This is a genomic window from Ruegeria sp. AWH4_226, assembly GCF_056159225.1.
The window spans coordinates 337,429-395,099 of sequence record NZ_JBSWUU010000001.1 but is presented as its reverse complement, the minus strand read 5'-3'; the positions used below and the strand labels follow the sequence as shown (position 1 = coordinate 395,099).

Genomic DNA, 57,671 nt, shown 5'->3' with positions numbered 1-57,671 from the left:
CCTGCCACCATTGTCGAATGCCATGTCATCAAACAGGATTCCACTGTCGGGAATATCGATATTAAGCGCATGCTGCATGGCTTTTGAGGTCAGGCCGATCTTCCACCCGATTACTTTTCGCCCCTCAGCCAACTTCTGGCGATAGATGGCATTTTGCACCGCGTATGCATCATCCATCCCCATGTCGGGATGGCGCAGGGTCAGCAGCCCGATCTGCTTGCCGGTACGTTCCGCCTGCAGCAAATCGGTCGCAGCGCGCGCGTGGTCATCCGGCGTCATGGTTGTTCATCCTCGACCGTATTGCGCAATGTACCGATGCCCTCGACCGAGACCTCTACGACATCGCCCGGAACCAGATACTTCGGCGGATCAAACCGCGCGCCTGCCCCGGTTGGCGTACCGGTGACAATGATATCCCCCGGCTGCAACGTCATGAAAGTCGAGATATACTCGATTTCGCGGCGGATCGGGAACATCATACGGTTTAGAGTATCGTCCTGACGCAACTCACCATTCACATGGGTTTGTATGCGCGCATCGTCCAGTTGCGCAGGATCTGTGAAAGGCACCAACCACGGACCGATGGCGCCCGATTTGTCCCAGTTCTTGCCTTGGGTGACGTTGAACTTTGCGTGCCGTACCCAGTCGCGAATCGTACCTTCGTTGCAAAGTGTCAGGGCTGCAATGTGGTCATAGGCGTCTTGCTGTGAAATCCTGCGACCGCCCCTTCCAATAACAACGGCCACCTCGCCTTCATAATCCAGCGTATGGTTTTCCGGTGGGCGGATTAACGGGCGGTCATGACCCGTGAACCCGCTGGCGAAGCGTGGGAACAGTGACATATATTTTGGCTGTTCGCTGCCGTCCTTGTATTCAGCATTCCGGTCCGGGAAATTCACGCCAACACAGAGGATACGACGGGCATCCGGCATAACCATTTCATACTTAAAATCCGTATGTGTGACCGGTTTGCCTTCGGCTGCACTGCTCAACTGATCAAACGCACCGGCGGCGATCACCTCGTAAAGGCTGGCGTAGTCGGGAAAGGCTTCGTTCAGCGCAATTGCACCACTATCGGTGATCACGCCAAAAAATGTGTCTCCATCCGCCGAGAAAGTCGCAAACTTCATGAAAGAGACCCCCAAACATCGCTGATCACGTCAGCGGCCATCAACACATCATCGCGCGTGGTATCGAATTGCCCAACCTGAAAGCGGATAACCTTTCGACCGTCGAACATACCTTGCGTAAGGTAAATCCTGCCGTCATCGTTCAGCGCGTCCACCAATCGCTGCTGCATGTCATCGTCACCCGGACAGCGAAAGGAAAACAGGCTGAGGATCGGGCCAGTTGTGATCTCAAACCCCTCTATCGCGCTGATTTCTTCGGCAAGCTCATTGGCCCAGGCAACGTGATTGCGGATACGCGCCCGCAACCCGTCAAGCCCATATGAGCGTATCAAAAACCAGATTTTCAACGCCCGGAACCGACGACCCAGCGGGATCGTCCATTCCGAATAATTCGTAACCTCTGCCCCTGAGGTCTTGAGGTACTCCGGTTCGATTTTTAGCGTGTTGAGCTGCGGTGTCGCGTCTTTCAGAAACTGGATCGCACAGTCAAATTGGGCCCCCAGCCATTTATGCGGATTGAAAACGATGCTGTCATAACGCTCTGCCCCGGCCCATAGTGGATCCCGAAACTCGGGGCAGATCATGGCCGACCCAGCCCATGCAGCATCAAGATGCGTGTAAAGATCATGCCTTTGGGCGATATCCGCCACGGCCACAAGATCATCACAGGCACCTACACCCGTACCTCCGGTAATTGCGATGATCCCTGCAGGCGCATGCCCGGCGGCGATGTCGCGCTGGATCGCGGCCTCAAGCGCATCGGGATCAATTGCAAAGGTCGACCCTTGCGTGGGTAGCTTGACCAGATTGTCCTGACCAATCCCGGCGACCCAGCAGGCCCGGTCAATCGACGAATGCACTTGATCAGAACAATAAATCCTGAAGGCGCCCTTGGCATTCAAGCCCTCTCGGTTGCCTGTAAAGCCGGTGGCGCGTTCTCGCATCGTCAGAACTGCAGACAGTGTGGCCGAGGACGCGCTATCCTGAATGACGCCCGTCATCCCTTCGGGCAGACCAAGCGCTTGTCGCAGCCAATCTACCATAACACTTTCGACTTCGGTGCCAGCGGGCGAGGTCTGCCACAACATGCACTGCGCAGCGATCGTGGTCACAAGCATCTCAGCCAGCATGGATGGCGGCGCGGCATTAGCCGGAAAATACGCGAAAAAGCGCGGGTGCTGCCAATGGGTTATCCCCGGCATTACGATCCGCTCAAAGTCGGCCATGATGGCTTCCATCGGCTGACCAGTTTCTGGCGGGGCCGGTTCAAGCTGGGCGGAAATGGCCCCTGGCGCCGTTTGCGCCCTAACCGGGCGATCTGACAGGGTTTGATGGTAGTCGGCAGCCCATTTCGATATCTGCTGCCCCCAATGTGCAAATTCGTCCCAGTTCATCCGTTCGCTTTCTTAAGCCGCGACAGCCGACCGAGATTGGCCGTCACGGATTGGGTATTTTTGACTTTTTCGCAGTGGTACAAATCTTTAGACTGAAAAGCTAATGTTCGCCTGACCCGTTCCGGAGCTTCCGAAATAAGGTGTGTAGATATCGATCTGGCCTTTGTAGCTGCCCCAACCAAGCGCACCGAACAAAAGCGCCGTATCGTTCATCGCGCATTCTCCGTTGCATTTCTTGGCGTAGTCAGGAAGAAGCTCTAGAAATTCTTCGAACCGGCCCTGCTCCCAAAGCTCAATCACTCTTAGGTCCATCTGGCGGTTAAACTCACCATTGACAGAGTTCAAACCGTCAACCGAGCGTTCGTTCGGCGTGAAGTCATGGCTGAGCGAACCTGAAGCCAAAATGGACACATTGCGATCCGAGCGGCGAATTCCTTCCGCAATAGCCTCGCCCCAGACCCGGTTTTCCTGAATCGACGAGAACTGGTTGACCGCGACCGGCAACACCCGTGCATTAACACCCTCATTGATGAAGTGCATCGGAAGAAGCGTGCCGTATTCCATTCCCATGTCGGGATGCGAATGGCCCAGGGCCCGCTCCCCACGCTCTCGCAGCACTTCAAGAATGGTTTCGCCCAGTTCATGATCACCGCGGTAATCGAATTCCATATCCGCCAGCATATGCGGCAGTTCGTGGCTGATAAAACGGCCTTTGTGGTGCTCTTTCGTATTTAAATGAAAGCCCTGATTGGTGATCCAATGTGTGTCAAACACGACAAACGTATCGACCCCACGATCAATCGCATCCTGACGGAGGCGCGCATATCCATCGATGGCAGGTTGCCGGATGCCTTTGTACTTTGGCATCGTGTGGGACATCCAGATGCTCGGCACATGCGTAATCTTCGCAGCCTGTACGATCTTTCCCATGACAGTTCCTCCTTTGTCAGTGCGTTTCTCTCAAGCTTTTCGCCCGAGGGAGACGTTTGCTGATCCCTATCGAAATTGGGAATTTCGAACCCAAATTCCGATCACGCGCCTAAACCCAAATATAAGATATCAGCCCAAGATCGGTACCGATTTCAGTCGCGTTACATCCCAAGTTGCGTAATCTTGTGCTGCCCTGTCGCAAAGCCGATGTGCTTTTGCTCCATGTAAAATTCAAAACTCCAATCCCCACCGTCACGACCGATGCCTGAGGCTTTGACACCACCAAACGGCGTGGGCAGATGGCGCACGTTTTCCGAGTTCACCCAGATCATCCCCGCCTCCAGCTGGTCCGTAAACCGTAATGCGCGTGTCAGGTCGTTCGTCCAGACATACCCGGTCAGACCATAAGGCGTGTCATTGGCGATCTGCAGCGCCTCCTGTTCTGTCGAGAACGGGATTGCGGTCAGAACCGGGCCAAAAATCTCTTCGCGCGCGATACGCATCTGGTTGTTTGCATTGGTAAACAACGTTGGTCGCACAAAGTACCCTTCGTCTCCGACCTTTGTCCCACCTGCTGCTATGGTTGCACCGTCTTCTTTTGCAATGTCAAAATAGCTGGTGACCTTATCATAGTGCTCTTCGGTAACCAGCGGACCGATCTCGGTGGTCGGGTCCAACGGATGACCAACCTTGATCTTGTTTACACGTTCGACGAGTTTTGCCTCGAACTCTTCCTTGATCGTATCTTGAACCAGCAGGCGCGAGGAAGAGGTGCAGCGCTCACCGTTGATCGAGTAGATCATGAAGATCACCGCATCCAATGCACGCTCAAGATCGGCGTCGTCAAACACGATGACCGGGTTCTTTCCGCCCAGCTCAAGGTGGTTGCGCTTCAGCGTATCTGCCCCCTGCTTTGTGATCAAACTGCCCGTGCGGCTTTCACCGACAAAGGCAATGGCGCGGATTTTTGGATGTTCACACAGCGCTTTGCCCGCCTCTTCGCCAAAACCGTTCACTGTGTTCAATACACCTTTTGGCAGACCGGCCTCTTCAGCGATTTCCACCAGCAATCGCGCCGTAAGCGGACTTGCCTCCGCCGGCTTATGAACCACCGTACATCCTGCCGCCAGCGCCGGTGCGATTTTCCACGTGGACAGCATAAATGGCGTGTTCCACGGAGTAATGACACCAACAGGCCCAATGGGTACGCGTGTTGTAACATTCATCAGGGTCGGTGATTTCAGATGCTGGCCATCCCGTGCCTGAACGACTTGGTCTGCAAAATAGCGAAAGTTCTCGGCTCCACGCAGCGCTGCCTTGGACATGAATTTCAGGGTCTGGCCCGTATCCCAGCATTCACACAAGGCGATTTCTTCGGCACGTTCTTCGATAGCCTCGGCCACACGGATCAAAATCTTGCGCCGTTCGGTTGCGGGTATGTCGCGCCAGCTGGGGAAGGCGTCGGCTGCGGCATTCGCTGCGGCGTCGATGTCATCGCGATTGCCTTGGGCAACATTGCAAATCACGCTCTTGTCTACGGGAGACATGTTTTGAAACGTCCCAGCCGAGCCATCCCGATCCTCGCCCGCAATGCGGTTCTTTATTCCACCTTCCTGAAAACGCGTCAGCAACCCACGCAGTTTTTCAAGATTTTGCTCCAAGGTACTCATTTCGGGTTCTCCAGATGGTCTCGGATTGTGCCGCATTTCGGGGAAAGTTTTGCGTCAATCTCGCGCAATTCGGAAGAAAGCGCGATCGAATGCGTTTTCATTGCGGGTGCAAGAAACGCCTGCGCGGCTTTGAAAAGGTCATTGATAACCTCTTGTTTGACTTCGTCCGGTCGCCCTTCGCGCAAACGGACCGATATATCAACGAACCCATGTTTTTCGTCGCCATCCGCGATGGAATAGTGATCGACGCGTATCGCACGGACACGCACTCCGGGCATCGGTAGCGCATCTATCCCGGCTGCTGACTGTCTCAGCGCGTCGCACAAACCGGCAACATCTACGACCCGTTCTAGGTTTCCGGAATACTCAATGTGGATGTGCGGCATGAGTTCACCGATTTATTTATCATGTTAATTAACTTCATGTTTACTGGATATTGCAACCGCGAGTCAATCAATTTAATTAACACATGAAATAAATAGGATCGGATTATTGCAAGATACGTCAACAACTCAATTGAACTCTTTACTGCCTCCGACCTCGCAGTCTTTGCCCGTGTCGCTCACCCGCGCACGTGAGGCGGTCATGGCACCTATCCGCAAAATGCTGCAAAAAGCTGGCATTACCGAGCAGCAATGGCGCGTCTTGCGCGTTTTGAGTGAAAGCGGAAAAATGGAAACCGGAATGCTGGCCAATCGCGCTGCATTGATGTCCCCGAGCCTGAGCCGGATTGTTCACTCCATGGAAAACGCCGGACTCGTTTCGCGCGAGGCTGACCCCAATGATCGTCGTCGCCAGCACATCGCCATCACCGACGCGGGGCAAGCGATCATCAACGATCATATGACCGAAGCATCAGACATCGCGGCCTACTACCGTGACATCCTAGGGGATAAAGATCACGATACACTTGTGACATTGCTGCAGAAACTCACCCTGCGCCTCAACAAAGACGAACAGGACGCCTGAGCGCTCAAACCGCTCCCAAACCTTTATCCAAAGCAGTGAGTATTGTGTTCACGTCATCTTCGCTCAGGATAAGTGGCGGCGACAGAATGATATTGTTACCGGACACTCGCAACATGGCTCCGGCGTCATAGGCCGTTTGTTGAACCTTGCCGATCAAGGCTTTGTCGATTGGCGCTTTGGTGTCCCGGTCTGAAACAAGCTCCAAAGCACACATCAAACCATAACCACCGCGCACATCGCCGATCAGATCGTATGTCTCACCAAGCTGTTTGAGGCCAGCATGCAGTTGCTCACCCCGCTTTGCGGCATTGTCCTTGACGTTCAAACGTTCGGTTTCCTTCAGGCATGCGATTGCAGCAGCCGCGCCAACCGGATGTCCGGAATACGTATAGCCTGATCCGATCGCGGCTTTGCCAGTGGTATCATTTTCAAAGACTTCTGAGATGGCGTCGCTGATCATAACGGCACCGAAAGGGAAGTATCCGTTTGTGATGGCCTTGGCTGTAACCGCCATATCTGGCTGAACGCCAAAGCGGCGCGATCCGCTCCACGCGCCCGTTCGGCCATAGGCTGTTATTACTTCGTCCGCGATCAGCAGAATTCCGTGCTTTGAACATATCTCACGAACGCCGGGCATGAAGCTTTCGTGCGGGGGGATAACCCCACCTGCCCCAAGAACAGGTTCCATGATCATCGCCGCAATGGTCGAAGGGTCTTGGAACTTGATCTCATCTTCAAGGGCTGCAAGGCACAACTGCGCCAGTTTTTCCGGATCGGTTTCGCCAAACGGGTTGCGATAGGTGTAGGGCGAAGGAATGTGATGGCAGCCCGGCATCAGTGGCTCGTATTGTGTTCGGAAATTCGGGTTTCCGTTAACCGATGCGCCCAAAGTATGCGTTCCGTGATAGCCCTTCTTGAGGCTCAGAAACTTGACGCGTCCGGCTTCGCCACGCACTTTGTGGTATTGCCGCGCAAGGCGCAGGGCGATCTCTACTCCATCCGATCCCCCTGATGTAAAGAACGCACGCGACAGACCATCGGGCGCGAAAAACTCACGCAGCATATAGCTCAGTTCAATCACCAGATCGTTCGTCGTTCCCCTAAAAATTGAGTAGTACGGCAGTCTGTCCAATTGTTCCGAAATGGCATCCTTAACCGGTTGGCAGGAATAGCCGAGATTCACGTTCCAAAGGCCGCCCACCCCGTCCACAACTGTGCGCCCATCTACATCAGTGATGCTAACGCCTTCGCCGCCAACAATGATCTCGGGCGGGTTTGCGAGGCTATCAGCCGGGTGAGCCATCGGATGCCACAGGTGGCGTGCATTGTTTTCTTTAAGGAAATTGCTGTCCTTCATGAGATCACCTGTCGTGTCGTGGTTTCGTCACCCCAATGCGGCGGCAGGTCCTCAAAATTCCGGGGGACCGTGCCGCCCAAAGCGGTTGAGGCGCGTTCCGCCTCTTTTGATAGCTTCAGCGCAATATCGCGCAGTTTCTCCGGCTTGGCGCGTACGCTGGGAACGGCGACGGCTAATGAACCGAGAACGCGGCCCCCTTCACCAAATAACGGCGCACCGACCGAGCTGACGCCCTCGTCGAAGGCACCGGCGACCGAAGCGACTCCATACCGGCGCACCATGTCAATTTCGACCTTCAGGTCCGCTGGGTCTGAAATTGTCTGATCCGTGAAGCGCGACAACGGTCTGCTCAGGACGCGGGCTTGCCACTCTTCCGGGCAAAAGGCCAAAGCTGCTATACCGGACGACGTTGCGTGTAACGGCAACATCTCGGCAATATCGAAATTCACCTGAATGCCATGCAAAGCCGGATCGGAATGAGCGACTGGCGACAACGCATCGCCTTGCAAAAGGCTGGCATGGGCCAGCTCACCCACGGTTTCCGACAATTCAAAAACGATGGGCTGTAACAGTTTGCGCACCGGAAACAACATCTCGCGCAGGGCCGAAAGGCGCAAGAGTGCGGGCCCAAGGCGATAAGCGCGTGTATCAGGATGTTGTTCAAGATAGCCGTTTTCGGTCAGCTCAGTCAGATGCCGATGTATGGTCGCCTTGTCTCGACCTGTCAGGCGTACGAATTCTCCCAACCCGATTTCGGCTCGGTCACGGGCGAATAACGTCAGCAGGTCCAATGCCTTTGTGATCGTTCCCATCTATCGCCCTCCATACTCGAAGAACGCCGCGATTTCAGTCGCAAATTCTGTGCGATCCGCCGGGCTTTTTTCTAGTGATTGGCGCGCAATACGGGTGACCCTTTCGCCCACGTAATCGGCATACTCTTCGACAAGATCGGTTATGAAGTCTTTTGTCATTTCAGGGTGATGTTGAACCGTGAAAACACTGTCTCCTATCGCGTAGCCAGCAATGGGACATCCGGGGCTTTCAAAGACGCGGCGCGCACCATCGGGCAAGTCCCGCACTTGTTCGATATGCGAACCATAGAGATTCCATCCACTCTCATGGTCCGACCAAGGCCGGGGTGCCACGCAGTTGGTTTCGATCAGACCATGCGCCCACCCATCCGGATTCCGCACAATCGGCGCACCGAGGGTCTTTGCAATGATCTGATGTCCGAAACACGCGCCAAAAACAGGGATCTTACGTTCGATGATGTTTTTGATCAGCACCTCAAGCTGCTGCATCCACGTTGCATTTTCGGTCACGGATGCAGGGCTTCCAGTTATCATCACGCCATCAAATGCCGAAATATCTTCGGGGAACTCTCCTTTACAGACCCAAAAGGCTGTGACCAACCAGTCGGGGCGAACCTCTGCAATCAATGTCGCGAATTTTTCGTCATCCAACGGTCGCGCTTTTGCAAAAGCGCTGAAGTCGGTGTTGGTGACAAGGGTCGCAAGTCGCATCTCAGATAAACCACACATAAAAGTCGAGCAGAGCATCAGGCTCCAGTTCGCGCGTCTTACGGAATTCGCGCTCTTTCATGAAGGCATGATTTTCAACCAGTTCCCGACCAACAGCATCCACCAACGCTGTGTCGGCCTGCAGGTCTTGAATTGCTTTGCGCAAGTTGGGGGCCGTACCGGTGCGCGCGTCAACTTTGTCGAACCCGTCTCCGGTTTCAATGGGCGGCAGGTTCATACCGGACTCGTACCCAAGCCGGGCAGCCTGAAGGACCGCGGCACAGGCTGTGTACGGGTTGGCACTGGCGTCGGCCATACGATGTTCCAAACGGGCTTTTGCACCACCTTCGCCAGACACGCGCGTGGTGACGCCGCGGTGATCACCACCCCAGTTTTTCCAATAGCCTGACAGCGACGCAGGTTGAAGGCGGCGGTATGACCCGGCTGTGGGGGCTATAAGGCCAGCCAGGCCTTCGTGATGGTGCACCAAACCGGCAAGGCAACCACGCGACAGATCATTCAGGTGATCCGGGCCGCCAACCTCGCCGGTCGCAAGCGCGTTTTTTCCCTCGGCGTCCTGAAACGAAAAGTTGATGTGCATTCCGGACCCGCCAAGCTCGGACAGCGGCTTGGGCAGAAATGTCAGGATGATCCCGTGATCCAATGCGACCTCTCGGGCCATTTGACGAAAGAGAACAATGTCATCCACCGCAGATAGTGCATCATCAAAGGTCAAGGTGTACTCAAACTGGGGGCTGTCGTATTCGGCGGTGATCAGGTCAAGCCGGAATCCCATTTCCAGCGCCTTGTTCCAGATCACATCGTTGATCCGCATCGGATCGGCGAAAGGCCCGGTGCCGTAAACGCCACCCCCGGGCGCATCATAGGGCCGCAACCGACCATCCTCGCCGCCTTGCAAAGCATAGGCTTCCAGTTCGATCCCAAGCATTGGCTTTAAGCCGTGCTTTTCCCAGTCGGCCACGGCACGTTTCAACGCGCCTCGTGGACACAAGGACAAGGGCGATCCATCAGCGTCGTACAGGTCACCCAAAACGATTGAGGTGTTTGGTTCCCACCCGGTGCGCACGTCATCACCACGCCAGCGCAACTCCATGTCCGGGGCACCTTCGCGAACTTTTGCGTGCGGCGCGTCCAATAGCAGATCGCGATCGTAATGCACCCCGAACGTTGCGCGGGCAAAACGCGTCGAGGCATCACCGATCTTGCTGGCGGGCATGTATTTCCCACGCGGGATCGACAGGTGATCGATGAACAGGGCGCGTAAACGGTTAGACATTGAAAACCTATTGCAGAGTGACGCGAACAGGCATCCGCTTGATGCCGTTTACAAAATTGGACCGAACGAACGCCTCTGGCCCGTCGGGTTCGATGGTTTTGATCCGCTTGACCAATTCCTCGAACAGCACCCGTACCTCCAGCCGGGCCAAGTGCATGCCAAGGCAAACATGCGGCCCCCCCTGCCCCCAACCCAACTGACGGTTTGGTTTGCGTGACAGGTTCAGGCGATACGGGTCATCGAACATCGTTTCATCCCGATTGGCGGAAATGAACCAGTACAGAACCTTGTCACCTTCCTTGATCTGCTGACCATGGACTTCGACATCTTTCATCGCCGTCCGGCGGAAGTAAGTTGCGGGTGAAGCCCAGCGCACGATCTCATCGGCGGCGGTGCCCCACACCTCGCCCGATTGCATCTCTTCCAGCAGGCCGTCCTGTCGGGCGATTGCCTGTATCCCTGCCGCGATGGAGTACCGGGTTGTGTCATTGCCCGCGGCAACCAAAAGACAGAAGAAATTACGGAACTCGGTTTCCGAGATCGTTTCACCATTTTCATCGGGCTGCAGAATGAGGTGAAGAATACCGCTCGTGTCACCTGTCGCATTTTTCTTGTCCATCAGCGTGCGGGAATATTCGTACAGCTCGGCACCAGCGGGTGAGTTGAACGGCATCAAGCGGAATTCATCCGTTTGCATTTTGTCCACGACATGTTCGGTGAAATCCGGATCGGAATTCGCCATAAGGGCGTCACCCTTGTCGACCAACCACGGCAAGTCGTCTTCCGGAACCCCCAGAATTTGGCCCAGCATCCGCATCGGCAGTTCCCGCGCGATGTCGCGGGTCGCGTCAAAGATTTCCTTTTCCAAAGCGCGATCCAGAATGGGACCACAAAGATCGCGGATCTGGTCCTCGAACCCGGCCACAACTTTGGGAGAGAACGCCTTGGCCACTTTCATCCGCACCTTACGGTGCTCTGTCCCATCGGTTTCCTGAAAGGTGCGACGGGCCATGTATTCCTCGTATGTCTGGTCCTCCATACGAATCCCCCGTGCTGATGAGAAGGTTTCAACGTCTCGCACCATCTTGTCGATATCCGCATGGCGCGTAATGGACCAATACCCCTTGCCGCCCTCGAATTCGGACCATTGGCAGGGTGCTTCGCGCCGCAACCGGGCAAATGTGTTGTAAGGCGCGCCGTCGGCGAAACTGTCATGCGAGCCCAGGTCTGCGAACCCGTCGTCTTCAGGAACCCACATGGTCATAGAAACGCCTCCGTCTTTGTTGTTTCTTGCGATTTTCGAAATGCCGGTGCGAGCGACCTGAAATCCGTTTGGCAAAGGTGTTTGATGCCTTTCTCTGCATGGAGCGGCGATCAACCGGGCGCCATTCCCGCCAGACCCGCCAGATGGTCGAGCCGAGGATGATCAGGATGACGCAGAACAGCAGAAAGGCGATGGGGCGATCGATAAAATCCAGTGGGGTTTTGACCCGCGCCAGGGACGCGCGCAGCTTAACCTCCATTATCCCCCCCAGGACCATACCAAGGATGATCGGGACGATGGGCATGTTCAGGCGTTTGAGGACAAACCCCAGCAGGCCGAACACCGCCGCGATAATGCAGTCCATGGTCGAATTGCGGATCGAATAGACTCCGACGAAACTCAGCAAAAGGATGCACATACCCAAAAAGCGATTGGGAATGCGCGTCAGGTGGACCAGCCAGCCGGTTGAAACCAGCAAGAAGCCAACAACAATGACATTCAGGACCAGCAGCGCGATGTAGAGCGCGACAACAAAATCCATGTCATTCTGGAACAGACCTGGGCCAGGAACCACGTTGTGGACATAAAACACCGACAGCATCATCGCGGTCAGCGCCTCACCCGGAATGCCAAGGGCAAGCAGTGGGATCATGGCCGCTGCCGGCACGGCGTTATTGGCAGCTTCTGATGCAATCAGCCCCTCTGACGAGCCATGCCCGAACGCTTTGGGGTTCTTGGACAGCTTGCGCGCCGATGTGTAGGACATGAACTGCGCCGTAAATTCCCCGACCCCCGGGATCATACCCATGACAACGCCGAAACTGGCCGAGATCGCTGCAACGCGCGGATGACGAGCAAGCTCACGAAAACCTTGAAATAATGAACCGCGCGACCGAGGCAGCCTTATTTTCTCGTCATCCATCGTCAGCAGCAAAAACGCCTGTGACAGCGCAAAAAGGCCCAACACCACCACGATCAGATCAAGGCCACCCGCCAACCAACTCTGACCAAAGGTGAAGCGGCGGGTATAGGCAGCAGGTTCCAACCCAACAGTGCCGATCAGAATACCGAACCCCGCAAGCGCAGCAGCAATAGCCATCTGGCCTTTATGCGCAACAACGACGAGGACAAGGCCAAGCAGAGCCGCAAGAAATATCTCACGCGATCCGAACATTGGTGCGATCTTTGCCAAAACGGGCGACAGGAAGATCAGGCATATGACCGAAAACAGCCCACCCAGGAAGCTTGCTGAATAGGCCAGAGACAAAGCCCGGCGGCCTTCGCCCCGCAGCGTCATTGGAAATCCGTCATAGGTGGTCAGCGCGTTCACCGCTGTGCCGGGTGTGTTAATCAGGATCGCAGGTATTGACCCGCCATACATTGACGAGCCGTAGATGCCCAACAGCAAGGTCAGCCCCACAATCGGATCCATCGAAAACGTCGCGGGTAAAAGGATGGCAATGGCAACAGCTGGCCCCACCCCCGGAATAGCACCGATGGCGACTCCGCCCACCGCACCGACCAAAAGGGCAAGCATCACGTCCCAGCGTGCCAGAACGTCAATAGCTGAAAAAATCAGGTCCATCAGAGATACACCAGGAAAAACGTTCGGATGGAGTCTGGCAGAAATTCATAGACTTGCGCGCCCGGAATACTCACACCCAGCATTCCCTTGAACAACACGACCATCGCAATCGCGAACAGTGCGGCAATTCCAACTGCCAATCGCGTCCGGTATCCCAGGCGGTAGGTCAGCGCACAGGCGAAAACTATGCTCATGGGCATGAAACCCAGTCTGGGGACGGCCGCCACATAAACTAGAAACCACAACAGATATTCCAGCGGCTCCGCCCACCGCCGGGCTTCGACCCAATCCAACGCATTTGGCTTTCTGCGTCGCATCAACCGGTAATGGATCACAAAACCTGCAAGCATGGTGATCAGCGCGATCGCAGGCCACAAACGGGGCTGGCTGCCTATGTTGCGCGCCTTGTCGGTCCATTCGGTCTGGTTCCCAATTTGGGACAGCAGAACCAATGTGACGATCAAACCTGCAACAACAAAAACAACTTGGCCAGACGACTTTGTTTTGACCTGTAAAAGCTCGGAGTTATCCATTCGAAGTGGTCCTTGGCAGAATTGAGAGGGCGCGCCGGCGCCCTCTCAGATGATCGCGGTTATTGACCCAGCGCTTCTGAAATGGTGCCCAGAGTTGCCTTATCCTCTGCAATTACGGCGGCGCTTTCGTCGGCATTCAGCCAATAGACCAGCGCACCTGTTTCCTCTGCAAGCTGTTGAGCACGCTCACTGTTTACAGTTTTCTCGGCAACGGCCGCGATCTTCTCGCGGACATCCGCCGGGGTATCCTTGGTCACGAACAGACCGTTCCACAGAGAGATATCGAGGCTCGGCTCAACCTCTCCAATCGCAGGCGTGTCAGGAACCTTGGTGATCCTCTCACCTGTGATCGAGACCAGAACCTTCACATCGTCAAGGCAAGGCAGGATAAGCTGTAGCGTCGTGTTGATCACGTCCGCGTCGCCAGAGGCCAGCGTGTTACAATCCAAGGCGTCAAATGCCGCATCCCCTGCCCATTCAAAACCCATTGTCGACGACAAAGCCTTGGTGACTTGGGTTGGTGTCAGAACGTCACCGAAATGCCCGAGGAACACCTCGTTTTCCTTGGCGTAATCGGCCAGCTCCTGCATCGACGAATAAGGTGCATTGCCCGAGGTCGCGATCACGAACGGATAGGTCAGGAAAATACCGATCGGATCGAATTTCTCAGGTGTAAGCTCTGGGATGTCGATCTCGTGCCCGATCAATGAAACCGCTGGAACAAATGATCCGATTGTATACCCGTCTGCCGGGGCTGTTGCCACTTCGACGGCCCCTGGGAACGGGCCGCCGCCGCCGCCAGGTTTATTCACGACTGCTGCCGGAACGCCGTATTCGGCCTGAAAATCTTCGGCGATCATCCGGGTCAGTACATCTTCCAAATCGCCCGGAGGCCACGGAACGATAAAACTTACGGGCTTTTCGGGATACTCGGCCAGGGCCGAACCGGCCAGACCAATTGCAAGTGCGGCCAATGCGGCCTTGGCTTTGTTTGACATGATATCTCCCTGCGACGTGTCGCTAATTGGTTTATTATTTGAACCTTTAGTATCATTTATTCTGAATTTGTTTCTTCACCTGTCAACTAAAAAATCATTATTGACAAATGCAGGTTTAAAGTTTGACACTTTTTTTGACACCAATGGTTCATTATTCAAACCAATTGAGGCTCGATTTGGACAAGACAAGGATAGAGGAACTCCGGTCCCGCGAGGTTCCGCCAGCACGTCACATGATCGATGGCACAAGCCGTGACGCGTCGGATGGCGGGACACTGGACGTCATATCGCCAATTGACGGATCGACCCTGACAACCATTCCCAAGGGAACCCGAGAGGATGCCCAATTGGCAATCCGTTCGGCGCGACGCGCATTCGACGATGGGCGATTGTCTGACCTCGCCCCCGCTGCTCGCAAAAAAATTATGTTGAAATGGGCAGACCTTATCGAAGCAGAGGCTGAAGAGCTGGCTGTGTTGGGTGTGCGCGACAACGGAACTGAAATTGGCATGGCCTACAAGGCCGAGCCCCTCAGCGCTGCCGGGACGATCCGCTATTTTGCAGAGGCGATCGACAAGATTTATGGCGAGATTGCCCCTACTGCGCCCGATGCACTGGGGTTAATTCACAAGCAACCGGTTGGAGTAGTAGGCGCAATCGTGCCATGGAATTTTCCACTGATGATCGGCAGTTGGAAGCTGGGCCCGGCGCTTGCCGCAGGATGCACCGTTGTCTTGAAACCCGCAGAAACGGCATCGTTGACCCTCATCCGGTTGGCCGAACTTGCGCTGGAGGCGGGTCTTCCATCCGGCGTCCTAAACGTAGTGACTGGCGAAGGCGCTGTTGTTGGGGCAGAAATCGCTGAGTCCCACGACGTTGATGCTCTTGTTTTTACAGGTTCCGGCGCGACGGGCCGTCGATTGCTTGAAGCCTCGGCAAGATCAAACCTAAAACGCGTTTATCTGGAGCTTGGCGGAAAATCCCCGAATATCGTTTTTGCGGACGCCCCCGATCTGGCCGAAGCCGCGAAAGTGTCGGCCGCTGGCATCTTTCGCAATTCCGGCCAAGTCTGCGTTGCCGGTTCACGGCTACTGGTCCAGCGGGAAGTCCACGACAGTTTCGTCGAGATGTTGGTTGCGAACGCCGAAGCCATGCAGGTCGGCGACCCGCTGGACCCAAGGACTCAAGCAGGTGCCGTAAACTCGGAAACCCAACTGGCGCAAAACCTTCAATTCGTCGAAGAGGCTCGCGCCGCTGGTCGCACCATTGCCACAGGTGGAACGCGGATTTTGCACGACACCGGGGGGACGTATATGGCACCGACAGTCATCACCGGCGTCAACCCTGACGACCGCGTTGTCTGCCAAGAGGTGTTTGGACCGGTTCTTACAGTTCAAGCCTTTGACACAGAAGAAGAAGCCGTCGCCCTTGCCAACGCGACTGAATTTGGTCTCGCCGCGGGCGTGTGGACTTCGAACCTATCCCGCGCACATCGTATGACTTCAAAAATCAAAGCGGGCGTGGTGCATGTTAACACCTATGGCGGGGCGGACATCACAGTGCCGCTTGGGGGCGTCAAGCAGTCCGGAAATGGGCATGACAAATCCCTGCACGCATTTGACAAGTATCTGGATCTCAAAACGGCCTGGATAAAACTCTGAATCAAGGAAAACTGCGGGACACTTGGGGGATCAGGGCGGGAACTGCCCTAAAAAAATAATCATCTGGACCAATGCGCAGGCAGGAGAGGAAACCATGACCCAAAAAACAGTTCTGCTGATCGGTACCTACGACACCAAGGAACCCGAGATGCGTTTCATTGAAGACGGGGTCAAGGCGCAAGGTGCCAATGTTCTGACAATGGACGTCTCGGTTCTGGGGGAACCTGAGAACGCGACAGACATTAACAAACATGACATCGCCGCCGGTGCCGGAATGACCATTGAAGACGTTATCGCGCAAGGGGACGAAAACAAAGCCTTCCGCGTGATGTCCGCTGGCGCCGCCAATGTCGTCGCGCAGGCTTATGCCGAAGGCCGATTTCACGGAATGCTCGCAATTGGTGGAACAATGGGCACCGATCTGGCGCTGGATTGCGCACAGTCGCTGCCGATGGGAGTTCCAAAATACATCGTTTCAACGGTTAGCTTTTCGCCTTTGATCCCGCCACATCGTCTGGCTCCTGACATTCAAATGATCTTATGGGCCGGTGGTCTTTATGGAATGAACTCGATTTGCCGATCCTCTTTAAGTCAGGCCGCCGGAGCAGTTGTCGGGGCTACCAAAGCGGCAATTGAGCTGGATCGCAGCAAGCCCTTGATTGGGATGACCAGCCTGGGATCATCCTGCCTGCGCTACATGAAGACCCTGAAACCAGCCCTGGAAGAGCGTGGTTTCGAAGTGGCCGTTTTCCATTCTACCGGCATGGGCGGTATGGCCTTTGAAAAACTTGCCGGTGAAGGCGCATTTGTTTGCGTGATGGACTTCTGCATGCAGGAATTCGGAAATCTGATGGCAGGTTCTGTCGTCTCCAGCGGCGAGGACCGCGTTACAAATGCCGGGCGCGTTGGTACCCCGCAAATGGTAGCCCCCGGCGCGTTGGATTTGTTGGATTTTGCAGGTTGGCAGGACATTCCAGAGCAATATGCTGATCGCCCCTTTCACGAACATAATCGCCTGATCAAAAGCTCTGTTTTTACTGGCGAAGAACGCCGTGCGTGGGTACGTGAACTCGCCAATCGGCTTGAGGCTGCGTCGGGACCGGTGCACTTTTTCCTGCCTACTCAGGGGGTCGAAGCTTGGGACAAAGAAGGTGAAGAGGCATATGACCCGGACGCCCTAAGCGATATGGTGGACGAAGTAAGAAAAGCGATATCTGGTCGTATTCCGACAACCGAACTGGATGCACATATCAACGACAAGGCTTTCAGCGACGCCGTATTGGCGCAGTTTGATGTTTGGGTTCAGGATGGCACTGTCTCGACGTAACTGCAGGTCACTCCGATCAGGGAGCGAACCCGTCCGCATTGAACCCAGCGCTACCGCTTGGGTGATTTTGCAAGCACGGTCGATACGGTGCGTGTTTTTCGGCTTCTTGTGATCGCGATTGCGCCCAGCACCAGCGCACATGCCAAAGCCTGAGGCACAGTGATGGCCTCACCAAAGGCCAGAAATCCCACGGCAAACATCGTAGGTAACTCGATGCTTCCTGCCACCGCAGTTTGGGACGCCCCGATAACCGGCGAGCAGATCGTGTAGATAAGCTGGGGCACAAACGCGGTGACAAGCCCGATACCAACAATCAAAAGCCAATCAGATTGCTCCCTTGGGAAAAGCTCTGCGACATCAGTTCCCAGGATAAGCGGTGTGAGGCCAAGAACGGACCCCAAAGACACTGACGCGATACGTGCCAACGGCGCAATCCGTGACAACCTGTGCACCAACACGCAAATTCCAAAACCAAACCCGAATGGCGCGGCAAGGGATATCAGCAGTGTTGGTAGATGTTCCGCTGGGATTGAACCCGGCGATCCAGCGATGACAGCCGCGACTACAATCAGGCCAGCGGCCAACAATGCGCGCCGCGTGGGTGCATCGGCAAACACAGCCCATGCGATGACCAGGGTGAACACCGGATAGGTCATGTAAAGTACGCCCACTGTCGATGCGGGCAACGCCTCTAACGCCGTTACATATCCGATCCAACCAAGCCCCATTACCGCACCGGCTGACAGGCCCCATACGACCGCTTGCCATTCTTTTCGGTGCAAGAAGAGAACGGGAAGCAGGAGAATGGCCGCGACAATGTAGCGATAGAATGCAACCGCATGGGGTGCCACGCCCTGTTCTGTCAGGCTGCGGCTGAAGTAAGGAACCAACCCAAAACAGATTGAGGCGAACAGGACACCAACAATCGCAAATCCGTAAGGGATAGACGGTCGATTTTGCGCGGATATGGTTGCCATAGTTCGGGGCTATCATGCATTTTCCATTTCGCCAAAAGAGATTTTGTTCGAACTCTCACGCCGATATCCGAGAACCCCTAGCAATCAATAAAGCTCGCACACCGACGGTGACTGAACCAAAGGCAAAGCGTTGGTATTGTTGATCACAGCCCAATTCGCCCTGTCATAAATTTATTCACATAGCGAAGTGTGATAATGCCAAATGGGGCTGTAGGTAGGAGTTCGATGTGGCCGACGTTTTTGACCGCGTTTCAGACTGGCTGCAGAAGTTGGCCTTCTTTGATGGAAATCTTGAAGAACTTGTCGAGCAACTCAGCCAGCGACTGATCGACGGTGGAATTCCGGTCACACGCGTTTCGTTGGGCCGGCTTTTGATGCATCCAGTGATGGGCATGGTGGATGTGACCTGGGATGCGGACTCTCATCGCGTAGAATGGACTGTCTTGCCGCGCAGTTCGGTCACGGATGACCTATTCACCAACACCCCGTTTGGCGAAAATACGATAGTGTCAAGTTCGGCAATCCAAAACTTGGTCAATGAAAACAGCGCGGATGCGGCTGATGAAATGGCCGAAATCCCGATGATCCACGCCAATCTCACAGATCCGGCCATGCGGGAGAAATACCCGATCTACAAAAAGCTGGCTGCATCTGGCATAACTGACTACCTCGCATTTTCAGCGCCATTCGGAATGAGGACCGTAACCTTCGATAATGGAACTGAGTGTCTGCTGGGGGTCTCAGTTTCCTATGCCACCAAGCGGCGCTCGGGCTTTACCCAACGAGAAGTGGACGGACTAAGTCGCCTGACTATCCCCTTGTTTGTCACCACAAGGGTGCTGACGGAACAGTTCCTGGCTGCTGAACTGATGGAGGTCTATCTTGGCCGGATATCTGGGCAATCTGTGTTGAACGGCCAAATCGCGCGTGGGGATGTTCGTAAAATAGACTGCGCGCTTGTGTTCAGCGACATCCATGGCTCGACTGCGATGAGCCAACGTTTATCGTCGGAAGACTATGTTGCTGCGGTGAACCGCTATTTTGATTGCGTTGCCGGGGCCGTCCAGGATCATGGCGGAGAGGTCTTGAAGTTTGTTGGTGATGGTTTGTTGGCCATCTTTCCGTTTGATGGGCGTCGTCGCTTGCCCGAAGATATGTGCAGGGCTGCTTTGTCGGCGTCACAGGAGGCGTTTCGTCGGAACAATGAACTTGAACCGAAGGAACGTGTCGATTTTGGCATCGGCCTCCACATGGGTGCAGCTGTCTATGGCAATGTAGGCACCGAAAAACGGCTGGATTTTACCGTAACAGGATCATCGGTTGCGCTGGTTAGCCGGCTGGAACATCTCACTCGCGAATTGAAGTCACCTATATTGGCAACCGGCGATTTCGCCACTCTGGTTTCAGACAAAGCAATACAATTGGGCAAGCACAGATTGCGCGGCTTTAGTGAGGCAATCGATGTTGTTTCATTCAAGCAGCCCGACTGAGCTTTGGATTGCAGGAAGATACCGCTTTCCGCAGGCACAGCACAGAAAGTCACTTGAGGGATCAAATTTAGTGAAACCAAACGACCCTCGGCGAGCGTACTCCAAAGTCTGAACTATCTGCATGACAATATGAACGCTTGCGCATTCAAACATATCAAGTCTTGCGGGTACTCATACGGTATCAAAAACCCAAAGGAGTTTCCCTCGTGAAAAAGCTACTGACCTCAGTTGCTATGGTTCTGTCCATGGCAGGTGTACAGGCGTCCGCTCAGGATGTCGCTGACATGAGTGATCTTGAATACGCACATATCGCCTACACGGCCGATAATATCGATATTCGCTATGCGCATCTGGCGCTTGCGCTGTCGAACAATCCCGACATCCATGAGTTTGCAAACACAATGATCCGCGACCATACCGCGGTTAACGAAGCCGCGTTGGGCCTTCTCGACAAGCTTGGTGCATCGGCGCAAGACAATGCATTCAGCCAGCAGCTCAATGCAAATGCAGACGAGATTATTGATGGCTTCGTAAAATTGCGCGGCGCAGAGTTTGACGCGGCATATGCAGCCAACGAACTCGCCTACCACAAGGCAGTGAACGATCTGGTCGAGAACACGATGATCCCGAATATCGACAATGCTGAAGTAAAGGCACTGTTCGAGCAGGGCCTTGAAATATTCAAGGCCCATGAAGGTCACGCCGAAATGATGGTCAAATCGCTGCAGTGAAGCGGGATTTGCCAACACGCAGGGGCGTGATTGTTGGAGCGGCTGCAGTAGCAGCCGCTCCGATTCCGCAGCTTCTTATGGCGGAAACGCCGGTGGTGCACGACGTTGAGATTCGATCATTCGAGTATCTTCCTGCCGTGGTCCGTGTACGGATTGGCGACACCATACGATGGACCAACAAGGACATTGCTCCTCACACGGCCACCGCTGAGGAGTTTGGGTGGGAAACTGAGACCCTGGAACGGAACGACACGGCTTCGATCGAGGTGTTTGAAGCTATGGAGGTGTCCTATTTTTGTGCTTTCCACCCGCACATGAAAGGGAAGATCGAGATCATCGCGTAACGTGCCAAGGAATATACCGAAGCTGAAAGCAGCGGCGCAATTTGTCACGCAAGAAAGCAAATTGTCGGATTTCTTACTGTAAACTTGAGCCCAACTTGCATTTTATCCCACCGCGCCGCTTGCTTCACGGCTTCGAAAGCGGAGCGGTCACACGAGCGACTTTTTTGGGCTGGCCGACGCATAACCAAACAGAAAACCGGGCTCATCACATTGCCGCCAAGCGGATGATCTCTGGGCGCACTTAGCCATGGTAAGATGACGATTCCGTACCCTGCCCGTCTCAATCTGATTTCTTCTGCAGTGCCTACAGCAGCGGTTAGTCGCCCATAATATGCGCTCCAATAAAGAATTTCCGTCCGTGAGACTGTCTGGTTGACCCTGCGACAAGAGAGAGAGGCGCAAAAAATGCGCTGGTCACAAGGCTGATCGGAAAATAAAGTGGTCAAACAGAGTGAACGGAAGAGACGGCCAATATGACTCCATTTGCGATCGCCGGCGTTCAGATGCACGTCGCAGCGCTTCATTCAAACGTCGAGGCGATGCGCCATCGAATTGAGATCCTGATGGCCCGGTTTCCGTGGACTCAGATGGTGCTGTTTTCAGAACTAGCCCCCTATGGACCGCTGGATCGTTTCGCGCAGCCTTTCCCGAATGACGCTTTGTTGCAGTTTCAGGACGATGCGCGCCGTTTCGGTATTTGGCTGATCCCGGGGTCTATGTTCGAGAAAACAGAAGACGGGCGTATTCTGAACACGTCTGTCGTGATTAATCCCGACGGAGACATCGTCGCGAAGTACTCGAAAATGTTTCCCTTTCGTCCGTATGAGGCCGGAGTATCGGCCGGAACTGAGTTCTGTGTTTTTGATGTACCTGATGTTGGACGCTTTGGCCTTTCCATCTGCTATGACATTTGGTTCCCGGAAACGACGCGGCAACTGACCAGCCAGGGCGTCGAAGTTCTTCTTCATCCAGTCTTGACTGGCACCACGGACCGCGAGGCGGAGCTTGCCATTGCAAGGGCGACGGCGGCTCAGTTTCAGTGCTACGTAATTGATGTAAACGGCTTAGGAGCCGGCGGCGTTGGCCGTTCGCTGGTGTTGGATCCATCGGCAACGGTCTTGCATCAGTCCGCCGGACAGGAAGACATGTTCCCCATCGAAATCGATTTGGATCAGGTGCGACGACAACGCGAAACCGGTCTCAAGGGTCTTGGGCAAGTGCTCAAAAGTTTCCGGGATCGTGAGGCCGAATTTACGGTCTACGACCGCACCAGCGGTGCCGATGCTTATCTGAACACCCTCGGGCCCCTGGAAATTCCCCGTCAGGGCTCGGATCGTGGTTTGCTTGTATCCGACCCCAGAACCTCAATTGAAGACGCAAAAACAGATTTGCCTACGCCGCCTAACTTTTCTGTCTTACAAGGAAAGACAGGCTCAGATTAATCGGCTCAGACGGCGGCACTGAACCGGACGCGACAGAAAGGAGGCAGGTTTTGAACTTGCACTCGCGGAAGAAGGAGCTGCCGTCAATAAGAGATTATTACAGCGCGACGCAACTTCGCGCTGATCGATGGAGCGCATTGCGCGAGGCTGCCGAAGGCCTTGCACTTCACGGACGGGAAAAACGCCAGAGTCAGAAATTATTGACGACGGCAGAACACTTGTTCGATGTACTGGAACCGATAGAGCTCTATTGGGCGTTCCCAGGAATCCACGCCTTCGAACATCTGCGGCGTCTACTGGTAAACGGCAATGTTGACGACCTGTCCATATGTGTCCGGCGTATCGCACGCGCGTTAACGTCAGGCGCATACCGGCGTCGGTCGATCCCTCTTTCGTCTGATGAAATAGACAATGAGGACTATGAAGACGAAGCTTCGCTTGCGCCGGAAGCTCGGGCATTGGGGCGGCCTTATTTCGAGGTTCTGATCGTCGATGATGCAACAGAACACCAAGAGAGGTTCCTGCGGCAAAACCTGCTGCGCATGCGTCGGTTGGAGGACCCCTTCATTTATGAGCCGGTCATTGTTCCGTCTCTGGAAGACGCGCTGATTGGGGTTTTGTTCAACTACAATGTTCAGGCTGTGGTGATCCGGCCAGGCTTGTCTCTCAAGTCCAAGATCGATCTTCCGATCCTGAACCAGTATCTGACGCGCGTCAGCGAAGACGAAGACGTTGATGGCCTTGACCCGCATGAATACGGGCCGGAAGCCTGCAGGCTGATTGAGAAAATCCGTCCCGAATTGGATGCTTATCTTGTCACCGATCGTTCTGCCGAAGATATTGCCGGACTGGATCTGGGCCGCTGCCGTCGGGTCTTTTACAATCAGGAAGACTTCCAGGAACTGCACCTCAATATCCTTCGCGGTGTCGACCGAAGGTTCAGAACTCCGTTTTTCTCGGCCCTGAAGGAATACTCCAAGCAGCCAACGGGTGTCTTTCATGCGATGCCGATCAGTCGCGGGAAATCGATCAGCCGCTCGCACTGGATTCAGGACATGGGGGCGTTTTACGGGTCAAACATTTTCTTGGCCGAAACGTCAGCGACATCAGGCGGATTGGACAGCTTGCTGGAACCTCGCGGGCCGATCAAAGAAGCGCAAGACATGGCGGCCCGAGCGTTTGGTGCGAAACACACATTCTTTGCCACCAACGGTACGTCGACCTGTAACAAGATTGTCGTTCAATCGGTTGTACGACCGGGAGATATCGTTCTGGTCGATCGGGACTGCCACAAATCGCACCATTACGGCATGGTTCTGGCCGGAGCCAGCGTCGTCTATATGGACAGTTACCCGTTGCACGAGCACTCAATGTACGGCGCCGTGCCATTGAAAGAGATCAAGCATACCCTTCTGAAGCTCAAGGACTCAGGAAAGCTCGATCGCGTTCGGATGGTATTGCTGACCAACTGCACCTTCGACGGGGTCGTCTACAATGTGCAGCGTGTCATGGAGGAATGCCTGGCCATCAAGAAAGACCTGATCTTTCTTTGGGACGAAGCCTGGTTTGGGTTTGCCCGGTTTGATCCGACCTACCGGCAACGCACCGCAATGGGCGTAGCGAAAGTCTTGCGGCAAACGCTGCGGACAAAACAGGCAGCAAGTGCCTGGACCGCGCAACAGGAGGAACTTGACGGTGCCGACCATGATCGGTTGCTGAACACCCGTTTGGTTCCACCGCCGGATGCGCGCGTCCGTGTGTACGCCACGCAATCGACGCACAAAACCCTGACCTCTTTGCGGCAAGGGTCGATGATCCACGTCAACGATCAGGACTTTAAGGGCGAGGTCGAGCAAGCGTTCCATGAAGCATACATGACCCACACGTCAACCTCGCCGAATTATCAGATTATAGCCTCCCTCGACGTCGGGCGGCGGCAGGTTGAGCTGGAAGGGTTCGAATTTGTGCAAAAGCAGATCGAAACCGCCATGTCGATCCGGCGTGCGATCTCGGACCATCCGGTTTTGCAGAAGTATTTCAAAGTGGTGACTGCCGGCGATATGATCCCGGAAGAATACCGCGAAAGCGGTGTACAAGCCTACTATGACCCTGATCACGGCTGGATCGACAAATGGACGATGTGGAGCCAGGACGAATTCGTACTGGACCCCACCCGTATCACGCTGGCCGTTGGCGGAACGGGCTGGGATGGCGATACGTTCAAGACCAAGATCCTGATGGACAAATACGGCATCCAGATAAACAAGACCTCGCGCAACACCGTGCTGTTCATGACCAATATTGGCACCACGCGGTCATCCGTCGCTTACCTGATCGAAGTGCTGGTCGAGATTGCCAATGATCTGGACGAACTTCTTGATGATGCCTCGAAAATGGAGCGCCGATCTTTCGAAAACCGGGTCAAGGCGCTGGTCGAGGATGTGCCACCCTTGCCGGATTTCAGCCGTTTCCACGATGCATTCCGGGACGGTCCGGATACGCCCGAAGGCGACATCAGAACCGCTTTCTTCCTCGCTTACGATGAGGACAATTGCGACTACATCCCGACCGATGACGCGCTGATGGCACGGCTTGAAGCAGGCGAAGAACTTGTTTCGTCCAGCTTCATCATTCCCTACCCACCGGGGTTTCCGATTCTGGTTCCCGGTCAGGTCATCAGTCCGGAAATTCTGTCATTCATGCGGGCGCTGGACGTCAGTGAAATTCATGGTTTCCGCGAAGACCTGGGTCTGCGCGTGTTTACCCAAGAGGCTTTGGAATCCGTTAAAAAATAATTCAAAGGGGAGAGGTTAGATGCCCAAGAAGGTACTTAAGAACATTTCGGAGATCCGCCGATACTTTCACACGAACTCGGACCCGATCTATTTTGTCTCGGCAACGAACTTTAACCTTCTTGGTCTGGATGAATGGGTCAAAAACTTCAAATACATCTGCTACATGGATTGCTTTGATGGACGCCATCCCAACGTTCTGGTTCCTTCCGAACTTCCCCATGACGAGTTTCAGTCCATAGAGGACATCAACAACTATCTGCTTCAGCACAAGGAAGTCGTCGACTACGTCAAGGCGCGCGGGGGTAAGCCGAAATTCGTTTTCCTGATGTTCGACGAAAAAACCGAAAAGCTCGCAAAAGAGCTTGGTGGCGAGGTCTGGTTTCCAAAGGCAAAGCTGCGCACCAAGATGGACAACAAGATCGAAACCGTCCGGGTCGGCAACAAGGCGGGCGTTCCGTCGGTTCCCAATACGCTGTCCAAGGTCGATAGCTATGAACAGTTGCAGAAGGTCTGCAAAAAGGCAGGACTGGGCAATGATCTTGTCCTGCAAAGCGCGTTTGGTGACTCGGGCCACACAACCTTTTTCATAAAATCCGAGGCCGACTTCCGCAAACACGAACATGAAATAGTGGGTCAGGGTGAAATCAAGATCATGAAGCGGATCGACTGCCGGGGTTCGGCGATCGAAGCCTGCGCCACGTCCGAGGGCACGATTGTGGGCCCCCTGATGACCGAGCTTGTGGGCTTCAAGGAGCTAACGCCTTATCGCGGGGGCTGGTGCGGGAACGAGATTTTTTCGACCGCATTCCCGCCCAAAACCCGTGAAAAGGCACGGGAACTAACCTTCAAGTTCGGTGAGCAACTGCGCAAGGAAGGCTATCGTGGATATTTCGAACTGGATTTCCTGATCGACAAGAAAACCGGTGACATCTGGCTGGGTGAGCTTAATCCCCGTATCACCGGGGCGTCCTCGATGACCAACCATGCGGCTTTTGCGCATGCCGATGCGCCGCTGTTCCTTTTCCACCTGCTGGAATTCTCGAAAAAACCATTCAATCTGGGTGTTGAAGAGTTGAACGCTCGCTGGGCTGATCCCGACATGATCGACTCTTGGTCCCAGATGGTCATCAAACACACTGAGGACAGCGTCGACATCATCACAAATGCGCCCGAATCCGGGATTTATCGGATGTTACCAGGCGGTCAGGTCGTCTTTGATCGGTTTGATTACCACCGTCGCGCCGTCGAAAGTGAGGACGAAGCATTCTTCCTGCGCATCTCGAATGTCGGCGATTACCGTTACGAAGGGGCAGATCTGGGCATCCTTGTCACCAGGGGCCGATCAATGACCAAGGGATTTCAGCTGACGGCCAAGTCGAAGAATTGGATCGCTGGCATCAAGAATGCATTTTCGGCACGTCCACTGCCCTCAGCGCAGGCATTTGAGGATCCGGCGTTTAAGATTATGTAGGGCGCATGAAACTAACTTTCCGCGCCGTAGAAGAAGAGAAACCCGGGCAAAAACTGTCCGCGATTTTTTCAGAGTATCGGAGTTCCTACCTTAAGTGGTGGGCGAGTGAGGGGTTGTCGTCGCGCCCGACATATTCCGAGTGCCGCCACGCGTTGAAAACGTATATGCCAGAACTGCTTGAGCCGTATGACATGCTCTGCGCGGCCTTTGGCGCGGGCGATCTGGAGGCACGGTTTCTGAGTTTCTATTGCCCGCCGCGCTATCTGGCCGGGTGCAGCCAGGCGATCTGGCAGGGATCGCAACCTCTGATGGTCAGAAACTATGACTACGACATGTCAGCTTTTGACGGGATTTTCCTGAAGACGGGATGGAACGGGCGGCAGGTGATGGGCACCTCGGACGGGTTGTTTGGATTGCTGGACGGTATGAATGACGCAGGGCTTACCGTTTCTCTGACGTTTGGCGGGCGTCGGGCAGTTGGCGAAGGCTTCGGAGTTCCCCTGATCCTCAGATATCTGTTGCAGACCTGTTCGACGATCGAAGAGGCAAAGGATGTTCTCTTGCGCGTCCCTTGCCACATGAGCTACAACGTGACGGTCCTGGACCGAAAGCGGCAGTTCTTCACAGCGTTTCTTGCGCCGGACCGCCCTACCCTTATTACGCACGCGGCAGTTTCAACAAACCATCAAGAGCGCGTGGAGTGGAAAAGTCACGCGCGCCTCACTGCCACGGTCGAGCGAGAGCGATATCTTCTACACCGTCTGACTTTGCACCCTGAAACGAAAGAGTTCTTTGTCGGAGCTTTTCTGAAGCCGCCACTTTATTCGGTGGCTTTCGATCGGGGTTTTGGCACGCTATATACCGCAGCCTACCATCCCCACAATCTGACCGCCGAACTTCTGTGGCCGGGCCGGAGATGGCAAAAAAGCATCAATGAGTTTGATACGGGCAGTTTGCAGGTCATTTACCCGCGGGAACTGGTTTGAAACCTGTCGTCAAGCGCAAAACAAATCCCTTTCCGAAGGGGTTTTCGTTCCGTCAACCTACAAGCCGTTTGCATCAGGGCTTTGGCAGTTAGTCGTGAAGAACCAATACTTCTCCGAAGCAAGGCGCAACTGGCGGCTCGTTAGTTGATGCCCAAAGAACTTGAGCGGAAACTGCCGTTGGTATAGGTGCCTCTAGATCCGTAAGCACGATGATCAGCGCAGGATCCAATGCCTGAGCTTCTGCCAGAAACGGCGCGAAATCCGTCCCCCCGCCACGTTGTAAGATAAGTGCTGCGATGGCATTTGCCGAGGTGAAATGGTTTCGTGAATGGACTTCAGTGTCAAAGCCAAGCAGGTGTGCAACGGCACCGGTGCGACGCACTATCGAGATTGCTTCGGCGGCAAACATATCCAGTGTTTCGTCGCGAATTGAGCTTGAAGTGTCTAACCCGATGACCAGACGCGGTCGCTTTTGCGCACGCGCGAGCCCGGGTTCGAACACGGGCTGCACACCGTCGGTTTGACGAGCCAACGCGTCGCGCGCCAGCCAGGCTCGCGCCGGGCGACGGTGGCTTTGGCGCGGGTGTTGGGTCAAGGCCTTACACAATAGTCGCCGAAGTCTGATTTCCCAAGGAACAGTAGCCTTTGGCAGATCTCCGAACCGGGTCAGAATTGAACCAATGCCGATTCCGGCCCTTTGCCCGGCGTTCAAGGCTTGCTCAATGCGTCCCGACCAAACATCTGCCTCTGACTTGTCCGGGTCGCTGTCTTCAAGATCAGGCTTGAATGCTCTGTCCTTGGCATAGCGCTCTACGGGGTCCTCTTGCCCGGCGTTTTGTCCGTGAGAGCGAGCAGACAGGACAGTATACAGCTTATCGCAATCCCACTCTGCCAGAACGTTGACCGGCCGTTCATTCACCGGAAGCAAAGAAACGATCTCTGCGGCGCGGACTGCCGGGCGTGGCAGCGCATGGGTACCTTGCAACAGCGTTTCGTTCACCAGAGCATCACAGGCCAGATCATACTGCTCTGCGCGAAATCGCACCCCGTACCGTTGGCGCGCAGCGCTCCGTCGCGTGGAATGGCGCAAGGCCACATGTAGAACATGGTGGGCCAGAAGACCGGTCTGCTCAGAGATCGCAAGCAACGGGAATTCCGGACCGATATGGATCGTTTCACCTAAGGTTCTGGTTGGGCCAGTGCTATCGCGATAGGTACACCACAAAGACAGCGCTGCAATCGCCGGGTCAATTTCAGGCAGTCTTGCAAGCGCGGGTTGGGCACGGACAGAGTGTTTCATCGCAAAGCTAGACTATCCCTGCCGCGGCGCGTTCCTTGGCATAGTTCTGATAGGTCGATGACGTTCGGAAGGCGTCGACAAGCCCGTTTGACATCGCTTTGCGGATGAGTATCTCGAACCCGAATGTGGTGAGTTCCGCCAAGGGAAGACCCGGTGCATTAACGTTCTTAAGATCGGCCATGATATCGATGACATCGCTGATCGATGCGTCATCGGCCTTGGCAACAAGTGCATAGATCATACCGACCAGACCATTGATTGTTGTGGGGTAAAGGTCAGATCGTCTGCCTTTTGGTGTCTCCAGAATCTCTTGCAACGACACGATCGCTTCCAGTTCGGACGCCACTTGAGCAAATTCAGCCGCTGCGGCTGTGCCGACGGTGCCCGCAATCATTGTGTGGCGCAGACGTTTGTCTTCCACAGCGTTTGCAATATCGCTCACACGCTCCCACGACCGCGGGGTGCAAGCGATCATGTCGCCGCGGCGCAAGGCGTCTTCGGTCGTATCCAAGAGGTCAGGACGAGCACGCAGAAATGCCGTCACCAGCGGTGAAAGTGAGCGGTCCACAGCATATTTCTCTAACCAATCCCTTGCATCTGCGTTGACCTGCAGATGGATAAGGCGATCCGACAAGGCTGTGCCCATCTCATACGCAATCGCCCCGTCATCCACGGTGTTTCCCGCTGCAACGACAAAAACGGAGGACGGTAGCAGATGCCGACCAACACGTCTTTCCTGCAAAAGACCGTAGACCGTGGGTTGTAAATTTGGTGAAGCCGCCGTCAGTTCGTCGAGGAACAGGATGGATGGTTGGGTTGGGTCGTCCGGTAGATCCTCAGGTCGATACCATACAGTCTTCTGTGCCTCATGGTCATAATAAGGCAGACCCCTGAGATCCTGTGGTTCAATAGTGGTCAATCGGACATCGAACAGCTTTGCGTTAATACGGCGACCCAGCTCTGTCACAAGCTGCGTTTTTCCGACACCCGGTCGTCCATGCAGCATCCAGGACGCTGTCAGGCAGCCGGCGCTTTGCGCCGTCCACCCCTCAAGAAGCGTTTCAAGAGCCTCTCCTGCGCTGACGATCTGTGCATTTACACTCATGCTGGTGACCCTCCAGTTTCTGAGGTAGCCTCCAAAAGGGCGGCAAGACGCGCATGGGCCGATACCCCGCGGGTCTCAAACGCCACTGAACGCAACATCACCCCCTCGCGTAAATTGGCCAGCAGAAGCTGGCGTTCGGTAAACGCCTCATCAAAGAGCTCATCACGAATTATCGCGCGTTCATCCGCGCTTAGTTCAGCAAGACGCGACTTACCGTGATCCAGTTGAAGGCTCGCAATAGTAAGTGGAGGCACCCGCACTATGTCGGATTGTTCGATGACCAGGTAAATCGTACCACTCTCTATCCCGCGTCGCGCGGCCAATTGTGCCAGAATGCGACGACCGCGGAACTGCAACGTATCCAGGGCTCGTGCAGCTTCAGCTTCGGATGTGATCTTTTTGCTCTTGTGCCTTGGGACGCGGAGCACGCGAAGCTCGACAAACCCGATGGTAATCACCATCGCAATCGGTGCCTGACTGATTGGTAGAACCGATGCGGGCCATGTCACGGCGGCGAACCCAAATGGAAGCAGTGCCAAAAGAAACCGTAAGATTTGGTTTTCAAAGATCACGCGAAAAATGAAACCCCAGCTAACATCACGTCTGGGCAGGATCATGCCGCGCTCAAGGATCTTGCGCGGGGCAGTCGAGAACGATAGCAAGCCCGGATTACAAACGGTATCTGGTGACAACACAAACAGGCTCATGAAACGCTTGCCACCGCAAAAAGTGGCGTGGACGCAGCGATCGCCCAGGCAAGTGCAATCGCCTTGCCGATTGCAACTCCGGACGCGCCGCGCCGCGCTGCAGTCCAGCGCGCCATGCTGCCGAACACCAGAAAAAAGAGGACCAGTACAGGAAGCGTGGTAAACGCCAGACCAAGCTCGGTCGGTGAAATTACCATGGCGCCCGAGAGTGCCAACAGAAATGAAAGGCGAACCAAGATGCGACGCAAAAAGGACGCCCGATCTACAAGCAAAGTATCAGCTATCATGAGTGGCAAAGTTCCAATCAACAAGCCTAGCATGATGATCAGCCGTTGATCCGTCGGCAGAAACGCTGCCCCATACCTATCGAGCGCAAGCGCAAATATGATTGCGAAACCAAGGTAAATCAGCGTCGATAGCAGATCTGGAGAACCAAGACGAATTCCGACACGGCTCAGGATGACAATCTGTATCACCCCCCATGCCGCAAAAATGGCCGCTAAAGTTCCAAACCCCGCGTTGCCCGCAATGCCAAAGACCGGTAGAGCCGCGATCAAAAGAACAGCGGGAATAGGCGCGAGAAGGCAGGTGGCGAAAACACGCAATGAGATGGATGGTAAGGGCTGCTGCGCGCGCGGTGGAACCAGTTTCGAAAGTGGCCACGCCAACAGCACCAGTCCGACGAGCATGATACCTGCAATCCAACCGCTCTGATCCAGCGATGCATGTCGGTCAACCCCGACGGTGTTGAGCAACCAGCGTGTCGTTTCCTCAAGCGACTTTGGGGCGTAGAGCACACCAACATGTCCAACCAACGGTGCAACGGCCGCCCGGCGCGTTACGCCGTTGACAGTGACCGTGTGGCCCTCATGCGCCTCCGGATCAAGCAGGCGGACCGCATTAAGACCTGCCTCACGCAGATGGCTTTCCCTTGCCCCGCTGATTACCAGAAGAGACGACGGAAAATTTTCCGTGACGACAGGAGAATACATTGAGATAGCCACCACGCCGCCAATCTCCGCCCGATCTTTTGACGCGCGGATCACGATATCGGTCGCCATCGAATGGCCGACATAGGATAGCGGACCACCGGTATCAGTGCGTGCAGAAATAGCCTCCGCGACCTGTTCGATCACTTCTACCAACTGCGCGGTGGTTCCTTGGACATTGGTAATGTCTGGTGAAAGCCGGCTGGTATTGCGGCCATGACCGGGCAGTTCAACAGATGCAACCAGCAGGCCATGGCGTGCCAGCGAAACCGCAATCTGGTCCATCATCTGGCGTGATCCCCCAAACCCATGAGCGACGATGACAGCAGGAACCGGCGTGTCGCCGGGTAAACGATAGACCGTAGTCGGAGTTTCCTGGACGAGGATTTCCTCTGTCTGTAGCCCCCAGAAGCGCGTTTCCAGCACCGCAATGCATGTAAAGACTATTACAGCAAGGATAACGGCCCAAGCGGTCATGCTTCGCGCGTTAGTCGATACGCCCTTAGTCAAGCGCGATGGGTTTTGACCTGCGGAATCTCCCTTCATGCCTAGCAAGATAGCGTTTTCGAAACTTGTGGCCACCAAGCCGCGCAGTCACCCAAGAACCCTTCCAGATCGCGATCGGCTGCGCGCCAATGATCTACACGAACATCTCATCCAGTTGCTACCGCTGCTAATTGGCGTCATTTCCAAGATGCGCCGCGCGTTGATCCCGGTTGCAAAGATCAGACCAAGGCGATGCAACTGGTAACGGACGTTCAACGGCTCAGGTCGGTGACGCGTCCTTGGAGAAAAGCTTTTTACCCGAAAAGGCGGTGAAAACGTAAAATGCGTTACGATATCCAAGCGCATGATTTCAGAACGGCTTTTAGGTTTCAAAAGCACAAGTTCGGATACCTTCAAACGCGACGCCACTAACCTTGCCCGCTCAAGACAAGCTATCAAAGGAGCGGCATCAACCAACGCTCCACCCCCTCCTGTACAACCGCCACTGCCCGTCAAGAGCGGACCCCTTCTGACGAAACTCCTTTTCAGATGTTGCGACGCAGTTGCGTAAGTCTTGCTCCTAGCGAAAGACCGACAATCCATCGAAGCGCATTCCCATAAAAAGGCCTTTGCTACGATTGCCCGATCCCTTCCCCGAAAAGAGCACCGGTTGCGCGAAGGATCTCGCTGCTGGCAACGCATTACCGGCATCATCCACATTGATCGACCGGCTCCACAGAGGGGTAACTTTTAGAGCAGGGCCAGTCTGCACCTGCAACGCGGACAAGATGGCATACCCATGGTGCATCTGACGCCTCCATACCGCAAGTCCGACATAGGCCACGAAGCCATGTTCGCCTTCGTCACGAGCAATCGTGATTGGGCTGGTAAATTCGCCATGCGAGGCGTGTTTTCGCATCTCGGGCTCCAAACAGTCCAACGGTGCCAAGCTAAGGTCAGGCCCAACGTTACCCTCGCGATATGAAGCGTTGGCGAAGAGGTGCGTCATCATCCTGTTCGAAACAACAAGCGTATCACTTACCGGGTCGAGCGCAGGGGCAGCGGTCACCTTTGCATCGCCTTTTTCCCTCAGGATACACTGCCACTGATGGGTTAAGGCATCCCCTTCATCTCGTATGGCACTAAGCTGAAAGGCATCCCGCACTCCGTGGCTGTTCCTTAGTGTCGGCGGGTATTCGTTGGTGAAAATCACCAGTTTCCCGTCCTCACGAACACGCGCGCAAGGAGAACCACCAACCCTGCGATCACCGACAGAGCCGACAACGGCATATGTCGGCACATCCTCTTCCGATGCAAATTCAGGCAAGTGTTCCACGGCCCCGTTCTCAGTCCGCGAAACTTTCAGACGAAACAGGGCAGTAGGAAGTTCTTCGGGTGACGCGACCTCGGTCTCTGGCGAAAACTTTGCCTGAAGATAGGCGTGATCGCCATGAACAACTATCGACTGCCGAACATCGAACCGCCCCTCAACAACCTTTCCTTCATGGAGCACTTTTGTTTTCAAGTCCACGACGTCAATCGTTTGACCGGACAGGGGATCGAGTTTCACCAAATAGCCGTTGCGTGTTCCGTACAGCAATTCGTTGTCCGTTGTGTAGCGCAGGCAACGTGGCGTTCCGTGGTCGCGCGCGGTTGAGCCCAATGCGTTCACGATGTCGGTGGTCTCACGTTTCCAGATTGTCTTGCCGTCCAGACCAAGACACCTGATCTCCGCGCGGTTGCCTACAAATATGCAGCGCCGGGTCCGCCCATTTGAGAACTGGAGCTTTGCAAGCAGCGCACCGCCGATGAATCGTCCACGCAACCCATCTTTGATGGCCGGAAAGTTACCCAGGTCAGATTGCCAAATGACCTTGCCGGTCTCAAGGTCGATTGCTTCTAACGGCACCTCGTGCGGGCTGTCGAACACTGCAAGCGCATAATCCGTGGCAGTGTACGCCCCAAAATTTCCCCCGCCGCATTTTGGGTCTGGCTTGGTTTCAATGCCCCGAATTTCCCGCAGCGGCGTCAATGGAACGTAAGAACTATCCAACAGATTTCCGTGCGCCATAGGAAAGCCCTGACCGTCCGGCTCAATAGCTACCAAGGATCCCCAGCTCCCATTGAATCCCTGCGGAAGTTCTGGCGCGGGAATGGGATCGTCTGCGTAACCGAACCGCCGCGCCAGATTGACGACGGCCGGTACAAAGCCTTCTCCATCGCCTCGCCAAGGCAGACGCGCAGTCAGTGGAACTCTCGGCGGTGAGAAAGGTCGCAGAGTAGGGTCCGCCAGGAAACCCGGATCATTTCCGAGCCTCGCGTTCGGCGGGCCTTCCGTGGCGAAAGGAGAACGCTCAGGATGCAACATCGCTTCGATTGAAAGGTCGGAGTCGTCGATATTCAGCCAATTGGCGATCTGTTTTAAAACGGGTTCGGGTTTGGCCAGCAAGTCTTCTCCCCTGACCGTTCGGTAGCTTTCGCTGGGAAGCGACGCGAACAATCTGTCGATCCGATCGTGTACATCAAGCCAATGGAATTGCGGGTCAAGAGTCGGCGGGTTCGTGCGCCGATCCCACCCGCTCGACCCCCAAGCCTTCAACCCCTCAAGATACCATTCTGTTGCTACAATGGACTTGCCGTTCGAGTACGGGTGTCGAGCGATGCGGATGTATCTGGCATTCGGAGCGATCCGCCTCAAACGCCTGAGACAGGCATCTGTGGTCGAATGAAGGGGGCTCTTGTCGACGACTTGGCGATGCCCCAGAAGGTTTTCCACATGCTCGTAAACATCCTGGGTGGTCATGGTTGAGCGCGACCGAAGCCACACATCAACCTCGTTTACCGCGTCAACCGTTTGTTCACCGTGATGCAAGTGTGCCAGAAGGCGAAGGACACCCGCCGGAAACGCATCCATACCCGGGAGTATCCGATACCACCTTTCCACCGTATCAGCCGTCGCAAGATTGGTTTCAGGAAGACCGAACAGCTCAGGATGTTGGCCAATCATCGACCCGATCACAGAGGTGAATGACCGCCCGGGCCCAAGGATGAAAATCGGTTCACGCATTCACGTCATTCGCACCTCTTTAAATATCCGATCAACGCACAGCCGTGGTAAGAGAACACTGATCAGCGACTGCTGAAAGACAATAAGGCCCCAGCGGATCATCTGTACTTGTCAAAGAAGCGGATCATTGCGCTGCCACCATCAATATCGGTGCGGGCCGGTCCCAGCCCCCTATTCTCACCGAAGCGTGTAGGCTTGGCGCCAGGCCAGTAGTGGCCTTGTCCGGGGTAAATACAGAACAGTGTTTCACTGGCATCTTTGCAACCGGAATAGCGCGTGCAATTCGCCCCCTGAACAAAGCTACTGCTTTGCTTTTGTTCGCAATTGCCGAGGCGAACCCAGTAGTCAATATTCTGCAGCACCGAGGATCGGATTCCGGCCGTCTCGATCACACTTTCGCCACCTCTGAGAGGTGCAACAGCGTCCAACTCACCATGCAGATGGAGCAATGGAACCGTGTGCGCCGGACTACAGCTGGAAGTGTTCATCGTGTAAGCGCCGGCGAAAACTGAAAAAGCTGTAATGCGGTTTGGTGCTGAGCAAGCTATCCGATACGCCATCAGAGCACCGTTCGAATACCCGGCCAGAAAGACTTTACCATTGTGCGGAATTTGTTTGCCGATTTCATCTACCAGCGAGAGAATGTAGCCGACATCGTTGATTTGCCTTCTTTGAGCCGCCGCACAGCACTCACCAGCATTCCAACTGCGGCGAACTCCATCAGGATACACGACAACATAGTTGCTGGAACCGTCTTGAGAATGCAGACGGCTCGTTTTTGCCATGATTTCACCAGTTGCAAAACCCGGGTGCAACGCCACGATGATCGGCCAGCCCGTTTGTGGTGATGAGCCGTCCGGAACATAAGCCTTAGCCGTCCGCGTGACCCCATCGACCTTCAGGTTGAAATCGAGTTGGCGTGCCGATGCTTGCGTAGCCAAAAGCGCAAGCGCCATAGCCATTAGCGCAAACGCAAAAAGTGAAAGTGCATCTCGAAGTCTGGCGCTTGATGACGGCTTGCTAGTCTGTTCCATATCATCAACTCCAATACACCAGCTTAGCGACAAAACATCCGATTGATGTATTCGATGCAGCACGGGTGCCTGTCGGAATTAGACCCGATCAAATGCGGACACTTCTGGTTCGGTCCCTGATTTAGCCCAGACGTTGACTTGAGAGCACAGCTGCCGCCGATGCTAAAAAATCAATTCTCCGGGCTCTGGTCACCTTCGATAATCTGATCTTCGAACTGGCGAAGATTGTCGTCAATCGCGCTATTTTGGGCTGCACGCGCGCGAAATCCTGTTTGGGCACTGACAAATCGTGGCGCGCCAAAATGTCCACTGCCCTGATTGGCGCCTTGTTGCTCGCCAAATTCTGCTGCAGAACTTGGTCCTTGCGACCCATCAAATCCAGCTCTTGCGTTGGCACCGGCGCGTCTGCGCGACATCATCCAAAGTAAGAATGCACGTCGTCTTCCCGGGCCGGCATTGCCCTGTTGCGGCCCGACCCAGGCGTCACCACCTCGACCAGCCGGAGTATTTTGCCCGCCAAAGCCGCCGCCCTGGGGTTGCCTGCCGCCGAAGCCACCTGCGCCCGCGCCCGGGCCAAAACCACGTCCGCCGAAACCGCCGCCCGCGCCTTGGAAGCCACCGCCCTGGGGCTGCCTGCCGCTAAAACCGCCTGCGCTTGGGCCAAAACCACGTCCGCCAAAACCGCTGCCAGCGCCTTCGAAACCGCCGCGTTGGGGTTGCCCGCCGCCGAAGCCACCTACGCCCGCGCCTGGGCCAAAACCACGTCCACCAAAGCCGCCGCGCGCGCCTTGGAAACCACCGCCCTGGGGCTGCCTGCCGCCGAAGCCACCTGCGCCCGCGCCCGGGCCAAAACCACGTCCGCCAAAGCCACCGCCCGCGCCTTGGAAGCCACCGCTCTGGGGCTGTCTGCCGCCGAAGCCACCTGCGCCTGCGCCCGGGCCAAAACCACGTCCATCAAAGCCACCGCCCGCGCCTTGGAAACCACCGCCTTGGGGTTGTCTGCCGCCAAAACCGCGTGCGCCTGCGCCCGGGCCAAAACCACGTCCGCCAAAGCCGCCCGCGCCTTGGAAACCGCCGCCTTGGGGTTGTCTGCCGCCAAAACCACCTGCGCCCGCGCCCGAGCCAAACCCACGTCCGCCAATGCCGCCGCCCGCGCCTTGGAACCCGCCGCCTTGGGGTTGTCTGCCGAAACTACCCGGCGTTGCCCCTGCGAACCGTGGTGACCCGCTGGCGTTCCCCTGAGTTCCTGTGTTGCTGTCGAATCCGACATAGCCTTGTCCTGCCGCGCCAGATCGCAGCGCTTTAGGGTCTATAGGCTGGTCTTCATCAAAATCATTTTCCGCTGAATCATGGTTCATGTTTACGACCTAAAATGACTTGGAACTGCTGACAGACTAGCAAGCAGGCGGCTATTTGGCTATCCATGATCGCCAGACATGACACGCTCCGGCGTGGATTCGAGCTGCCAGTAGCCAAGTATTAAGTGATCTGAGGACAATTTGATGAACTCATCATTAGGTTTCTTGACAGTGGTTTCCGGATTACCGCGCTCTGGCACGTCCATGATGATGCGCATGTTGGAAGCCGGGGGTATTCCTCCGGTCACCGACAAATTGCGTCAGCCGAACGATGATAATCCGTTGGGCTACTACGAATTCGAGCCGGTAAAAGACTTGCAGACGGACTCCAGTTGGGTCCCGGGGATGCGCGGCAAGGCGCTGAAAATCATCTACAAACTCGTCTATGACCTTCCGCACGACGTACCATATCGTATCCTATTCATGCAGCGCGACCTGGCCGAGGTCGTACGATCGCAGGAAAAGATGCTGGAACGCGAGGGGCTGGATAGCGGCCGAGAACAGCGCCAAACGATCATTCAGTTGTTTCAGTCCGAGGTCATCAATTTCCGAAACTGGGTAGCAACGCAGCAGAACATCGAAATGTACGTGGCGGACTACGGAAATATCCTGAAAGACCCATTTGAGGAGGTTACCAAAATCTCCGAATTTCTGGGGGCTGACCTCGACAAAAACGCGATGGCGCAGGTTGTCGATCCCGCGCTTTATCGAAACCGGGAATAACCGGTCTGCACCTACGGGATCCACCCCCAGATCTCTATGAGGAAGAACCGCACGAGCAAACGCGAATAAGCTTCCCAAACCCGCATCTCTTCGCCGTCGATCTTGGCATATCCAGTCATGCCCGGCCGAAACAACCCATTCTCATTGGACATGAATGTTTTTATACGCACGACCTGCCCGAACTCTTCGGTCTCGGCGACAGGTGCGATGGCGGAGACCACGCCCTCGCGTTCTTCGTCCGGCATTGCCCAAGCCTTCAGTCGTACCTTTTCACCAACCTCAATCAGGCTTACATCTGCCTCAGGCACTTTGATTTCGGCGCGTGCGACGGTGTGGTCTTCGATTTCCATCAGCAGATCGCCGGTTTCCAGGAATTGCCCGGGCACTGGCTCCTCACTTTGAAAGACCACGCGCCCGGCAACCGGTGCAACAATCTTAGTGTAGCCCAGCTTGGTTTCATTAAAGGCCAGCTCCGACTGCAATCGGTTTACATCGGCCTGTACCATGGCTATTTCGGATGCTTCAGCTTCGGCAGCAACCCGGTTCAGATTGGCCTCGGCTGACCGCAATTCGGCCTTTGCAACATTGAAGTTGCTTATCGTACGTTCCGCTTGTGAAGTTGGAATTGCACCTCGTTCCAGCAGTTTCTGGGCTCGATCTGCTTCGGCCTCCAAGAATGGCAGCTCGCTTCTGATCCGCTCAATCTGCTCTATTGCAACCTGAATTTCTTCTTCTGTCGCGCCAAGTTCAAGCCGCTCCAGTTGCGCGCGCGCTTTCGCAAGTTCGGCCCTTGTCACTGCCAGAGCATGTTCTTCACGAACACTGTCCTGCAGGGCTAAGACGTCGCCACTTTCTACAATATCGCCTTCTTCGACCATTACAGCGGTCAGCTCATTTGGCACGCGCGCCACAACTTTTACCCTGTCATCGGCAAGGATCACGAAGTCGCCGCCTGATTGGTAGTTGTAGGGAAGAAAGGCGACGTAAAGTGCGCCCGAAACCAGCGATAGAACCACTATTCGACGCAACCAGATTCCGCGTCGGTTGCTTTTCGCCTTGGTGCCATAAACGTCGGGTAATGGCCGGTAGAGCGTCATCCTCCGGCTCGGCACCTTTGCCGGAAGCTGAGATTGCACTCTCTCCGGCTCCAACCCAGCGGGTATCGGCACAGGAAGGTTCTGCCCGCGCCCTGCCCTCTTAGACGCGATAGCTTCCGCCTTTTTTTCTTCAACCATTTCGGCCGTGACTTGTTGACGGATACGCTTGCTGCGGCCGCGTGTTACAACGAACCAAGCTAGGATCAATGCAATGAGGCTGAGAAATACAATGACTCCTGTGCCGCCGAAACGGGCTTCTAACATTGTCGAAACATAAGCCGCGACAAGCGTCACCAGGAGCGCTGACGTAAGCAGCGAACCAATGCCGTACAGGATGAACGTCCAGCGTTCGCCCGGTGTTTCCGGCCCAAAACTTTTGCGACGGACGCCGAACAGGTAAGCCATTGAACGTTCTCTCAACATCGGCTGATTGAAACACACACACATCAACCGATAACCTTCGCCGTTGATGAGTGGAAAACCACTTATCAAAAAAGATAAAAGTCCAAATTGCCCGATTATCGCGGCGATTTGAGAAAGACTGCTTCCCGATTGACGGGTGAATGCCCAAATCAATGTAAAAAGGGCGAAAATCAGAAAACGTGTCCGAAGGGCAGAGGCATAGACTTGTATTTTTCCATGGCGGTCCAACTTGCTGACGCCAATCATATCGATTGCGAACCGCGGGATGAGAAAGAACAGAAAATTGATGCCAAAGCGCCTTACGTCGCTGCCGTTACGTTGCAACACAGCCCCGATTACAAGACGCGACACAAGACTAACCGTAAGCATCGAGAGCGCCAGAATGCCAATGATGCCAACAACCCGGCGCGACGCGTAAATCGTGTCGAGCACTTCGTCCAAGCGATGAAAAATAGCAACAATGGCGAAAATTCCCAGCGGAACGGTGATACCCGCGAGGATCGAGGCCGCAAAGCCAAAAAAGCGATTTAGAAACCGTAACAGGCCCGTTGGATCGAACAGAACAATGTCCATATCCTTGATCTTTGGCTGCTCTTTCTTCGCCCGCTCAAAGCTCTGTTGGCGCTCGGTAACTGCATCGTTGGCAATCGCGTAGCGTTTTGAACTTGTATCTTCTCTTGAGGTCTGCGGCTCGGCCGGAATGTCCTCGGTATCGACCGCGTCTTCATCGCCGAATATTCGGTCTTCAAAACCATCGTCGTCATCCCAGTCAAAGTCAGTATCGTCAGACAAGATTTTTTCGTCAGAAAAACTATACGACGGAACGGTGGGGACAGGCGCGACGTCGCCTTCATCAAGCGTCCAACCGCTGTTCGCGAGGTCATTGTCGTCTATTAAACTATCCGCTGTAATCTTCATCGACTGAGCCAGATGAAATGGAGGCTCAACTTCTGAATCCGATGCCGCGACCAAGAGTCCGTTTTGCACCATCTTTTCCGCGAATTGCGCGACTGTCGAAGCATTGACGACAATTCGAAAATGCGAACTGAACGCTGTCGCCAAGCCTTCGTGAGAAAATCCTTTTGCGAGCCCATTCAGCAGAAAAAACTCTTCTTCTCCCATCCGATATAGCGCGCCGGTTTCAGTGTTTTTAACGAACGCGGCCACGCCGTCGCTTCCGGTATCCGAAATCAAACTTACAAGCGTATTTTTTCCTAATTGGTATCGCCGGGAGCCGTCGGGATGTTTGTTGACAGTAGTATCAATCGTTTTCATCTATACGCTCATACTACGTTAAAACTCGTGTTAAAGACGCCTACTTTGACGAACCAACTCACCCCACGAAGACTTGGGATATTGAATAATCTACTGGTGCATTTCGTTTCAGAACACCGGTGAAAGCCGAGCCTCCTGCACTTATTCATTGCAGAGTCTATCGGACTCCCACATCAAGGCAAGCTTTTCCCCGAACCTCACCCAGTACGCTTGTTTTTTGACCCCGAAATCCGTCATAAATACAAAGGCTTCTTTCGGTAAGCCGCCGTTTTTTTACGGGAGACCAAAATTTGAGACCGTTTCTTAGTGGCCGCGTCGTATTGGTGACCGGAGCCAGTCAAGGGCTTGGAGCAGCAACTGCACGGGTTATGGCGCGTGCCGGAGCCGTTGTGGTCGCCACGGCACGTGATGCCGCGGCACTTGATCTTATTGTTTGCGGAATACGCGATGAAGGTGCCAAAGCTTTGGCAATTGCTGCGGATGTGTCCGATGAGTCAGCAACTAAAGCGCTCGTCTCGGAAACACTTAATGCGACTGGTAGAATTGACAGCCTCATTAACATCGCTGGCTCGGCAGAAACCATTGGTCAAAAGCTATGGGAGACGTCACCGGAAACCTGGCAGAGGCTCTGCGCGACGAACATTACCGGTGCCTTGAACTTAGTCAGACATGTCGTTCCGCCAATGCAGGCACAACATTGCGGACGGATGCTTTTTTTGTCGTCGCCGGCGACGTTTAGTCCACAACCTGACACCGGTGCATACGCAGCGACCAAGGCGGCTGTAAATCAGATGGTTCAAACGCTCGCCCTTGAATTAAATGGCACCGGCATAACAGTGAATGCTTTCAACCCCGGTCCGATCGATACGCCTTTGTTCGGGCAGGTTTCAGAAACGTTGGGGCGCAACGCTCCAAACTCAGTGATGACTTCGGTCGCACGCCCGCCCGAGTTGGCCGCACGGCTGTTACTGTGGCTGAATGCACCCGAAACAGAAGGTTTGACGGGCGAATTCGTCCAGTGGAACAATCCAAACACACTCGACGCGATGGATCATTTCCTGCGAGCCTACCACATTGGTAAAACTAGCTGACCTCAGGAACAGGTTCGGCAAGTGTCATCTCGACGAGGGCCTCGCTGACCCGCCATAGATGTGCGCATGCGGCTGGATCGGTCGTCGCGGGGGCGATCTCAACCTCTTTGTCCTGATCCATGTATATCCCCGTCTTGGCACGCAGATCCTGATCGATGATCAGGTTAGCGACGAAACTTGCCGCCCTTTCTGGCGATATCATGCGATTGCGCGCACGGTTGAATACCGCAAGTTCAGGCCGATCCTTCAAATCGTTTCTATTGAGTATCTCGGTGCGAACGGCACCAGGACTAATGGTCAAAACTCTTGGTCCATTCCGTTCCAGACGCTGCGTCAATGCATTGGAAAACATCATCAACGCAAATTTTGCACGCGCATAAGCCTCCAGCGGCTGGTAATTGGCCGATGAGAACAGATCGCCGAAGTCCAGCCCGGATCTTCTGTGGGCTTCCGAACAAAGATTGACGATGTGCCCATCTTTGGAAATGACCTTAAGAATGCGGGTCGTCAGGTGAAAGGCAGCCAGATAATTCACAGCGAAAGTGGCTTCAATCCCTTCCGGTGTCATAACCCGCGAACCAAATAATGCCCCTGCATTGTTGAAAAGCGCGTGGATGTCGGTATGGCGCTTGACCAGAGCCTCAGCGAGCTTCTTGACTTCGGATGATCGGGACAAGTCAGCGGCGTAGAACTCTCCCGGAGTGCAGGTCGGCCGGTCGTCGAGTTCTTGCAGCAAACTGGCGCCAGCTTCGGTATTGCGGCCAACCGCGACAACATGCGCCCCCAGTCTTGAAAGCACTACGGCCAGTTCCCGCCCAATTCCAGAGGTTGCTCCGGTCACGACGCAGACCTTCCCTGCCAGCGGCCTGCTTCGCGTCTCAATTGCAGCGATGACAGCGGGCAACGTAGGTGTGTTGTCTGCGACGCGACCTTCACGGCGCAAGTCGAAGACAATCTCCTGCGCACATTCCGCTAGTGAAGACCAAGTGCTGCGCTGCGGCCTGAAATCCAGAATTCGGCTCGCCTTGTCAGTGGCAAATTTCGGCTCCTCGAACGGATAGGACGGACGGACGCGATCTTCCGTCGCGTTCGGATCCGACAAAAGACGGCCAAGTCGCTGCAATTCGGCGACCAACACGTCCTGAGAGATTGCCGTCGTTTCTGCAATGTTAAAAATCTGTCCGCTGGCGCTTGATACACGCATGGCCGATACAAGGGCTGAACACAGATCGGCCGGATGCAGTCTTTGAAAAGCACCGGGCAAGCAGGCCTTTTTCCCCTCGATCATAATGGCCCGCAATTCGGAAAGTGCATCGGGATCCGCCCGGTCATAAAGCGTTGGAACCCGTAGAGTGACCCGTTCCAGATTGTCATCAGCCGCCTTAAAAAAGGCTTTCTCAATTCGGACATCAAAGCGTGCTGCATCGGACGCCGTCTCGTCGTCTTCATTGATCGGTGCAGTTTCCCGGATCGTACCGTCGCCCGCCGCCGCGTCAGAATAGACAACCGTATTGCTCAACAGAATAACCCGACGCACACCCGCGCGCGCGGCTGCGGACATGATCCCGGAAATCCGCGCTTCCGCCTTTTCGTGCGGCAGGTCCGCGCCGGGATGGAGAATAAATACTGCATTGGTTCCGGACAGGATTTCGTCGATCCCGTCGATGACCGGTTGACCAGCCAGCAGTTCATGCCGTTCCACTTTAAAATGCAACGGTTCCAGCGCGGCCCGCAACATAGCGCCGAGCGTCGATCCGCGATCCAATATAACGACCTTCATGCATCCACTCCGAATTCAACGCTCCGTAATCTCAGAATCTATTCCACCTGCAGATAAGCTGGGAAATTCGCAGCCGTGGAATGATAGAACTCCAGCCTTCCGAGAACCTCCCGGATGCAGTCTTTGGCCGTCATGCGCGCAGACCAACCGGCCGCGCGCAGTCTGGCCGGATAGAACTTTGGCAAACCAACATTGTTTTGCGAGGCTATTTCGGCATAAGGATTGTCATCACGCCCGACATTCATGATTTCCCACATTAGTGAGACAACGTCATAGGCCGTGATTGGCTCATCGCTTGCCACAAGCATTCTTTGATTGCGCAGGTCGGGATGCTCAGCAGCCAACAAGGCCGCGCTGCCGATGTCGACCCCGTGCGTCCACTGCATTGTGTCCCACATACGGCGCAAGGTTTCTGCCGCTTCGGCATTGCGGATCAACTGAGTGATCAGGTTCTCGACAAATGGGCTTTTCCGACCGGAGACGATCGTGGGCCTGAGCATCGCGTAGTCAAACGCACCGGTTTCGGCGGCCTCAAACACAATATCCTCCGCCCGTATCAGACTCTCACCCAGCGCCTGCTGCGCTGGGTTGCCATGTGCTTCTCTCGGTGCATCGTCAGTCAGAGGCCAGAGATTCGGCGTTCGATGCGGCACGTAGACGTTGTTGGACGACATCATTACCAGCCGGGAAACCTTGCCACGGCAGGCATTAACCAAACTGCGTGTTCCATCGACATTCACGTGGTCCAGGATCTCCGCATCAATGGCAGGCGGCGGGCTGATCAATGCGGTATGAAAGACCAGCTCAACATCTTTCAACGCGTCATTCAGGGCCACCGGGTCGGCGAGTTCGCCTGGCGCCATTTCGATCCTGTCACGATAATTGATGCGGTGCATCGAGTCCGGCAAAGCGAAGACACGGACCTGGTGATCTGTCCGCATCAATGCTTCGAGCACGTATTGTCCAACGGCTCCTGAGGGTCCGGTAACAAGTACTTTCATCTCAACTGCCACATCTGGCTTGACGGTTAACGATACCCCAAGTCATCCGTTGTCTAAATTGGGTCGGAACCCTCCGCCGCCGCTATTTCGTGCACCACGCGCACGGGCCATAACCATCCGCTGGCGCATCGTGCGTCGCCGTTGACGCCTCTGAGCACGAGCTGCCAACTGTTCCTGGTTCGGACCTTTCTCTGCCTGCCGTTCTGCGCGTGCTTTTCTTGCCTCCCGCAGAGCGTCGAATTCGGCGACGTATAACGCCAGTACTTCTTTGTTGTTCTGCGACACCTTTTTCAGATCAGCCTTGGCAACATCGACCCTTTCCAACGCAGACTGCCCATCGCGGATATGCATCATCGCTGCACGATAGCTGCGCTCAGCGGCATCACCTCTGTCCTCTGCGGCGAACGCGTCTCCATGAAGACGCTGCACGGCTCCCCGTAGGACGGGGCGATTTAGCTTGCTAAGAACTTCGCGCGCCGCCTCCAGATTCTTCTGGGCGATCAGTGCCCGTGCAAGCGAGAGCCGGGCATTGGAATTTCGACGACGCCCCTTCTCTTTCCCGACAAGCTCGGTGAGCGCTGCTTCCGCTCCTTGATAGTCCTTTTGCGAGATTTTCAGTTCTCCCAATCGTTGCAGCAGCAGTGGATCCCCCGCCTTCTTTGCAAGCGCCGTTTCGACGAGTTTGATCGCCGAAGGGTAGTCGTCTTCACGCTGTAGCAACCTTGCAAGTTGCAGCGTCGTCCGTGGGTCTGCCGGGTTGGCTTCCAGCGCGAATTCCAGATGCGCCTTAGCCTCGTCATAGCGGTCCTGACGCGCCAGCACCGAAGCGATGCGACGGCGAACGATCGCCGATTGCGGATCAGTTTCCACGGCGCGGTCAAGTACTTCGATAGCCGAATCCGGACGCTTTTGCTGCTCGTGCAGGGACGCAAGGCCGCTTAGCGCCTGTATAGAGGTTGGATTGAGGTCCAGCGCCTTGTGGAAGTTCTTTTCCGAATATGACGGGTCGTTGCCCTGCATGCCGACATAAGCCGCAAGCAACGGGGCCAAACGGTTCTTCGGATCTGTTTGCATCGCCTCTTCAAGGATATTGGCCGCTTCATCCAACTGGTTCTGCCGCATATAGCTGATCGCAAGCATCACCCTCAGACGTGTGTTTTGCGGTTCATGCTGTATCATCCCGATCAATTCGGACTGAGCTTCTGCGACACGACCATCAGCCAATAGCCCGCGAATGAACCGCACTCGCTGACGATCGTTTTGGGGAACTTGGGCAACTTTTGGCTCCCATTGTCCTTGCTGGTTCATAGTGGGCATCATACTTCCTCCTTGCTTGTGCTGGCGGCTGCTGCCGACCGAGGTCTTAATGAATTCGATTTCATCATGTCTTTTGCCCTTCCCGCAGATTGCCGGTTTCAGGACCAAACGATGACGATAACGGGTCTCGTGCCATGGCCAGACCACCGATCCCGTATTGGGTCAGGAGCGCTGTGTGCCCCGCTTCGTATCGGGGAGTAGGCAGGTCTCCGTCTGACTGCGCGGCCTCAATTATTTCTCGCAACCCTTCGAAAGTCGTAATATTTGGATAAAACCCAAGGTCACGTTTCGCGTTAGAAATGTCATATTGCTGCACGTATCGGCTCCAGGTTCGGGTCTGGTCCGGAACCAGATCTTCGCGCACAGCCGCGCCGATCGACACGCGGGTCAAACGTCCGATCGCACGGTAGGTCACGACATCCGGTCCAGCGACGTTGAAGACGTTGTTTTTTGCGCTCTCTTCGAAGCAGGCCCGCAGTATCGCCTCGACAGCGTCTGTCACATGGACGAATTGGCGCTGCTGATCCCCTTGCTGTCCCTTGCCAAAAAATGGCGCCGGAGCAGAGTCTCGGACCATTTTATCAAACATCGGATCGCCGACACCATAAACCAGGGCGAACCGTAAAATGGTCCCTGCATAGCCATCATGTTTGGCGTAATGGCGGACAAGGTTTTCACCCGCGATCTTGGACATTCCATAGTCGGCGAGGTCGTGACCACCATCTATGCGCAGCGCATGAGATTCGTGGATCGGCCAGTCTTTCGGGCTGAACTGGTTCTGATAGACAGCCACAGAACTGCAAAAGACAAACCGCTCCAGCACCGGTGAATCAGAGCAAGCGCGCAACAGGTCGTGCGTACCCTGCACGTTCGTCGCGCGAAGCTCCGGTACCGTGCAAGACCCGGCCAAACGCGCCGCCATATGGAGAACGATGCGCGCGCCCTTGACCAACTGCTTCAGCGCATCCACATCGGCCAAGTCTCCGACGATCACTTCGATCTGATCGCTTTCCGGCAACTCCGTCTCCGTGCCTGCAAGAACCAGGCACCGCACCCGATAGCCGCGCTCCAACAACTTCGGAACGAGATGCTTGCCAATGTAGCCAGTGCAGCCGGTAATCGCGAAGTCCACCTCGGTAAAAGAAGCGGCTTGCTGATCCGAGGCCTCCTCCGTGGTTTTCGCGGCGTCGGGCACGGTGTAGGATTCGTGACTAGTATTTCCGAGGAAAACCTCCGTTCCTCCATCGGGGTTTTCATGATACTCCCACCGCGATGCAAAGCGCGCCGGGCTCAAACCCCCGAACGGGTTAGCAGTGCCCACGCACAGACCCACGGGTGTCGAGACCATCGTTCGCCCCCCATAATTATAGGGGTTGTTCATCCCGTTTATTGTGACCGGAACCCACGTGATCCCATCTTTGGTCCGCCAAAGCTCAAACCCGCCACCGATCTGAGCGAGTTGTTCGAAACCGATACCATTCACAAGTCGCCGCGATGTGGGCGATGGCCGGTGCGCATACTGCAGAAAGACGCTCCAGTCGAAGGTTGAAACATACAGCCATCCGTCATGCACGCACATCCGCCAGGTGTAACCTGAAAACAGGTTGTCAAAGCCGGGCCCGATCCCGGAGAGCGGGTATTTAATACCGTCCGGCGTCTCGCGCGGCATGCCGACCAGCAGATCCCAACTGTCATCTGGCCAAATCCGGATAATCTCGCCCGCGCCCGGTCCCACCAGATTGGTGCGATCATACCCGCCGTTCTGGATCGAACTGCCGACATACAAGGCCCCGTTGAACTCGCACATGCCCATTGCGATTTCCGACAAAGGCCCCCGGTACGCACCTCGGTCTATAACCTTGCGCCATTGCAGTGGCCCGTCACCGCAAGGTGGCGTGGTCCAAATCTGGTAGCCTTGGAAGTGATTGAAAGTGCCTGCGTAGAGTTGACCGTTCGCCTGGGTCATCATGAAGACGCCGTTGTTATTGGGATCGCCAAATCCCACATCCATGGCCACTTCCCAATTTCCGGGCTTGGGATCTCTTGAACGCTTGATCACGCCAGTTCTGTTTGAATTGAATTGGATACCCTCACCCGCAGGCGGGGCATAAAGGTAGCCGTCAAAAGAAACCAACTCGCGGAAGGTCGAAATCCTGTCGTTGCCGATCCCGGGTTCGGATGCTGGCTCAAAATTCAACCCGTCTTCGGATCGCAAGACATGGGCTGCACACCCGCGCAGCACCGTCGACATCGTTGAAACGTACAGCACGGGTTTCGGGTCAGAATCCCCCTGAAAAACGGTCATGCCGCGATACCCCAGATCCCGCGGTGCGGGCTCGCCTTGCTTGCCTGGGATCATCGGTGAACGGTACGCCATCTCCCAAGTGTCTTCACCAGGTGTCCAACGCCAGATTTGGCCCTGCATATCCAAGTCCTGCACTTTTGGAGGTACGTCCACGGGCCACGGATCCAGTGCAGGCGGATCAATCGGCGGGAAAAGTCTGAGCAACTTAAATGAGTTGCGCGTCATACCGCAGTACAGACGTCCTTCGAAAAAATCCATTCCGTGGACATAGGCATTGTCGGGATCGCCTATGCCGTTCTTGGCCAACTGGCGGAAATTTCCGCTGTTCAGCCCGTCGCCGCTTCCGGCAGGTGTGTCGAATGAGTTATCCTTAGCCACGGTTATATTCCATTGACTGCTCGGCCAACTCTCTCCGCGAACGAAATTGAACGCTTGGCGCGGCGGTTTGCGGCGGGTTCGCGATCAGATCAGTAAGCCTGCGCGGCTGAAGAAGCGGGAAATAGTGACCGCCTGATACTTCGTGATTGGTCGCATTCGGCAGGTGTTTCAGCAAGGCGTCCCGGGTTTGGTGGTAGCCAGACTTTTTGCCGTAAATTATGTGGACGGGTGTCTCGAGTTTCCGAAGCGCTGCGCTCGTTAGCACGCTTGTCGCATAGAACTCTTTCCAGGCATGTGTTGTTGCCATCAGTCGCCGCCAGCGCCGTATGGCGTTGGAATTGTGCTTTGTCGGCATCCAGCCACGCCCGTACTGCCCGCGTTGCATATTTGCGAGGGTGTCTTCCGGCGCTTCCGCAATTTCTTCTAGGAAAGCCATGGCCACCATCGGCCAATCGCCCTCTCCTTGTAAGCCCTTCAATTTCAACTTCTCTTTCAGAGCCGACCATTTTCTGAGATTGGGTGTATAGGTCTGAGCCTGCAAGGCTGGGACCCACGCATCTGCAAGAGTGATGCGCATGATCTTGTCTCTGGCCTGAAGTGCTGCGGCTAGCGCAATGGCACCGCCATAGCTATGTCCAACAACATGAATATCTCGCAAGCCCAGATGGTCTGCCAAGGCAAGAATGTCTTTTGCCAAATCATTTGCGCTGTAGCCCCGCTGGGTCATGCCTGACAGCCCATGCCCGCGCAGATCAAGAGCTGTGACGCGATGGTTCTTCGCCAATGTGAATGCCAGAGGACCCCACCAGAACCCAATGCTTGAAAACAGACCGTGGACAAGCAGCAAATTGGTCCCGGATCCAATTTGCTGATAATGGAGTTTTGTTCCGTCTATTTCTATGCGTGGCATGGTATCATCACAAATATCCAAGCGCTTTAAGACGCGCTCTAATCTGCTCTTCAGCGTCGCCGCTCAGAGTTTCGCTGCTGTCTGTTCCAGAGTCCTTGCCGGCGGTATCGGAAATCTCCGGCACGTGAGTCGCGACATATGCAGGATCAAAGAGGTCCGTCCCCACCCGGCCCTCGAAGCTGCTCGGAATATCGAGGCCCAAGGAGTAGAGCACCGTCGGAGCCACATCGACGATGCGCATCGGTTCGACCCGTCCAGATGATTTGATGGCCGGCCCGCTGGCAATAATAACACCATCGGGGTGATGCGTCGCATAAGGGATTTTCCGGTCCTTAACCGGCTCATCCGCGCGCAACACAGAAAGAAAAGAATAATCCGCCATCTGCAGGGTCAGATCAGGGGCCCGCGCGCGCTCTGTTCCGGGGAACGCCATCTCGCGCGTGAACACATCACGAACGACCGGTTTTCCAGAAGCGGCATCAACAAGGCTCTTTAGCTTGGAAATCAGATCATCGCGAAAGGCTTCATATTGCTCGGGGGGTACTCCACCCGGATCGTTTTCCGACGCCACTCGGATGAAGATCGCATTGCTTGAGGAGCTGAGCGCGTAGGCTTTGGTTGGGCCCCAATCGATAAGCGTTGTCGCTTCAGTATTTTCATCAAGTGCCACACGCCCTTGATTGTCCAAAGGCACATCGGGTTTCCATTTCAACAAACCCAGGCTTTCCAGCCAGCTGTTCGCATAGAAAATCCGCGCACCGGACCGCGTAAACCCATGATCGGAGGCAATGATCACGCTTGCCTGATCACCCGCTTTCGAAATCATCTGGGCAATATAGTTATCCACATCACGGAAATACTGCAGAGCCAAGTCGCGCGCCCTGACCGAACTCTGAGATGTATAGTCGCCACGCGTCGCCGGATCGATGAGGTGGTAACAGAGGTGCTGAATACGGTCGACACCATCAAAAAGAACGGATGTCAGTTCACTCGGCACGCGTTCCATCAACTTCAGAGTGATCTCGAACCAGCGTCGCTCGCGCGTGATATGGAACTGAACCCAATCCTGCAGGTCATTTTCCGCGAGCCCCTGCACGGCTTTTCGCTCGTGCTGCCAATCAGTCGACATTTCGCGTGCTTTGAAAACGCCTTCTTCTTTCAGCATTTTGTATGTTTCGCGGGGATAGATTGCACGGCCGAGATAGGACCACGGCACATAACCCGGGATGACCACACCATCGATCGGTTTGGCCGGGAACATGGTGGGGTAGTTCAATGTTGTGACCCGCATGCCTGCTTCGGATGCGATCTGCCAGATTGTTGGCACCTTGAGGTCGGCGGATGTGGTGAGAGTGTAGGTCGGCGTGCTGTTTGTTCGGTCCACCCGGATAAAGTCGAATACGCCATGGTTGCCGGGTGATCGCCCAGTCATGAGCGTCGCCCAGGCAGGCGGTGTGAGAGGGTGCATGGTTGAACGCAGAATGCCCCGGCTACCACTTTCCATCAACCGACCGAGATGGGGCATGACGCCTTCGGACACAAGCGGGTCGAGGATATCGTAGGTCGCCCCATCCAGACCGATGAGCAGCGTTTTGACATATCTTTCAGGCATTGCTCACCTCCTGACCGGCGGATGCCTCGACAACGCCGTTGAGAATGTCGCTAACCTGCATATCCACCAGAAGCCGCTCGGTTTCACGCAGGTGTTGGAACAATCGCTCCTCAAGATTGAAGTGTTGCTGCAATTCCGAGATGAGATAGATCAGGCTGATCGACTCCACGCCCAGATCCACCAGTTTGGTATCGGCGGTGAACTCAACCGGCTCCTCCTCAAGGTCCTCTGCCAGATCATGGAAAATTTCGCGCATCGCAGTTTTGGCCGTTTCAATGGCAACAGGCATTGGACTCACCCCTTTTCCTTAATTCGATGTGTTTCTGCGAGGAAGGCGATGACGACGCCTGACTTTCCATCCTCGACAAAACGGACTTTCAGCGGGTCGTTGGCATCGGATCTTTCCACAACGGCATACCCCTTCGCAGTGTTGAGTTGCGTGATCCTCACCCCTTGTCCCGTCGCTTGTCGCAAAGCGCGCAGGTAGCAGACCGCAGATGCGCGAAGGTTCGGCTCAGACGGTAAATGGGCCACGTCAGCGGCACTCAAATCCCCCGTCGTTTCGTCTTCGGCTAGGCTGCTGACCCCCATGCAGAGCTCGGCATAGTCGCTGGGATGCGTTGCAACAGCGACAGCTGTCTGACCAGCGCAGACGCTCACGATGCGGGGAGCTGCCCCCCAATCCGCGGGCCATCCCGCTGCAACGCGCATTTGATTGTTGGAAACGCTTTCAATCTCGATGTCCGCCGGACATAGTCCCGAACGTCGCCACGCGCGAACGGCATCCTTGGCCGCGACCCGCTGGCGCAACCAGTCGAACCTTTCGGTTTCCGAGCCGCTAAGGGAGCGCATAAGCGCTGCCTCTTTGTCTGACAGGACGAGGCCAGCCAACACGCCTGCCCAAATTCCCCCGCTGTTGGCCAGCAAACCGTCGCTGATGCATTCCGTGATCACGACTTTCAAACCGTCAAGCGGTGCGACCTCAATGACCCGCGACAGCGCATTTCCAGCAGGGTCCAATCGTGCGTGGAAGAACGGATCCGGCAGGTTAAAGCGTTTGTCCCACCACCCCTTGATGCGGCACATAAGATGCCCGTCTGTCGTCACCACATCAATGTCCGACCGCATCTCATCTGTGTTCAAAAGCTTTATATCACAGCGGCATGTCGCCTCTTCGTCCGGAGCAAGCATCCGACGGAAAATCTCAACATGCTCCACACGGAAAGGGAAGATGTGAAAGGCCGTTTCCAATTGATCCGCCGACCAGACACCAACCAACTGACCGACGGCATCCAGCGTTATGGCATCAACTTCAAATGCCGGTGCGCGCGTAGCGGCAAGAAGGTCGTCTTGAGGCAACCCGATCAACACACCTTCGGCAGCGGTGGGTGCAGCAACATGCATAGACTTCACGGCCTGCAGGCGCGGCCCGTGAAACATGATGCGCTCATAGACGTCCTTCAACGACCACTGTGCTCCTACCGCGCCTTCGAAGGCAGAGGTCGACGCAGTAGGCGCAGGCGCGTAATCTGCGGCCAGCTCGATATCAGCTTCCGCAATCACCGGGCGCAGGACCGGACCTTGAGCATCGCGAATGCGTGTCCGGATGATCGTTTTATCGCCGTCAACGGTCAGATACTCCGCCGAGACCTCAAGTTTCCGCGACAACGGCTTTTCAACAGTGATCCATCGCGAGGCGCGCACTTCGCGAAGACCCACGACCCTCAGACCTGGCCGTAGCGCAGCGGCGGCCTCGGCCAACGCCTCCATTGTGAAGGTGAGCGGTACAACGCTCAGACCATGTCGATCCGGAGCATTCACGGAAATTGCACGGCCAAACGCGTGATCGGCAAGATAAGGCGCAATCTGATGATCAAGATTGATAAAGGCGTGCAGCGACCGGGCGTCGGCGCTCACATCCGCCTCGCTCAGCATCGGGAAACGGTCGCCTGCATTTGGCGCAGCGTCCGCGGGCTGCGTGTTCCCTCCTGCGAAGAAGGCCTGCATGACGTTCTGCTCCGTCTGCATCATCTTGGTCATCGTGTTGAAGTAACCATCGATCAGGGTCTCAAGCGGCGATGGTGCGGCAGGTGGCCCGTCGGGGGTGATCTTTTCAGGCGCTTGCTGGGTTTGCCGTTCAAGCGCAGGACGTCGGCCTTCGCCCAACGCCATCGGCTGCAAGCCCATCTTCAGCGGTTTCGCGTTATTCTGCACGGTTTCCGCCGTGCCAGAGAGCGCATCCAGATCAAGAGGCACACCTTCGGCAAAAAGCTGGGCGGCCAGCTGATGCAGCTGGATGAGCCCTTGCCGCCCGACTGTATCGGCAGCTACTGTCACATGCGGTTGTTTTCGCAGCACGTCCCCGACAAACGACGTCAGATTGTTCCGCGGACCGCATTCAACAAAGATACGCGCGCCGTCGTCATACATGCGCTTTATCGTGTCCTGAAAACGCACCTCGCTGGACCATTGCGTAGCCATCCAAGACTTTATGTCTTTGGAGGAATTCGGGAACGGCTTGGTGGTCAGGCAGGAATAGACCGGCAGTTTAGGTGCGCGGATGTCAATTTGACTCAGAAATTCTTCGAGCCGCTCGCTAAACAGTGCGAATGCTGGGCAATGATAGGCGCGACCAAAGGGCAAGGTATCACAGAAGCCGCCCAGCGACTTTGCCAGTTCAGGCACCCAATCCGCAGCCTCGGCACTTGTTGCCACGACCACCTGCTGTGCCGCGCAATTGTCCATTCCAAGAAAAACGTCATCGCGCCCCTCAAGCGCCGTGCGCAACTTGGCCAAATTCACCGGGCCAATCGTGAAAAGCGTACCTTTGGCAATCGCGTCATCCCGTTCGGCTGCGGCAAAAACCGCGTTCAGATCACGAATATCCCTTTGAAGGTGCGACACATCCTCATGCTTGGTCACGCCGGCCGCCGAAAGCGCCGCATATTCTCCTGTTGAGTGGCCGAGTAACATGTCTGGCTTCAGCCCGATCTGCTGATACAGACTGGCCATCGCCATATTGGCCGCGTAGATCGCCTCTGGCCCCACATCCATCCGCCAAAGATCTGCGTCCGTCGGCACCTCTAACGGCGGCGGGAAAAACACATCGCTGACGCGCTGCCGACCCGTTTCACCAGGATAGGCTCCGTCCACGATATCGAACCACTCACGCATGCGCGGAAAATGCAGCATCAGCGGGGCCAACATGTTGCGATACTGGCTGCCCTCGCCCGGGAACAGGAAGGCGACTTTGCCTGTTTCCGCAAGCGGCTCAGCTGACATGTATGCACCGCGCCGGTCGCGCAGGCGTTTCCGGCCTTTCTGCAGTGCCGCCTTGATCTGATCGAGACGAGCAAGGATATCTTCCCGTGTGCCGCCTGTCACGGCCATGCGCACCTGACCGGCACCGGTCTTCGCATTCAATGAGGCTGCACAGGCGGTCAGGTCATCGGCCTGGTGAACCTGTCTTGCGACAGCCTCGATCAGAGACAGCGACTGCTCCTGATCTGGCGCAGCCATTGCAATTATCTCAGAGGGACGTGACACCGCTGCCTTCGGTTCCGCTGCCCCGCGATATTCCTCAAGGATCGCGTGCGAATTGATCCCCCCGAAACCAAACGCATTTACGCCCGCGCGTCTCGGCGTTTTGCGCCCATGGATCCATGGACGCGCTTCGGTGTTGAGATAAAACCCGGTGTCATCAAGACCCAGGTCGGGGCTGGATGTATCGATCAGGGTTGGTGGCAATACACGGTGATGCAGGGCCAGCGCGGCTTTGATCAGCCCGGCAGACCCCGAGGCGGGCAGGCAATGCCCGATCATTGATTTGACCGACCCTATGGCACAGCCCTGTTTCATGTCCCCGAATTCAGCCTTCAGCGCATCAATCTCGGTCGCGTCACCAACGCTGGTTGCCGTACCGTGCGCTTCGACTAATCCAACCGTATCCGGTGCCACGTTCGCCGACGTATAGGCCCGGCGGATCGCAAGACGCTCGCCTTCGATACGGGGCGCAAGGATCGACATGCCCTTGCCGTCGCTCGCCACACCAACGCTGCGCACCAGCGCGTAAATCCGATCACCGGCCAATTCGGCATCGGACAAACGCTTTATGCACAATATGCCAACGCCCTCTGCCAGCAGCGTCCCGTCTGCTTCGGCCGAAAAAGGCCGGATTTTGCCCTTGCGCGACAATGCTCCCAATTGGCAGAAAATTTGATAGATCGGTGCTGGGGTTGACGCATGAACACCGCCAACAAGGGCCATGTCGCAAGAACCCGCGCGCAGGTCAGCAACACCGCGATCCAACGCCACGAGGGAGGAGGCACAGGCAGCGTCGATAATGTAGTTGGCACCCCGAAAGTTCAGCCGATTTGAAATTCGGCCCGTCACCAGGTTTGGGACCAGTGCAGCCGCCATCTCTGAATTGAACGGCGGCAGTGATGCTTTGAGTTCCGCCTTGAGCACGTCGGCCTCTTCATCGCCGGTTTCGGGATGTAAGGTGCGCAGGATGTCGATCACCCGATCTACCATCACCCCGTGCTGGACTACATTTGCAAACCCGCGATTGATATAGGTTCCGCGGCCCAAGATCACCGCCACCCGATCACCGGGTACAGGGCGCATCGCGAATTGCGCATCCTCGACCGCGTCAGCTGCAATCTCCAGTGCCAGAAACTGGTCGGGCTCACCGCCATCGACAGAGTTTGGCATCACGCCATGCCGCAAGGGATCGAACCGCGCCAGATCCCCCAGAAACCCGCCTCGATTGGTGTAGACGCGGTCATTGGCATCGCTGTCCGGGTCCAGGTACTGCGCTCCGTCCCAGTCTTCAGGCGCTTCTGTGACGGCATCGACCTTGTCCACAATGTTGCGCCAAAAGGCCGCCTTGTTGCGGGCTTTGGGATACACGCATCCCATGCCCACTATCGCAATGGGTTCGCACGATGTGTCCGCAGCTTGAATATCGGGCCTGACCTCTTTCATTCGGCAGCCTTGATCGTGCTATTTGACTGAAGACCGTCCATGAAGTCGCTGGCCCAGGGACCAAGACCCCAGACAACTTCAGGCACACGATCGGTATCGCTAAGGATCTCGGCCTCAAGTGCGCGAATGCCAAGGTCAGGATCAAGCGCCTCAATACCCAATGCCTCAAACTGCGCTTTAACCTCGTCCGAAACCATTCCGTCACTGTCCCAGGGCCCCCAGCTGAGCGCGACGACGCGACCCTCCCAAGCTTGATCCAGACGGCGGGCCAGCTTTGAAACAATTTCGTTCGCGGCACCGTAATCGCCCTGCCCGCGGTTGCCGAAGCGCCCCGCAACTGATGTGAAGAACGCGCAGAACTTGACGGTTTCAGGCTGCAGGGCCTGCACAAGGGTAAAGGCGCTCTCGGCCTTGGTGGCCATGACCCTGCGGTAGCTGTCGAGCGTCTTGTCGATGACCAGTTGATCCTCGATCAAACCCGCACCGTGGATCACCCCGTCTATCCGTCCGTAGGTTTCGTAAAGGCCTTCGATCAAGTTGGTCAACGCTGCATGGTCCCGCACGTTGCACTTATGGTATTCGACCTGCGCCCCGGCCGCTTCGAGAGCGGCGATATTGGCACGGATTTCACGCGCTTTTAGAAGAGCACGACTGGTACGCTCAATCTCGGCAATGGTGACTTTCGCGCCTTCTGCCTTAGCCTGCTGCGCCAAATGAGCTCGCAGGGCCATCGGGTCGGTGATAGCCGCCGTTTCAGCCGATTCCTCTGCATCAGGAACCGGAGAGGATGCTGCGACGACAAGGCGGGGCTGATATTTCTGCGCCAGCCACAGCAGACACCGCGCTGTGATCCCAC

At 55.5% G+C, this 57,671-nt stretch carries 43 protein-coding genes and 1 pseudogene (2 of these 44 only partly in view); 13 read left to right on the top strand and 31 right to left on the bottom strand.

The genetic code is table 11. The features are described from left to right. The 6 genes from hpaH to ACXAET_RS01925 form a co-directional block, all read right to left on the bottom strand. Positions 1-279, bottom strand: partial view of a 2-oxo-hept-4-ene-1,7-dioate hydratase gene (gene hpaH, locus ACXAET_RS01950; protein ID WP_475180337.1) — the start only. It extends 522 nt beyond the left edge of the window; 279 of the gene's 801 nt are visible here — the first part of the coding sequence; the start codon lies at positions 277-279; the stop codon falls past the left edge of the window. Further along, on the bottom strand, positions 276-1,130 hold the full coding sequence (locus ACXAET_RS01945; RefSeq protein WP_475180336.1) for a fumarylacetoacetate hydrolase family protein: 855 nt from the start codon (positions 1,128-1,130) through the stop codon (positions 276-278). Before ACXAET_RS01945 ends, hpaH begins: the two co-directional genes overlap by 4 nt. After that, positions 1,127-2,524: a pyridoxal phosphate-dependent decarboxylase family protein gene (locus ACXAET_RS01940; protein ID WP_475180334.1), complete on the bottom strand. Its 1,398-nt coding sequence runs from the start codon at positions 2,522-2,524 to the stop codon at positions 1,127-1,129. Before ACXAET_RS01940 ends, ACXAET_RS01945 begins: the two co-directional genes overlap by 4 nt. Before the next feature lie 87 nt (positions 2,525-2,611). Beyond that, positions 2,612-3,454 carry a 3,4-dihydroxyphenylacetate 2,3-dioxygenase gene (hpaD, locus tag ACXAET_RS01935; RefSeq protein WP_475180332.1) on the bottom strand — a complete coding sequence of 281 codons (843 nt, stop codon included), beginning with the start codon at positions 3,452-3,454 and terminating at the stop codon, positions 2,612-2,614. A 161-nt stretch (positions 3,455-3,615) separates the two neighbouring features. Next, positions 3,616-5,124, bottom strand: coding sequence for a 5-carboxymethyl-2-hydroxymuconate semialdehyde dehydrogenase (gene hpaE / locus ACXAET_RS01930; RefSeq protein ID WP_475180330.1), 1,509 nt, complete (start codon positions 5,122-5,124; stop codon positions 3,616-3,618). Beyond that, positions 5,121-5,510, bottom strand: a complete 390-nt coding sequence (locus ACXAET_RS01925) for a 5-carboxymethyl-2-hydroxymuconate Delta-isomerase (RefSeq protein WP_475180327.1) — start codon at positions 5,508-5,510, stop codon at positions 5,121-5,123. The genes hpaE and ACXAET_RS01925 overlap by 4 nt, the downstream gene beginning before the upstream one ends. 169 nt (positions 5,511-5,679) lie before the next feature. Here ACXAET_RS01925 and ACXAET_RS01920 point away from each other — a divergent pair, with 169 nt between their 5' ends. Next, positions 5,680-6,093, top strand: a complete 414-nt coding sequence (locus tag ACXAET_RS01920; protein WP_475187037.1) for a MarR family transcriptional regulator — start codon at positions 5,680-5,682, stop codon at positions 6,091-6,093. A 4-nt stretch (positions 6,094-6,097) separates the two neighbouring features. Here ACXAET_RS01920 and ACXAET_RS01915 read toward each other — a convergent pair whose 3' ends face one another. From ACXAET_RS01915 to ACXAET_RS01880, 8 genes are read right to left on the bottom strand one after another with little or no spacing between them, the layout of a single operon-like run. Beyond that, a complete protein-coding gene (locus ACXAET_RS01915; RefSeq protein ID WP_475180324.1) occupies positions 6,098-7,450 on the bottom strand; it encodes an aminotransferase class III-fold pyridoxal phosphate-dependent enzyme in 1,353 nt (450 codons plus the stop codon). Continuing rightward, the gene (locus ACXAET_RS01910) at positions 7,447-8,262 is read right to left on the bottom strand and encodes an IclR family transcriptional regulator (RefSeq protein ID WP_475180322.1); all 816 of its coding nucleotides are present in this window, start codon (positions 8,260-8,262) and stop codon (positions 7,447-7,449) included. The genes ACXAET_RS01915 and ACXAET_RS01910 overlap by 4 nt, the downstream gene beginning before the upstream one ends. Then, the gene (locus ACXAET_RS01905) at positions 8,263-8,973 is read right to left on the bottom strand and encodes a type 1 glutamine amidotransferase (RefSeq protein ID WP_475180320.1); all 711 of its coding nucleotides are present in this window, start codon (positions 8,971-8,973) and stop codon (positions 8,263-8,265) included. A gap of 1 nt (position 8,974) precedes the next feature. Further along, positions 8,975-10,267, bottom strand: coding sequence for a type I glutamate--ammonia ligase (locus ACXAET_RS01900; RefSeq protein ID WP_475180316.1), 1,293 nt, complete (start codon positions 10,265-10,267; stop codon positions 8,975-8,977). A gap of 7 nt (positions 10,268-10,274) precedes the next feature. Further along, a complete protein-coding gene (locus ACXAET_RS01895; protein ID WP_475180311.1) occupies positions 10,275-11,531 on the bottom strand; it encodes a cytochrome P450 in 1,257 nt (418 codons plus the stop codon). Further along, positions 11,512-13,116, bottom strand: a complete 1,605-nt coding sequence (locus ACXAET_RS01890; protein WP_224889798.1) for a tripartite tricarboxylate transporter permease — start codon at positions 13,114-13,116, stop codon at positions 11,512-11,514. Before ACXAET_RS01890 ends, ACXAET_RS01895 begins: the two co-directional genes overlap by 20 nt. Further along, the gene (locus tag ACXAET_RS01885) at positions 13,116-13,649 is read right to left on the bottom strand and encodes a tripartite tricarboxylate transporter TctB family protein (protein ID WP_475180308.1); all 534 of its coding nucleotides are present in this window, start codon (positions 13,647-13,649) and stop codon (positions 13,116-13,118) included. Before ACXAET_RS01885 ends, ACXAET_RS01890 begins: the two co-directional genes overlap by 1 nt. Before the next feature lie 59 nt (positions 13,650-13,708). Then, positions 13,709-14,647, bottom strand: coding sequence for a tripartite tricarboxylate transporter substrate-binding protein (locus ACXAET_RS01880; protein WP_475180305.1), 939 nt, complete (start codon positions 14,645-14,647; stop codon positions 13,709-13,711). Positions 14,648-14,880: 233 nt separating this feature from the next. Here ACXAET_RS01880 and ACXAET_RS01875 point away from each other — a divergent pair, with 233 nt between their 5' ends. Further along, the gene (locus ACXAET_RS01875) at positions 14,881-16,308 is read left to right on the top strand and encodes an aldehyde dehydrogenase (protein ID WP_475180302.1); all 1,428 of its coding nucleotides are present in this window, start codon (positions 14,881-14,883) and stop codon (positions 16,306-16,308) included. A gap of 94 nt (positions 16,309-16,402) precedes the next feature. Next, the gene (locus ACXAET_RS01870) at positions 16,403-17,635 is read left to right on the top strand and encodes a Tm-1-like ATP-binding domain-containing protein (RefSeq protein ID WP_475180299.1); all 1,233 of its coding nucleotides are present in this window, start codon (positions 16,403-16,405) and stop codon (positions 17,633-17,635) included. 50 nt (positions 17,636-17,685) lie between these two features. Here ACXAET_RS01870 and ACXAET_RS01865 read toward each other — a convergent pair whose 3' ends face one another. Next, complete coding sequence (locus ACXAET_RS01865) at positions 17,686-18,612, bottom strand: DMT family transporter (protein WP_475180295.1); 927 nt, start codon at positions 18,610-18,612, stop codon at positions 17,686-17,688. Between the two features lie 227 nt (positions 18,613-18,839). Here ACXAET_RS01865 and ACXAET_RS01860 point away from each other — a divergent pair, with 227 nt between their 5' ends. From ACXAET_RS01860 to ACXAET_RS01830, 7 genes are all read left to right on the top strand, one after another. After that, positions 18,840-20,102 carry an adenylate/guanylate cyclase domain-containing protein gene (locus ACXAET_RS01860; RefSeq protein ID WP_475180289.1) on the top strand — a complete coding sequence of 421 codons (1,263 nt, stop codon included), beginning with the start codon at positions 18,840-18,842 and terminating at the stop codon, positions 20,100-20,102. Positions 20,103-20,308: 206 nt separating this feature from the next. After that, positions 20,309-20,833 (top strand): DUF4142 domain-containing protein, encoded by a 525-nt coding sequence (locus ACXAET_RS01855; RefSeq protein WP_475180285.1) that lies wholly within the window; start codon positions 20,309-20,311, stop codon positions 20,831-20,833. Between the two features lie 8 nt (positions 20,834-20,841). Next, positions 20,842-21,177, top strand: a complete 336-nt coding sequence (locus ACXAET_RS01850) for a cupredoxin domain-containing protein (RefSeq protein WP_475180282.1) — start codon at positions 20,842-20,844, stop codon at positions 21,175-21,177. 473 nt (positions 21,178-21,650) lie between these two features. Then, the gene (locus ACXAET_RS01845) at positions 21,651-22,619 is read left to right on the top strand and encodes a carbon-nitrogen hydrolase family protein (protein ID WP_475180279.1); all 969 of its coding nucleotides are present in this window, start codon (positions 21,651-21,653) and stop codon (positions 22,617-22,619) included. 50 nt (positions 22,620-22,669) lie between these two features. After that, positions 22,670-25,414, top strand: coding sequence for an aminotransferase class I/II-fold pyridoxal phosphate-dependent enzyme (locus tag ACXAET_RS01840; RefSeq protein ID WP_475180276.1), 2,745 nt, complete (start codon positions 22,670-22,672; stop codon positions 25,412-25,414). 19 nt (positions 25,415-25,433) lie between these two features. Continuing rightward, the gene (locus tag ACXAET_RS01835; RefSeq protein ID WP_475180271.1) at positions 25,434-26,885 is read left to right on the top strand and encodes a biotin carboxylase; all 1,452 of its coding nucleotides are present in this window, start codon (positions 25,434-25,436) and stop codon (positions 26,883-26,885) included. A 5-nt stretch (positions 26,886-26,890) separates the two neighbouring features. Next, positions 26,891-27,871, top strand: coding sequence for a C45 family autoproteolytic acyltransferase/hydolase (locus ACXAET_RS01830; RefSeq protein ID WP_475180268.1), 981 nt, complete (start codon positions 26,891-26,893; stop codon positions 27,869-27,871). A gap of 88 nt (positions 27,872-27,959) precedes the next feature. Here the strand turns inward: ACXAET_RS01830 and ACXAET_RS01825 are convergent, their stop codons facing one another. The 6 genes from ACXAET_RS01825 to ACXAET_RS01800 form a co-directional block, all read right to left on the bottom strand. Continuing rightward, entirely contained in the window at positions 27,960-29,171 is a 1,212-nt protein-coding gene (locus ACXAET_RS01825; RefSeq protein ID WP_475180266.1) for a vWA domain-containing protein, read from the bottom strand. A 7-nt stretch (positions 29,172-29,178) separates the two neighbouring features. Next, a complete protein-coding gene (locus ACXAET_RS01820) occupies positions 29,179-30,276 on the bottom strand; it encodes an AAA family ATPase (protein ID WP_475180264.1) in 1,098 nt (365 codons plus the stop codon). Further along, complete coding sequence (locus ACXAET_RS01815) at positions 30,273-30,983, bottom strand: hypothetical protein (protein WP_475180261.1); 711 nt, start codon at positions 30,981-30,983, stop codon at positions 30,273-30,275. Before ACXAET_RS01815 ends, ACXAET_RS01820 begins: the two co-directional genes overlap by 4 nt. Then, positions 30,980-32,449: an alpha/beta hydrolase gene (locus ACXAET_RS01810; protein WP_475180256.1), complete on the bottom strand. Its 1,470-nt coding sequence runs from the start codon at positions 32,447-32,449 to the stop codon at positions 30,980-30,982. Before ACXAET_RS01810 ends, ACXAET_RS01815 begins: the two co-directional genes overlap by 4 nt. Before the next feature lie 589 nt (positions 32,450-33,038). Continuing rightward, positions 33,039-35,525, bottom strand: a complete 2,487-nt coding sequence (locus ACXAET_RS01805) for a sulfotransferase family protein (protein ID WP_475180252.1) — start codon at positions 35,523-35,525, stop codon at positions 33,039-33,041. A gap of 98 nt (positions 35,526-35,623) precedes the next feature. Continuing rightward, entirely contained in the window at positions 35,624-36,559 is a 936-nt protein-coding gene (locus ACXAET_RS01800; protein ID WP_475180249.1) for a CE1 family esterase, read from the bottom strand. 509 nt (positions 36,560-37,068) lie between these two features. Here ACXAET_RS01800 and ACXAET_RS01795 point away from each other — a divergent pair. Further along, complete coding sequence (locus ACXAET_RS01795; RefSeq protein WP_475180246.1) at positions 37,069-37,782, top strand: hypothetical protein; 714 nt, start codon at positions 37,069-37,071, stop codon at positions 37,780-37,782. A 279-nt stretch (positions 37,783-38,061) separates the two neighbouring features. Continuing rightward, entirely contained in the window at positions 38,062-38,640 is a 579-nt protein-coding gene (locus ACXAET_RS01790) for a sulfotransferase family protein (RefSeq protein ID WP_475180243.1), read from the top strand. 11 nt (positions 38,641-38,651) lie between these two features. Here the strand turns inward: ACXAET_RS01790 and ACXAET_RS01785 are convergent, their stop codons facing one another. After that, entirely contained in the window at positions 38,652-41,327 is a 2,676-nt protein-coding gene (locus ACXAET_RS01785; protein WP_475180240.1) for a hypothetical protein, read from the bottom strand. A gap of 431 nt (positions 41,328-41,758) precedes the next feature. Here ACXAET_RS01785 and ACXAET_RS01780 point away from each other — a divergent pair, with 431 nt between their 5' ends. Continuing rightward, positions 41,759-42,526, top strand: a complete 768-nt coding sequence (locus tag ACXAET_RS01780) for an SDR family NAD(P)-dependent oxidoreductase (protein WP_475187035.1) — start codon at positions 41,759-41,761, stop codon at positions 42,524-42,526. Here the strand turns inward: ACXAET_RS01780 and ACXAET_RS01775 are convergent. The 9 genes and pseudogenes from ACXAET_RS01775 to ACXAET_RS01735 all read right to left on the bottom strand — a co-directional run. After that, positions 42,519-44,306: an NAD-dependent epimerase/dehydratase family protein gene (locus tag ACXAET_RS01775; protein WP_475180237.1), complete on the bottom strand. Its 1,788-nt coding sequence runs from the start codon at positions 44,304-44,306 to the stop codon at positions 42,519-42,521. The genes ACXAET_RS01780 and ACXAET_RS01775 overlap by 8 nt on opposite strands. A 38-nt stretch (positions 44,307-44,344) precedes the next feature. Further along, complete coding sequence (locus ACXAET_RS01770) at positions 44,345-45,307, bottom strand: NAD-dependent epimerase/dehydratase family protein (protein WP_475180234.1); 963 nt, start codon at positions 45,305-45,307, stop codon at positions 44,345-44,347. 42 nt (positions 45,308-45,349) lie between these two features. Beyond that, positions 45,350-46,624: a tetratricopeptide repeat protein gene (locus ACXAET_RS01765; RefSeq protein WP_475180230.1), complete on the bottom strand. Its 1,275-nt coding sequence runs from the start codon at positions 46,622-46,624 to the stop codon at positions 45,350-45,352. A gap of 64 nt (positions 46,625-46,688) precedes the next feature. Continuing rightward, a complete protein-coding gene (locus tag ACXAET_RS01760; RefSeq protein ID WP_475180226.1) occupies positions 46,689-49,307 on the bottom strand; it encodes an NAD-dependent epimerase/dehydratase family protein in 2,619 nt (872 codons plus the stop codon). Further along, on the bottom strand, positions 49,300-50,217 hold the full coding sequence (locus tag ACXAET_RS01755; protein WP_475180222.1) for an alpha/beta fold hydrolase: 918 nt from the start codon (positions 50,215-50,217) through the stop codon (positions 49,300-49,302). Before ACXAET_RS01755 ends, ACXAET_RS01760 begins: the two co-directional genes overlap by 8 nt. A 7-nt stretch (positions 50,218-50,224) precedes the next feature. Beyond that, entirely contained in the window at positions 50,225-51,829 is a 1,605-nt protein-coding gene (locus ACXAET_RS01750; protein ID WP_475180220.1) for an alkaline phosphatase family protein, read from the bottom strand. Then, positions 51,822-52,118, bottom strand: coding sequence for an acyl carrier protein (locus ACXAET_RS01745; protein ID WP_475180217.1), 297 nt, complete (start codon positions 52,116-52,118; stop codon positions 51,822-51,824). Before ACXAET_RS01745 ends, ACXAET_RS01750 begins: the two co-directional genes overlap by 8 nt. Before the next feature lie 5 nt (positions 52,119-52,123). Further along, complete coding sequence (locus ACXAET_RS01740) at positions 52,124-56,815, bottom strand: type I polyketide synthase (RefSeq protein ID WP_475180212.1); 4,692 nt, start codon at positions 56,813-56,815, stop codon at positions 52,124-52,126. Positions 56,816-57,033: 218 nt separating this feature from the next. After that, positions 57,034-57,671: pseudogene (locus ACXAET_RS01735) on the bottom strand (SDR family oxidoreductase) (its annotated part continues 6,646 nt past the right edge of the window); the annotation flags it as partial.

Excerpts from the sequence above, each read along its gene's own strand:
- ACXAET_RS01945 (WP_475180336.1), bottom strand. The coding sequence starts at position 1,130 with ATGAAGTTTGCGACTTTCTCGGCGGATGGAGACACATTTTTTGGCGTG.
- ACXAET_RS01940 (WP_475180334.1), bottom strand. The coding sequence starts at position 2,524 with ATGAACTGGGACGAATTTGCACATTGGGGGCAGCAGATATCGAAATGG.
- hpaD (WP_475180332.1), bottom strand. The coding sequence starts at position 3,454 with ATGGGAAAGATCGTACAGGCTGCGAAGATTACGCATGTGCCGAGCATC.
- hpaE (WP_475180330.1), bottom strand. The coding sequence starts at position 5,124 with ATGAGTACCTTGGAGCAAAATCTTGAAAAACTGCGTGGGTTGCTGACG.
- ACXAET_RS01925 (WP_475180327.1), bottom strand. The coding sequence starts at position 5,510 with ATGCCGCACATCCACATTGAGTATTCCGGAAACCTAGAACGGGTCGTA.
- ACXAET_RS01915 (WP_475180324.1), bottom strand. The coding sequence starts at position 7,450 with ATGAAGGACAGCAATTTCCTTAAAGAAAACAATGCACGCCACCTGTGG.
- ACXAET_RS01910 (WP_475180322.1), bottom strand. The coding sequence starts at position 8,262 with ATGGGAACGATCACAAAGGCATTGGACCTGCTGACGTTATTCGCCCGT.
- ACXAET_RS01905 (WP_475180320.1), bottom strand. The coding sequence starts at position 8,973 with ATGCGACTTGCGACCCTTGTCACCAACACCGACTTCAGCGCTTTTGCA.
- ACXAET_RS01900 (WP_475180316.1), bottom strand. The coding sequence starts at position 10,267 with ATGTCTAACCGTTTACGCGCCCTGTTCATCGATCACCTGTCGATCCCG.
- ACXAET_RS01895 (WP_475180311.1), bottom strand. The coding sequence starts at position 11,531 with ATGACCATGTGGGTTCCTGAAGACGACGGGTTCGCAGACCTGGGCTCG.
- ACXAET_RS01890 (WP_224889798.1), bottom strand. The coding sequence starts at position 13,116 with ATGGACCTGATTTTTTCAGCTATTGACGTTCTGGCACGCTGGGACGTG.
- ACXAET_RS01885 (WP_475180308.1), bottom strand. The coding sequence starts at position 13,649 with ATGGATAACTCCGAGCTTTTACAGGTCAAAACAAAGTCGTCTGGCCAA.
- ACXAET_RS01880 (WP_475180305.1), bottom strand. The coding sequence starts at position 14,647 with ATGTCAAACAAAGCCAAGGCCGCATTGGCCGCACTTGCAATTGGTCTG.
- ACXAET_RS01875 (WP_475180302.1), top strand. The coding sequence starts at position 14,881 with ATGATCGATGGCACAAGCCGTGACGCGTCGGATGGCGGGACACTGGAC.
- ACXAET_RS01870 (WP_475180299.1), top strand. The coding sequence starts at position 16,403 with ATGACCCAAAAAACAGTTCTGCTGATCGGTACCTACGACACCAAGGAA.
- ACXAET_RS01865 (WP_475180295.1), bottom strand. The coding sequence starts at position 18,612 with ATGGCAACCATATCCGCGCAAAATCGACCGTCTATCCCTTACGGATTT.
- ACXAET_RS01845 (WP_475180279.1), top strand. The coding sequence starts at position 21,651 with ATGACTCCATTTGCGATCGCCGGCGTTCAGATGCACGTCGCAGCGCTT.
- ACXAET_RS01835 (WP_475180271.1), top strand. The coding sequence starts at position 25,434 with ATGCCCAAGAAGGTACTTAAGAACATTTCGGAGATCCGCCGATACTTT.
- ACXAET_RS01830 (WP_475180268.1), top strand. The coding sequence starts at position 26,891 with ATGAAACTAACTTTCCGCGCCGTAGAAGAAGAGAAACCCGGGCAAAAA.
- ACXAET_RS01825 (WP_475180266.1), bottom strand. The coding sequence starts at position 29,171 with ATGAAACACTCTGTCCGTGCCCAACCCGCGCTTGCAAGACTGCCTGAA.
- ACXAET_RS01820 (WP_475180264.1), bottom strand. The coding sequence starts at position 30,276 with ATGAGTGTAAATGCACAGATCGTCAGCGCAGGAGAGGCTCTTGAAACG.
- ACXAET_RS01815 (WP_475180261.1), bottom strand. The coding sequence starts at position 30,983 with ATGAGCCTGTTTGTGTTGTCACCAGATACCGTTTGTAATCCGGGCTTG.
- ACXAET_RS01810 (WP_475180256.1), bottom strand. The coding sequence starts at position 32,449 with ATGACCGCTTGGGCCGTTATCCTTGCTGTAATAGTCTTTACATGCATT.
- ACXAET_RS01805 (WP_475180252.1), bottom strand. The coding sequence starts at position 35,525 with ATGCGTGAACCGATTTTCATCCTTGGGCCCGGGCGGTCATTCACCTCT.
- ACXAET_RS01800 (WP_475180249.1), bottom strand. The coding sequence starts at position 36,559 with ATGGAACAGACTAGCAAGCCGTCATCAAGCGCCAGACTTCGAGATGCA.
- ACXAET_RS01790 (WP_475180243.1), top strand. The coding sequence starts at position 38,062 with ATGAACTCATCATTAGGTTTCTTGACAGTGGTTTCCGGATTACCGCGC.
- ACXAET_RS01775 (WP_475180237.1), bottom strand. The coding sequence starts at position 44,306 with ATGAAGGTCGTTATATTGGATCGCGGATCGACGCTCGGCGCTATGTTG.
- ACXAET_RS01770 (WP_475180234.1), bottom strand. The coding sequence starts at position 45,307 with ATGAAAGTACTTGTTACCGGACCCTCAGGAGCCGTTGGACAATACGTG.
- ACXAET_RS01765 (WP_475180230.1), bottom strand. The coding sequence starts at position 46,624 with ATGCCCACTATGAACCAGCAAGGACAATGGGAGCCAAAAGTTGCCCAA.
- ACXAET_RS01755 (WP_475180222.1), bottom strand. The coding sequence starts at position 50,217 with ATGCCACGCATAGAAATAGACGGAACAAAACTCCATTATCAGCAAATT.
- ACXAET_RS01750 (WP_475180220.1), bottom strand. The coding sequence starts at position 51,829 with ATGCCTGAAAGATATGTCAAAACGCTGCTCATCGGTCTGGATGGGGCG.
- ACXAET_RS01745 (WP_475180217.1), bottom strand. The coding sequence starts at position 52,118 with ATGCCTGTTGCCATTGAAACGGCCAAAACTGCGATGCGCGAAATTTTC.
- ACXAET_RS01740 (WP_475180212.1), bottom strand. The coding sequence starts at position 56,815 with ATGAAAGAGGTCAGGCCCGATATTCAAGCTGCGGACACATCGTGCGAA.